Genomic DNA, 57,671 nt, shown 5'->3' on the forward strand with positions numbered 1-57,671 from the left:
ACCGCGATTTGAGTGCGAGCGCTACAGCGACAATTGCACCTTTGGCGAACTGCCTGGCGTTGTTGCTCCTCCTAGCAAGATTCAGCTTGCGTCGTCGTCGCGTCTAGCCAGTCAGTCCGCCAAAGGCGCACTTGCCGCTGTTCCAATGGGAAATCTGGGTTTAATTTTCTATTTTATTTCAATAATTCTATATTAATTGAAATATTAAAGTAAACAGATTTTATGAAGATGTATCGAGGGAAAATTTGAGAATTGCATTAAAAGCACCAAATAATAAGCGTCTTGCTTCATTGCAAGCGAATATGGGTTTATATTTGTATGTCATTGATTACAACGCTCGCATAGAATACCAACATGCAACTCGATATTCGCGCACAAACATTACTTAAAGCTCTGGTAGAACGCTACATCGCTGATGGTCAGCCGGTGGGTTCGCGGGCGCTTTCAAAAATTTCTGGACTGGAGTTATCTCCGGCCACCATTCGTAATGTGATGGCAGATCTGGAAGAAATGGGCTTTGTCGCCAGCCCGCATACGTCGGCTGGACGGATTCCGACCCCGCGCGGGTACCGCGTGTTTGTGGACAAACTACTGACCGTGCAGGAATTTGATGGCACTGCGCTGGAGTCGCGTATGCAAGCGAGCGTGTTTTCTAATTCCCCACAAAAAATTATTTCTAACGCGGCTCAGGTGTTGTCGTCGCTATCGCAATTTGCAGGTGTAGTCATGACCCCGCGGCATGAATCAACATTTCAGCAAGTCGAGTTTTTACGCTTATCTGAAAAGCGGATTTTGCTAGTCGTGGTTGCGCCCAATGGTGAGGTGCATAACCGCTTGCTGCTGACCGATGTTGATTACAACTCCTCGCAATTGGTGCAGGCCGCGAATTATCTGAATCAAAATTTTGGTGGATTGAGTTTTGAAGATGCTCGCTTACGTATCAACACTGAATTACGCCAATTGCAAAACGATATGACGCGCCTAATGCAAGCGGCGGTCGAAGCAGGCAGTGATGCGATGTCAGATCAGTCGGACGAGGTTGTGATTTCAGGCGAGCGCAATTTGCTCAATGTGCAGGACTTGTCGAATAATATGACTTCTTTGCGTAAGTTATTTGATATGTTCGAGCAAAAAACCGGGCTGATGCAATTGCTGGATGTGTCTAGTAAAGCGACAGGGGTACAAATTTTTATCGGAGGCGAATCGCAACTCGTACCGATGGATGAAATGAGTATTGTCACTGCGCCTTATGGCGTGAACGGTAAAATTGTAGGCACGCTTGGGGTGATAGGGCCAACTCGTATGGCTTATGAACGTGTTATTCCTATTGTTGATATCACTGCAAAGCTACTCTCAAATGCGCTAAGTCAATAGCCGATATCCAGTATCCAAACTCCAAATAGTGAGGTTGTTATGAACAACAAAAATATCTCTGTTTTAATTGTTGACGACAATGATATGACTCGTGAGGTTTTACGGGTAGTACTGCGCAGCGAGGGTTATAACGTCGTTGGCGATGCTTCTGATGGTGGGTCGGGTTTGGAAATGGCGATCAAACTCAATCCGCAAATTATTCTATTGGATGTAGTTATGCCTAAAATCGGCGGCTTAGAAATATTGCCAAAAATGAAGGAGGCATTGCCAAATGCGATGATTTTGATGGTGACTGCGAATAAAGATCAAGCCACGGTGACGGAGGCTGTTAAAGCCGGTATTCACGGCTATATCGTAAAACCTTTTAATTCACAGCGAGTGATTGATGCAGTGGCAGGGGTAGTAGAAAAAATTCGTAAGCAAAGTGCTAGCAGCGAAAATACCAGTAGCGACGTTTGAGTACGAATTTGATCAGTAAATATCAGTAGAAGCTGATACTTGTGTTCTCATTTTTTATGATTTGCGATTTCTGTGTTCGCAATTTTGTTTGGTGCAATGACCATACATCGCTAGCGAATGTTCAGCAATAGTAAAGCCACGCTCCAGTGCAACGGCATGTTGTTGCTTCTCAATTTGCTCGTCATAGAACTCTTCTACCAAACCGCAGTCCAAACAGACCAAATGGTCGTGATGCGAACCTTCGTTTAGTTCAAAGATGGCTTTGCCGGTTTCAAAATGATTGCGATTTAACAATCCGGCTTGTTCGAACTGCGTTAAAACCCGATATACCGTCGCTAAACCGACATCCATATTTTCATTCAGCAGAATTTTATAAACATCTTCCGCTGTCAGATGGCGAACTGGGCTACTTTGGAAAATTTCTAAAATTTTCAGCCTTGGCAAAGTCGCTTTCAGGCCGCTGGATTTGAGATTGGGAGTGGTATTCGTCATGTTTTCGGTCAAAAAGAGTGTATCTGCTTTATGATATCGGGTTTAGAGCTTAACTCAAAGTGAATCTCAGCATAATCCCGGCGTAACTTCAGGGTGGTTTTTTGGGGTTTTAATCGACGTATATTAAGCTTGCATCAGTGAGTAATTTCATTATGCTGCGTTGTCCTAAGATTATCTCGCGCTGTATTTGTGTTCTTTGTGTAGGCTCTCACTTAAGTTGCCACCTAAGTTACTACCCAAGTAACGCCAAAGTTAAACGTAATAAATTAGTAAGTAAGATTGATATAAGCTGTTTGAATTAATTATTTTTTGCAAACTGTACACCGTTGCACATCACATTGAGGTTATTTATGCGATTGTTGTTTTCTGAAGTATCCCGAGGTACCGCGCAAGGCTTGACTGCTCTCGCTTTGGCGTTTGGTGTAGTTGGTGTCTCTGGCTGCGCTATGCTCAATCCTATGGTGGATACACCGCCAGTGACCAAGCTCCCTAGTTCCACTGACTCCGCAGTGACGGATACTGGTAACAAAGACGGCGCCAAACTCAATTCTGCTGATGGCGCACAAAAAACGACGCCAACCGGTGTATCCAAATTTTTAGGTTATATCTCGCCTTACCGGATTACGATTCAGCAAGGTAACTTTGTCTCGCAAGAGATGGTATCGCAACTCAAAGAAGGCATGACCCGTGAGCAAGTCCGATTTTTGCTGGGCACGGCATTATTGACCGATATGTTCCACGAAGACCGCTGGGACTACCCGTTCCGTTTATTAAAGCCGAACGGCGAATTACTCACCAGCCGTGTGGCGGTATTTTTTAAGAACAATACTGTGCAACGTTTTGAGGGGGGTAATTTGCCCAACGAAAAAGACTACTTAGCCAATATTACGACTTCTGCAATTGGTGTGAGAGCTGAATCTTCTATCCTGACGACGGATAAAGATAAGAAAAAATAATCAAGGTATTCCGATGACAGTATTAAAAATCGCCGTGACTGGTGCATCTGGTCGCATGGGTAAAATGTTGATCGAGACCATCACTGCGGCAGATGATGTTGCACTGGTCGGCGCACTGGATTTGCCTGGATCGCCTGCTTTGGGTGCTGATGCCGGTGCCAGTTTAGGCAAGCCAGTTGGCGTTTTAATTGAGTCTGATTTGTCGACGGCTTTGGCAGATGCTGATTGTCTGATCGACTTTACCCGTACTGAAGGCACCTTAACGCATCTGGCTTACTGCGCGGAACATGGCATTAAGATGGTTATTGGTACGACTGGTTTTGATGACGAAGGTAAAGCAGCGATTGCTGCTGCAGCGCAAAAAACGGCGATTGTATTTGCGCCGAACATGAGTGTCGGCGTGAATGTGACGTTGAAGTTGTTAGAAATGGCAGCCAAGAATTTTGCGCAAGGCTACGATATAGAAATTATCGAAGCACACCACCGTCATAAAGTTGATGCGCCCTCCGGTACCGCATTAAAAATGGGCGAAGTCATCGCAAGTACATTAGGTCGTGATTTGAACGAAGTCGGCGTGTTCGCGCGTGAAGGCGTTACAGGCGAACGTGACCCTTCTTCGATCGGCTTTGCTACCATTCGTGGCGGCGATATTGTCGGCGACCATACAGTGATGTTCGCAGGGATTGGTGAGCGGGTAGAAATCAGCCATAAATCTTCTAGCAGGATTAATTACGCCCACGGCAGTTTGCGCGCAGCACGGTTTTTGGCTGATAAGAAAACTGGTTTATACGATATGTTTGATGTTCTGGGTTTGAATTCAGTAGTTTAGAAAATACAGAAATCACAAAGCTCATACTTATTTACGAATTCATTTACCAATTCATTTACCAACTCATTCGCTAATTCATTCACCAACGATTTCTCTAACGAGCCCTATGATTTTTGATTACTGGTCACAAGTTGATGAAATAAGCCACGCAGTAGCTTATTTTTTGATGGCAATGTCTCTCGTTAGCTGGTTCATTATTTTTTATAAAACCTGGTCGTTTTGGCGCGTACGCAAAACCGCGCCAGTTGTTGAGTCTTTTTGGAAAGCGCCAAACATCAATGACGCGCTTAGCCTGATCAGTCATGCTGATAGCGAAGACATCTATGCTTCTCTGGCGAGAAAAAGTATGGCGGCTGCGGACCTGAAACTCTCTACAGAACCAGCACGCGCTAGCGCAGGACTTAACACTAATTCTGCTTTAAGCGACATTCTTACCCGGGTTTTGCGACAAGAATTAAACCGTGTTACGGTCAAACTGGAATCTGGTTTAAGCATTTTGGCCTCCATCGGGGCGACCGCACCTTTTGTCGGTTTGCTCGGCACGGTGTGGGGCATTTTTCATGCGCTGACGACGATTGCAAATAATGGTGCTGTGCAGATCGCGCAAGTAGCTGGTCCGGTCGGCGAGGCATTAATCATGACGGCATTGGGTTTGATGGTGGCAATTCCTGCGGTATTGGCCTATAACGCTTTTAACCGTATGAACCGTATTACCATGGCAGAGCTAGATGCTTTTGCGCATGATCTGCATGCACACCTTAGTCCGCGCGTATAAGAGCGCAACTCGGCTAACGTCAGCAACAAACCAACCACAAGCTTACCAACGTAGTAAATAAAAATCTCAACGCATTATGGCCTTCGGTAAATTCAATCAGGCAAGTGACTCGGCAGCAAAAACACCGGCTGCTATGGCGGATATCAATGTCACACCGATGGTGGATGTCATGTTGGTATTGCTGGTGATTTTTATCATTACCGCCCCTTTGATGACACAAGCTATCAAGCTTGAATTACCTACTGCAAAATCAAATACGGCCCCCCAATTGCCAAACAACATCACTATCTCATTTGACTCTCAAGGCGTTTTATATTGGGATAAACAGGTCATTACTTTTACAGATTTAAACGTAAAATTAGCAAAAGCAGCACAAAAATTACCGCAGCCAGAATTGCAATTGCGTGCCGATAAAGCAACTCGCTACGAGATCATTGCCCAAGTGATGGCTGCAGCTCAAGAACAAGGTTTGGGTAAAATTGGTTTTGTGACTGAGCAGCCAGGCCAACCACTCGATCAAAAGTAATCTACAGCACTATCCTTAATCAGGATGCCATCTGAACCAGTTATAATCAAAGGTTCAAAAGATCCCCTCGCATTTAGAAAATATAGCCCGCCATGCAAGAAAAATACAGCTCAGTTTATAAACCAGCCGACATTGAGCAATCTGCGCAATCCCATTGGAAAAAAATAGACGCTTACAAAGCGGTGGAGAACGATCCACGTTTTCCAAAAGGGAAGTACTACGCTTGTTCTATGCTGCCTTATCCATCAGGTAAATTGCACATGGGGCACGTGCGCAATTACACGATCAACGACATGCTGGCGCGCCAATTGCGCATGAGTGGATATAACGTTTTGATGCCTATGGGCTGGGATGCTTTTGGTTTGCCAGCAGAAAATGCCGCGATCAAAAATAAGGTGCCGCCTGCCAAATGGACTTACGACAATATCGCCTACATGAAGACCCAGATGCAAGCGATGGGTCTGGCGATTGACTGGTCACGCGAAGTCGCAACTTGCTCGCCTGAATATTACAAATGGAATCAATGGTTGTTCCTGAAAATGCTGGAAGCTGGCATTTGCGAACGCCGTACACAGGTAGTAAATTGGGACCCGATTGATCAGACTGTGCTCGCTAATGAACAGGTGATCGACGGGCGCGGCTGGCGCTCCGGCGCCCTGGTCGAGAAGCGTGAAATCCCTGGCTATTATCTGAACATTACTGATTACGCCGAAGAATTGTTGTCTGCCGTAGCCAACCCAGAAGATCCGAATTATTTGTCCGGTTGGCCAGAGCGCGTGCGCCTGATGCAGGAAAACTGGATAGGTAAATCCGAAGGTGTACGTTTTGCCTTCACACATGACATCAAGGACGCCACCGGCGCGTTGATTCAGGACGGCAAGATGTACGTGTTTACGACCCGTGCCGATACCATCATAGGCGTGACCTTTTGTGCGGTGGCACCGGAGCATCCGTTGGCAATTCATGCTGCTGCCAGTAATCCCAGACTCGCTGCCTTCATCGAAGAATGCAAAAAAGGCGGTACGACCGAAGCAGAAGTTGCAGTGCGTGAAAAAGAAGGGCAGCCAACGGGACTGTTCGTCACGCATCCGTTGACAGGCGCGCAAGTTGAAGTTTGGGTCGGTAACTATGTGTTGATGAGTTACGGCGATGGCGCGGTCATGGGCGTGCCTGCGCATGACGAGCGGGACTTTATTTTTGCGAAAAAATATAATCTGCCGATTAAACAAGTAGTCGCTGTAGAAGGTGAAACCTACTCCACCGATGCATGGGCAGAATGGTATGGCGACAAGCAACGTGGCTTGACCATTAACAGCGGAGACTCTAACGTTGACCTAAATGGATTGACCTGTAGACAGGCGGTCAGCAAAGTCGCTGAATTAATGTCAGCCAAAGACTTAGGCGAAAAGAAAACGACCTGGCGCTTGCGCGACTGGGGTATCAGCCGTCAACGTTATTGGGGGACGCCTATCCCTATTATCCATTGCGATGCTTGTGGTGTGGTGCCAGTACCGGAAAAAGATTTACCCGTTGTATTACCAGAAGATTGCATTCCTGATGGCTCAGGCAATCCGCTAAATAAACGCTTAGATTTCTTGCATGTTGATTGCCCAAGTTGCGGCAAGCCAGCCAAGCGCGAAACCGACACCATGGATACCTTCGTTGATAGTTCTTGGTATTTCATGCGTTATTGCGATGCCAGCAATGATCAGGCCATGGTTGCGGAAGGTAGTAAATACTGGATGCCGATGGATCAATATATCGGCGGTATCGAACACGCGATTTTGCATTTGCTGTATGCGCGCTTCTGGACCAAGGTCATGCGTGACCTGAAGTTGATCGATGCCCACGAACCGTTCGCTAAATTACTGACGCAAGGCATGGTCTTGAAGGGCGCATTTTTCCAAAAACCGGACGGCGCAGGCAAGAATTATTTCTGGGAAGAAGAAGTCAACGTCATCACCAATGAGCAAGGTCAGATCACTGGCGGAACTTTGAAGTCGGATGGGTCCGCACTCGAATACGAGATGACCACCATGTCTAAATCCAAGAGTAATGGTGTCGATCCGCAAGAACTCATTAATCAATACGGTGCAGACACAGCACGTTTGTTTGTGATGTTTGCCTCGCCACCTGAGCAGACCTTGGAGTGGAATGACTCCGGTGTTGAGGGTGCGCATCGCTTCTTGCGCCGGGTCTGGACTTTCGGTTTTAAAAATGCTGAATTATTGCGCCGGACAAGTTCAGTCAGTGTGGATTTGAGTTCGGACTTAAGTGCTGACAGCAAAACGCTACGCCGCGAAGTACATATGATCTTGCGCCAGGTAAGCTATGACTACGAACGTATGCAATACAACACGGTCGTGTCCGGCGCGATGAAATTATTGAATACGATCGAAGCCTTTAAGCAAGAAGGTGCTGGTCATGCAGCGGTTTTGAGTGAAGCCTTTGGTGTCTTGTTGCGTGTTTTATATCCGGCATGCCCGCACTTGACCCATGTCTTGTGGGAAGAGTTGGGTTATGCCGCTTCTTTCACCGATATTCTCAATACGCCTTGGCCCCAAGTCGACGAAGCGGCTTTGGTACAAACAGAAATCGAAATGATGATCCAGGTCAACGGAAAGCTGCGCGGTAGTATCACGGTAGCCAAAGATGCGGATAAAGCGACGATAGAAGCTTTAGCCTTGGCGAATGAGAGTGTGCAACGTTTTGTTGAGGGTGCGCCGAAAAAGATCATTATCGTACCGGGTAAATTAGTCAATATCGTTCCTTAATATAGACGGGTAATTTTATGATCGTTAATTCGAAAGCGGGCGATATGCGTAATGAGAAAGACTCTAAAACAAGGTCTGATTGGATGCGGAAATTGCTAGCCTTTTTCAGCATCGCGTCACTTGCTGTAATTTTGTCCGCCTGCGGCTTTGCGTTGCGTGGTCCGGTGACTTTTCCGTTCTCTAGTATTTATATTAGCTTGCCAGATACGTCACCGCTTGGTGGTGAGTTGCGGCGAAATATCCGTGCCAATGGTAATACCGTGATTTTTAACGATGCCAGAAGCGCCGATGTGGCATTAGAAGTTTTGGCAGAAACACGCGAGAAAGTGATCTTGTCTTTGAATAGCCAAGGCCGTGCACGCGAATACAATTTGTTGTACACATTTAAATTCCGTGTGCGCGACAAGGCTGGTAAAGAATTGTTAGAGCCAACCAGCATCCCACTCAAGCGCAATATCACGTTCAACGAATCCGCAGTCTTGGCGAAAGAGTCTGAAGAAGCTCTGTTATACCGTGATATGCAAAGCGATTTGGTGCAGCAAATCATGCGTCGCCTCGCCGTACTGAAGATGGAATAGCGTATGCAATTGCGCTTTGATGCGATCGATGCTCACCTGACTAAATCACTGGCGCCTTTGTACGTCATCACCAGTGATGAGCATTTGTTGGCATTAGAAACTGCGGACAAAATCCGTCGTGTTGCTAAAACACAGGGATTTCTGGAAAGAGAAATTTTAACCGTAGAGCGTAGTTTTAAATGGGGCGCTCTGCTGGCAGCAAATCAATCGCAATCCTTGTTCGGCGATAAAAAGCTTATTGATTTGCGGCTACCCACCGGCAAGCCAGGCAAAGACGGCGGCGCTGCACTACAAGAATATGTCAAGCATTTATCCCCCGATAATCTGACCCTGATTACCTTGCCAAAACTCGACTGGGCGACGCAAAAGGTAGCCTGGGTGACGAGCTTGCAGCAGGCGGCGGTGTATATCGACATCCCGCTGGTGGAACGGGCACAACTGCCTAATTGGATATCCTTGCGTTTATCTGCACAAGGGCAAAGCGCTGATCGGCCTAGTCTGGACTTTATCGCGGACAGAGTAGAGGGTAACTTGCTCGCCGCACATCAAGAGATTCAAAAACTCGCTTTGTTGCACCCCCAAGGCAAACTAGGTTTTGAGCAAATACACGACGCTGTTTTAAACGTCGCACGCTACGATGTGTTTAAAGTCAATGAAGCCATGTTGGCTGGCAACGTCGCCAGACTGGTGCGCATGCTAGAAGGTCTGAAGGGCGAGGGCGAGGCCTTGCCGCTGGTACTATGGGCAGTTGCCGAAGAGATCCGGACTTTGCTTAAACTCAAGTCTGGGATGGCACAAGGCAAGTCGCTTGGCATGCTGCTGAAGGAATTTCGTATTTGGGGTCCGCGTGAAAAGCTGATGGAGCCTGCGCTACGCCGGGTGAGTTTAGCGACCTTAGAGGCGGCGCTGCAAGAGGCAGCGCAAGTCGATAAGATGGTCAAAGGTTTGCGCGCCAAGGCATTTGCCGGTGACGCCTGGGATGCCTTGCTGCAATTAGGTCTACGTGTTGCCCGCGCATAGGATAAATACGTGAAAATAGGGGGGTATGTCGAATAAATGGCATTAATGTCCTTATTATATTTGGACGTTAAAATATACAGTAGGTAGTATATATTCCCTCTTAAGCCACTTGTAGAGCACAAGCAGACATAGACATACTGAATTTAAAGAATTGATATGGATATCAAAACCTACATGAAAGACCTTGGCATACGCGCCCGTAAAGCGTCGCGTGCCATGGCCAAAGCAAATACGGCTGCAAAGAATCAGGCATTGTTATTGATTGCCGCGGCGATCCGGCGCGACGCAGTGATTTTGCGGGCAGCCAATGAGCTCGATCTTGCTGCCGCCCGCAAAAATGGGATGGAAGCAGCGATGCTGGATCGTCTGACCTTATCCGACAAAGCCATCGCCACCATGGCAGAGGGACTGGAGCAAATCGTCAGTCTGTCAGACCCGATAGGCGAAATCTTGAATATGAAATTCCGCCCGACTGGGATTCAGGTTGGACAGATGCGCGTGCCGTTGGGCGTGATTGGTATTATTTATGAAGCCAGACCAAACGTTACAGTCGACGCGGCAGGCTTATGCATTAAAAGTGGTAATGCCACAATTTTGCGCGGCGGTTCTGAGGCAATTCACTGCAATCAGGCACTGGCACAATTGGTCAAAGAAGGTTTAGCCGGTGCCGGTTTGCCGTCCGACGCCGTTCAGGTAGTTGAGACTACCGACCGTGCTGCGGTGGGCGAGCTGATCACCATGCCAGAGTATGTTGATGTCATTGTTCCACGCGGTGGCAAAGGTTTGATCGAGCGCTTAACGCGTGAATCCAAAGTGCCGATGATCAAACATCTGGACGGCATTTGCCATGTGTATATCGACGATAAAGCAGATATACAAAAGGCGCTGGACATTGCATTCAACGCTAAATGCCATCGCTATGGCACTTGCAATACGATGGAAACCTTATTGGTGGCGCAAGCTATTGCAGCGCAGGTATTGCCCGCCTTAGCCAAACTGTATGCCACCAAACAAGTCGAATTACGTTGCGACCCTGCTGCCGCAGCAATACTCAGCGACTATCCTCATTTGGCTGCTGCGATTGAAGAGGACTGGAGCACAGAATATCTGGCCGCGATTCTTGCTGTTAAAGTAGTTCAAGATATGGATGAGGCGATTGAACACATCAATCACTATTCATCGCAACATACTGAGTCCATCGTGACGGAAGATTACACGCGCGCCATGCGCTTTCTGCGTGAGGTTGATTCAGCCTCGGTCATGGTCAATGCATCGACCCGTTTTGCAGATGGCTTTGAATATGGCTTAGGTGCAGAAATCGGCATCTCTAACGATAAACTACATGCACGTGGACCAGTGGGATTAGAAGGTCTGACTTCACTGAAGTATGTGGTATTTGGTAATGGCGAAGTTCGTCAATAATAAGTAACAGGAGAAATGCATGCTCTGGATTAAAGCACTACATATCGTTTTCGTGACGTCCTGGTTTGCAGGCTTATTTTATTTGCCGAGGATTTTTGTCAATCTGGCGATGGAGAACCAGGCGGTTACGACTGAGCGATTGCTGCTGATGGCACGCAAGCTGTACCGATTTATGACCATACTGGCTATTCCAGCGATAGGTTTTGGGTTGTGGTACTGGATTGCCACAGGTATAGGGCGTGGTCCGGGCAGCGGTTGGATGCATGCCAAGCTTTTTATTGTGGTGCTGCTGATTGGCTATCACCACGCTTGCGGCAGTATTCTAAAAAAGTTTGAACAGGGCAACAATAAACGCGCGCATACCTGGTTTCGCTGGTTTAATGAAGTGCCAGTCGTTTTGTTATTAGCTGTTGTGGTGTTGGTGGTAGTGAAGCCGTTTTAGTCCGCTCGTTAAATTCTCAAGGAAATATTGATGAACAGAGTTTGTGAATACTATTTTGCACCGCAGTCTCCTTGGGCGTATTTGGGGCATCAGCGCTTTGTCGATCTGGCAAAAAAACATGCAATCCGGATTGATCTTAAGCCGATTGATTTAAGCAAAGTATTTGCTACTTCGGGTGGTTTGCCTTTAGCTAAACGTGCAGCACAAAGACAAGCCTATCGTCTGACAGAAATGCAGCGTTGGAGTACGCATCTGGATTTGCCTATGAATTTGCAGCCGACCTTTTTTCCGGTCGCAGGCGATCCTTCTGCACACTTGATTATTGCAGCGCAATTGGCACACGGGACTGAGACCGCACTCAAACTGACTGGCTCGATTATGCGAGCGGTCTGGGCAGAGCAAAAAAATATTGCTGATACGGATACCCTGATCGCGTTAGCACTTGATTGCGAGCTCGACGGTAAAGCTTTAATCAAATCGTCAGAAACCGCCAGTGTGTTAGCTGAGTACGAGCGCTTTACCAATGAAGCAATCGCCAACAATGTATTCGGCGTGCCTTGGTTTGTATTCAATGGCGAGAGTTATTGGGGGCAAGATCGCTTAGATTTTTTGGAGCGCGTATTTCAAGAATAGTGATTAGCAGTTGGCATTACATTCAATAGAATGAAGTAATGAGGTGAGCGAATGCAGCACGAACTCACCTTAGTTTTAGTGCTGAGAAGTAGATGTAAATACCGGCTAGGCAAGAGCTTTAGCCTTTAAAAATTAACTTGGATAAAAGGTTCCCCATGACACGTTACTCATATTTTTGCCCTTGCCCCCGTGGCCTGGAAGTCGCTCTCGCTGAAGAGTTGAATGAAATTGCCCAGATGGATAAAACTTTGCATGTACACACGCAAGTGCCTGGCGGTGTGCATTGCTCTGGTGAATTGCGCGACGCCTATAGCATCAATCTACATTCACGCATTGCTTCGCGTGTGTTATTGCGGATGGCGCATTCTGGCTATCTCAACGAAAACGATATTTATGATCTGACCCTGGAGCAGTCATGGGAAGATTGGTTTGGCTACCACCACACGATTCGTGTCGATGTAACCGCAGTCAAATCGCCATTAAAAAGTTTGGAATTTACCACCCTCAAAATTAAAGATGCGATCTGTGATCGTTTCCGCGATCAATTTACACAACGTCCTTCGGTTGATACCAAAAATCCGGATATGCGGATAGTCGGTTTTGTGGATGCACGCAACTTTACTTTGTATCTCGATACATCAGGCGAGCCTTTGTTTAAACGCGGCTGGCGCTTAGAGACAGGCGATGCCCCTTTGCGTGAAAACCTGGCAGCGGGCTTGTTGCGGACTGCCGGCTGGAAACCCGGCGTGCCTCTGTTTGATCCTATGTGTGGCTCGGGTACTATTTTGATTGAGGCGGCACAAATGCTTGCTGGTATTCCGCCAGGTTTGCGTCGTGAATTTGCGTTTGAAAAGTTTGCCGGTTATAAGCAAGACGAATGGCAAGCGATCAAGGACAGTGTGAAGCCAAATCACGTGCCGGAAGAGCCGACTATTTTCGGCAGTGATATCTCCGGCGACATGATCAGCATGACGCGTAATAATTTGAATAAGGCAGGTATTCGTTTTGACGTGCCGTTGAAGCAAATTGAAGCGCAAGAGATCAAAGCGCCAACTGAAGTGCCAGGTATTTTGCTGACCAATCCGCCCTATGGCGAACGTATTGGCGTACGCGGTGATAGTTCGGTAGAGCCTGATGCGATGGCGACCGATTTTTTCAGTGCATTCAGCAGCACGTTAAAACAAAGGTTTGCTGGCTGGAGTGTTTTCTTGTTCACCGCTGATCTGGGTTTGCCAAAGATGCTGCGTTTGAAAGAGTCGCGCAAGACACCTTTTTTCAACGGCGCGCTGGAATGTCGCTTGTTCCGGTTCGATATGGTGGCGGGCTTTAACCGCCGTGAAGAGGCCAAGCCTAAAAACTTGTCCTAACTCCACATAAAAACGGGCGAACGCTGCACAGCAGGTTCGCCCGTTTTACTTTATGCTTTGCCATCTACGCTGCGTCATCAATCATAATTTACGCTGTTTTATGTAATCTGGCCGAGATTTAGATTGGCCTCATCCAAAACAAAACACATCAGGAGATTAATCTATGTCTAACGCTTTTCCCCTCAATTTAAAAGACAGTAGTTTATTGCGTAATCAGGCTTACATTAATGGTGCCTGGTTTAGTTTTAGTGATAATTTTGAAGTCAATAATCCAGCGGATCAATCGATTATCGGTACCGTACCTAACTTGGGTGCTAGTGCCGCACAAACGGCAATTGACGCTGCACAAGCGGCTTTTCCGGCATGGGCTGCCAAGACCGGCAAAGAGCGCGCCGCGGTAATGCGTAAATGGTTTGATCTGATGATTGCCAATGCCGATGATCTGGCGATGTTAATGACTGCCGAGCAAGGCAAACCTTTAGCCGAAGCCAAAGGCGAAGTAATTTACGGCGCCAGTTTTATCGAATGGTTTGCCGAGGAAGCAAAGCGGGTAACCGGCGATGTCATGGCATCGACCTGGACTGACAAGCGCATGGTGGTATTAAAACAGCCTATCGGCGTTTGCGCATCAATCACGCCTTGGAACTTTCCGATTGCCATGATCACGCGCAAAGTTGCCCCCGCGATTGCGGCTGGTTGCAGTATCGTGATTAAGCCAGCGGAACAAACCCCGCTATCCGCCCTGGCAATGGCGGAGTTGGCACATAGAGCAGGTCTGCCAGCAGGCATTATTAATATTGTTACCGCCGATTCAGAGCGTTCGATTGCCGTTGGCAAAGTGTTGTGCGACAGCCCGGTTGTGCGGCATTTATCTTTTACTGGATCAACTCCAGTAGGCCGTATTTTGATGCAGCAATGTGCACCGACAGTAAAAAAACTGGCTCTGGAATTGGGCGGGCATGCGCCATTTATCGTATTTGATGATGCTGATCTGGACGCGGCGGTGGAAGGTGCGTTGCAATCAAAATTCCGTAATGCCGGACAAACTTGTGTGTGTACCAACCGCTTCTATGCTCATGAGTCGATTTACGACGTCTTCGTTGAAAAACTGGCTGCGGGCGCTAAGAAAATCCAGGTCGGTAACGGTATGGAGTCAGGCATCAGTCAAGGCCCTATGATTGATGAGCAAGCGGTAGCCAAAGTAGAAGAGCACGTTGCTGATGCGCTGGCGAAAGGTGCTACGATTTTAGCTGGCGGTAAAAAACATGCAGCCGGCACTTTATTCTATGAGCCGACGGTATTGTCTAACATTACCAATACGATGAAAATTATGGTCGAGGAGACCTTTGGCCCAGTAGCTGCCGTCATCAAGTTTATAACGGAAGATGAGGTGATTGCGGCGGCTAACAATACTGATTTTGGACTGGCATCGTATTTCTATTCCCGTGATATCGGTCGCGTATGGCGCGTTGCTGAAAAGCTTGAATATGGCATGGTCGGTATTAATACTGGTTTGATTTCGAATGAGGTCGCGCCGTTCGGTGGCGTTAAACAATCTGGACTGGGGCGCGAGGGTTCTAGCTATGGAATGGACGAATATCTCGAAATGAAATATTTGTGTATGGGCGGCATTTAGATTTCCCTTGATGATCCTGATGAATAAAATTCTGCTAATTGCGATTGAATATGTCTAATAGTCCCACACCAGAAGCGACTCCGCCAGTGCCACCACTTCCTTCTCACTTGCAAGTGGTGAGCGCTGGCGCTCTTGCAACGCTGCTCGCAGCGTTGGCAATGTTGGGGCCATTTTCAATTGATACTTATCTGCCTGCATTTCCGGCAATTCAGTCGAGTTTGCAGGCGAGTCCGATTGAAGTTCAGCAGACATTAACTGCCTACATGCTGTCTTTTTCCGTCATGACGCTTTGGCACGGCGCTTTGTCGGACGCGTTCGGGCGCCGGAATGTGATTTTGGTGTCGCTAGCCGTTTTTGCCGTCGCTTCTTTTGGCTGCGCATCTGTCCATACGATTCATTATTTGTGGGGCTTCAGGATTTTGCAGGGTGTTTCTGCGGGCGCTGGCGTGGTGGTTGGACGCGCGATCATCCGTGATATGTACTCAGGCGCTCCCGCTGAGCGCTTGCTTTCTCTGGTAACAATGATTTTTTCTATTGCTCCGGCAATTGCACCTATTTTAGGCGGTTGGATAGTCAGCTATTTCAGCTGGCGTAGTATTTTCCTCTTACTTTTTGTCTATACCCTGATTTTATTTTGGGCGTGTTACAAGCGGCTACCGGAATCTTTGCCTATCGAAAAGCGTCAGCCTTTCAGTGCAGAGTTTTTGTGGAAAAGTTACAAGATGGTATTTAAGTCCCCGCTATTTCATCTTAAAGCTGGCACGATTGCGTTTAATTTTGCAGGCCTTTTTTTGTATGTTTCCGCCGCGCCAGCGTTTATTACTCAGCATTTAAAGCTAGGGCCAGATCAATTTGGCTGGCAATTTATTCCCTCAGTCGCGGGCATATTTTTAGGTGCACTGGCGGCGAATCGTCTTGCAGGGAGAATTTCTGTTTGGAAGCAAGTCAATATTGGCTTTTGCTTCCTGATCGGAGCCTCTTTATTTAACGTGATTTACCACGCGATTTGGCCAGCTATGCTGCCTTGGTCAGTGATGCCCTTGTTTTTCTACTGTTTTGGTATGTCTCTGGTTGCTCCTGGCGCTACCTTGCTTGTCCTCGATTTGTTTCCTACAATCAGAGGGATAGTGGCCTCTTGCCAGTCTGCTGCTGTCACGATGCTCGGAGCAGTAGTGGCGGGTATGGTAGCGCCTGCACTGGATCATTCCAGCCTGACCTTGGCTATCGGGCAATTGGTATTTGCATCTCTGGGAATGATCTCTTGGTACTCGGGGCGTTTGTACTGGCGCAGTATGACAAATCAGAAGCAAAATGCATGGGAGACCGTGGGTTAAAAATATTTTGTTGATGAGACTTGAAATATGCACATGCCACCTTATTTACTTGGTGCTTTGCAGCATTTTGAAATTTTAACTATAATGCGAACCAAATCGAAGTTCAGCAGTCCAACGATTTAGCACGTTGTAATAAAAATACTTCGTGTGTTTTTTTGAGACAGCTCGTTGAATCTGGTTTGTTACGTGTTTTTGATTTCATCAAGTTGTCATTTTCCGCAGGTATAGTGACTTCTGTCATTGAGTTATTTTTAGGACTCAAGGCTGTTAAAGACCTGCAAATTTGTTTTTGTGCACTCGATTTGTTGTGTTGCAGCAAAGACTAAACTTACTATTTTCTGGATATTACCCTATGAAAAAATCATTACTCGCACTCGCTCTAATGGGTGCTTTCTCCGGTGCAGCATTTGCTCAATCTTCCGTTGTTATCTACGGTATTGCAGATGCTGGTTTCCAAAGTTTGGATAACGGCGCAGCAGCAGGTAAAACTTCTAAGATCCAAAGTGGTCAAGAAAGTAGTTCGCGTCTTGGCTTCAAGGGTACTGAAGATTTGGGCGGCGGTCTGAAAGCCAACTTCGTATTAGAGCAAGGCTTGAATCTGGATGATGGTTCATCCGGTCAAGGTAACCGCACTTTCGGTCGTCGTTCAACAGTTGGTCTGGCTGGTGACTTCGGTGCCGTTGATTTAGGTCGCGATAAAACGCCAACTTTCAAATTTTTCGACAACTTTGATCCGTACGCTTCAGGTTTCATCAACAGCGGTAACGGTTTGTCTTCCTTGTATTTCATCGGTGGTACTCCGACAGCATCTACAAGTAATTCTTCTGGTCGTATCAACAACGCAATTATTTACTACACACCAGGTAACCTAATCGGTTTCTATGGTGTTGGTGCTTATGGTTTCGGCGAAGTTGCTGGTAACAACAACATCGGTCGCTCTATGGGTCTGAATGCTGGTTACAAAGCAGCTGGTTTGGATGTTGGCTACTCATATGCTAAAGATACTTCACAAGCTACCGCTTTGACAGGTTCGGTAGTTGGTAAAGACGGTAACACTATCGCCGCTTCTTATGACTTCGGTATGGTCAAGCCAGTTGTGATTTTCCAAAAAGTTAAAGGCAATTCAGTAGGTACTATTCCTGCAGTTGATCAAAAAATCTTTACTATTGGCGCAACAGCACCGATCGATGCTTCAAGCAAAGTTATTGCTACTTACACTAAGATCAAGGATTCTTCTTTGAATTCTACAAATCTGGCTGTAGCGCAGACTGTAGGCGATGCTAAGCAGTTCTCTATCGGTTACCAATATGCTTTGTCTAAGCGTACTGATTTGTATGCTGCTTACGCAGGTACAACACAAGACGTTAATTCTCGCCAAGCTGGCGCAGCAGTTGCTGGTGCTGACGTAAAAGAACTGACATTTGGTATTCGTCACCTGTTCTAATCAAACTTAGGCTTAGGCCTGAATTGATTTAAAAGTAATTGATGGGGTAGTCAGAAATGACTACCCCATTGTCTTTGTTGTATTCTCGCGTTAACTCCATTTTTAATTTCCCAAGTATGTCTGACACCAAACCTGCTGACGTTACATCCAAACCACTTTTTTATGATCCGACTGAGCGCCGTATTCGTAGTTTTGTGACACGTGCCGGGCGCTTATCTGATGCGCAGGCGCGTGCTATTGCGACGCTGGGGCCACAATTTTTAGTCCCTTATCAAAAAACCATATTGGATGTAAATAGTCTTTTTGGTCGCGCGGCACCTACCATTTTTGAAATTGGTTTTGGTATGGGCGAAACGAGCGCCAAGATTTCTGCCGGCATGCCCGAGAAAAATTTTATCGGCGTTGAAGTGCATACGCCAGGTGTTGGTAGCTTGCTCAAGCTGACGGATGAACTGGGTTTGTTGAATCAGCGCATCATCCAACATGATGCATTCGAAGTTTTGACTAATATGATTGCGCCAAACTCTTTAGCAGGCGTCCATGTCTTTTTCCCGGATCCATGGCATAAAGCGCGTCACAATAAACGTCGTTTGATCCAAAGTCCTTTGGTCGCTTTACTAGCTTCGCGGATTGCTCCCGGTGGTTATTTGCATTGCGCGACGGATTGGGAAGAGTATGCAGTGCAAATGTTAGAAGTATTAGGCGCAGAGCCAACTTTACAGAATACGGCTGAAGGCTATGCTCCGCGTCCGGATTACCGTCCCGTGACTAAATTTGAAAATCGTGGCTTAAAATTGGGCCATGGTGTCTGGGATTTAGTATTCAGTAAAATATAAAAAGAGCGTTGCTCTCTGCTATGTTGAGTCAAAGTCTTGCTCTGCAAAAATATGGTGATACATAGAAATCGTAGTAAATCGTTATAATGATTTCATGCTAAAACAAAGAACTATCAAAACATCAGTCAAAACAATCGGCATAGGCGTGCATTCTGGCACCAAAGTCGATTTGATTTTGCGTCCGGCACCCGCTGATACGGGTATCATTTTTACCCGCATTGACCTTGACCCACCGGTTGTTTTCCACGCTACGGCACTCAATGTCGGCGACACCCGTATGGCATCGACCTTGTCGAATAATGGCGCTAAAGTTTCTACCGTTGAACACTTATTGTCGGCTTGTGCTGGTCTTGGTATAGACAACTTATACATTGATGTGAGTGCTGAAGAAATCCCTATAATGGATGGCTCTGCCTCTTCTTTCGTCTATTTATTACAGCAAGCAGGTATGCAGGAGCAGAATGCTGCGAAGAAATTTATTCGCGTTTTAAAGCCTGTTGAAATACGTGAAGGTAGCGGGAAAAGTGAAAAATGGGCACGCCTCGAACCATTTAACGGTTTCAAATTGCATTTTTTTATCGAATTTAATCACCCTGCGGTCGATGGCACAACCCAAACGGCAGAAGTCGATTTCGCCAAAGTGTCGTATGTGAAAGATGTTGCGAGGGCGCGTACTTTTGGTTTTATGCAAGATGTGGAAATGTTGCGTGGGATTGGTCTGGCGCGCGGCGGTTCTATGGAGAATGCCATTGTGATGGATGAATATCGTATCCTTAATGCGGATGGTTTGCGCTTTGATGACGAGTTTGTGCGCCACAAAATATTGGACGCCATTGGCGATCTTTATCTGATCGGCCATCCTTTTTTAGCGAGCTACACAGCGCATAAGTCAGGACATGGTTTGAATAATCAGCTGTTGCGGGCTTTATTAGCTCAGCCAGATGCGTATGAAGTTGTGACGTTTGATGAAATAGAATCCGCGCCAGATTCTTATGGTTTACAAGAGCAGCGGGAATGGGCTTTAACCTGATATCTTGACTATACTCCTGCCTTGTATAGTAAAAATATGCCGTATCGTCCAGTAATTCTCTGGACGATTAAAAATACCCCCCATTTTTATTGATTATGTTTCACTCTGATGCCGCTTCACCAGATTGTGTAAAGCGGCAATCAGACCCGCATTTCGCGGCGTATTTTCTAAGGTATTCTCAAGCACATTAAACGCATTCACTGCCTGGTTCGACAGGCTACATTGCTTGACGTAAGGTTTGGGCTCGACTTTTCTCTTGACTTGTACTTTGATACGGATTGCGTTAATCTGCCATCCCCGCTGTACTAAAGCGTCTTGTAGTTTGGGACATTGTTGTTTCAGCTTGGTGGCTAGCGCAGCGTTAGGCGCGGATAGAGTTAATTGCCCTTCCTCCAGTTGCAGCACATCACAGGCATTGAACATCGCGGGCAACAAGTTTCCACAGTCTTTTTGTAATTTGGCATTGCGCCTGATCGTAGGTAATAAAGGCGAAATTTGATCGTTGCTACGTAAAAAGTCAGCGGCACCCGTGGTTACTGGCAGTTTACGGCCGCGCTTGATGTTGAGTCTATAGGGAGGTGGTGAAGATGCTTGCATGGATGGAACCTTACCACAAACAACCAGATTTGATCGAGCTGCCTGCTCACGATTGCCCGAGTACTTGGCCGACACTGACATTGCTGCCGGATTCTCTGCTAAATATTAGTTTTATTTCTTCTCTTATTTGTTCTATTAGTCATGGAGTGAATTGATGCAAATCATCGTCATGCATTCACGCTTTACCCAAGCCAAATCCATCACCCTCAGTTCCCGACATATTATCGTAGCCGTTGTTGGCTTTTTATTGCTGACCATTTTGTGCTCCGCTTTGATGGCGGCATTGACGCTACGCCTCGCCAGCGGAGAAATACCGTTTTTAAGCAACTACGTCCCAGTCGCGCTGGCCAATGACCCCAATGCTAAAGACCGTTATGTGAAAGAAAACATTGCCGCGATGGCAGTCAAGTTAGGGGAAATGCAGGCGCAGTTAATACGTTTAGATGCCTTGGGCGAGCGAGTGCAAGGTCTGGCAGGCGTCAAGCCCGAAGAATTTAATTTCCGTGAAGTACCAGGCCGCGGTGGGCCAGAAAATTCCTCAGCTCCCGCAAAAGAACTGAATATGAGCGAATTCCAAGCCGCATTAGATGCGATGGGTAAAGATCTTGAGAATCGCTCTGATTACATGAATGTGGTGGAAACCAAGCTCATGGGTTTTAAAGTGCAGTCCAAGTTATTGCCGACCATTACACCAGTCAACGTCAGCTATAACGCGTCTGGCTTTGGCTGGCGGCTTGATCCGTTCTCTGGGCGCAGCGCTTTTCATGAAGGTATTGATTTTCCCGCGCCAACCGGCACGCCTATCGTTGCAGCGGCAGGCGGCGTGGTAATTGCGGCAGAATTTCATCCAGAATTTGGCAATATGATTGACATCGACCACGGTGGAGAAATCATTACCCGTTATGCCCATACGTCCAAAGTCTACGTAAAAGTAGGGGATATCGTAAAACGCGGTCAACATATTGCCGATATCGGTTCGACTGGACGTTCCACTGGTGCGCATTTGCATTTTGAGGTACATGTGAAAGGCATACCGCAAAATCCTCATAAATTCCTAAGTGCTGGTGCTAATCAAGCTAGCATGGCCGAGCTGGGTCAAAAATAAGTCTCGAATAAAGATATCCCAAGTGGCAATGCTGATTTTTTCGCCTCTAGCCGTAATCCAGCGAGTTTAATCATGTTGTTGTTTAAAAAGAGTCATTGGCTTGCAACCACTTTGTAAGCTAACAAGACAATTTCGTGCCATCTCCACTTGATATTGTTGTCTTTGTCTCCAATTCTTTCATCATGCTTGATTTTGTCATTGTGCAATTGTTAGTAAATGATGCGCGCATGGTAAAATCGAAAGTTAGTCTATTGTTGTTGCTGTTGTAAATTTGTAGCGCTAGTGTTAACGATGTACGGGCGCCGTCAGCAATTTTTTCAGAATTCACTCATCCATTCATAGCATGTCATTCCTGACCAAAATATTCGGTAGCCGCAATCAGCGCCTTCTGAAGCAATACCAAAAAACCGTGCTTGATATCAACGCACTGGAACCTACGCTGGAAGCCTTGTCGGATGAGGCATTAAAAGCCAAGACGGAGGAGTTTAAAACCCGCGTCGCTAATGGTGAAACACTGGATGCAATCCTTCCAGAAGCGTTTGCCGTTTGTCGTGAGGCAAGTAAGCGTGTTTTAAAAATGCGTCATTTTGATGTGCAGATGATAGGCGGTATGGTGCTGCATTACGGAAAAATTGCAGAGATGGGCACCGGAGAAGGTAAAACTTTGATGGCGACCTTGCCAACTTACCTGAATGCCTTGTCTGGCAAGGGTGTGCACGTGGTAACCGTCAATGATTATTTGGCGCAGCGTGATGCCGAGTGGATGGGCAAATTGTACGGCTGGTTGGGTTTGACTACCGGTGTTAACTTATCGCAACTCGATCATGACGATAAGCAAGTTGCTTACACATCCGATATCACTTACGGTACCAACAACGAGTTTGGCTTTGACTACCTGCGCGACAATATGGTGTATGAAGCCAAAGACCGTGTACAACGTGGTCTGAACTTTGCCGTCGTTGATGAAGTCGATTCCATTCTGATCGATGAAGCGCGCACTCCACTGATTATCTCTGGTCAGGCTGAAAATCATACAGAGCTGTACTACAAAATTAACGAAGTCCCTAAGCTGCTGACGTTGCAAATCGGTGAAGAAAAACATGATGGCACCGGCAATGTTGAAGTTCCTGGTGACTACACCAAAGATGAAAAAACACATCAGGTATTGCTGACCGAAGCTGGTCACGATCAAGCTGAACATATTCTGACCCAGATGGGTTTGTTGCCAGAAGGCGCATCCCTGTACGACGCTGCCAACATCACTTTAATTCATCATCTGTACGCTGCTTTGCGTGCGCATGCGTTGTATTTCCGCGATCAGCACTATGTCGTACAAGATAATGAAATCGTTATCGTCGATGAATTTACTGGTCGTATGATGACAGGACGTCGCTGGTCTGATGGCTTGCATCAAGCTGTTGAGGCCAAAGAAGGTGTGAAGATTCAAAATGAGAATCAAACGCTGGCATCAATCACGTTCCAAAACTACTTCCGTATGTATAACCGACTGTCCGGTATGACTGGTACAGCCGATACAGAAGCGTATGAATTCCAGGAAATCTACGGACTGGAAACAGTCGTGATTCCGCCAAACCGTCCATCCCAACGTAAAGATCGTCAGGATCAGGTTTACAAGTCAGCCCAAGAAAAATACGGCGCGATGCTGGTGGATATTCAAGATTGTTACGAGCGCGGTCAGCCGGTCTTGGTTGGTACGACATCGATTGAAAATTCTGAACTCTTGTCCGGCATTCTTGAAAAAGCCAAGTTGCCACATAATGTGTTGAACGCCAAGCAGCATGCGCGTGAGGCAGAAATTATTGCCCAGGCAGGTCGTCCAAAAGGCATCACCATCGCCACCAACATGGCCGGCCGTGGTACGGATATCGTCCTCGGCGGTAACGTCGCCAAGCAAGTGCAGCTGATCGAAGCAGACGACAAACTGTCTGACGCGCAAAAGCAGCAAAAATCTCAGCAACTGCGTGATGAGTGGCAGTCTTTACACGAGCATGTTGTCAATGCCGGTGGTTTGCATATCGTCGGTACCGAACGTCACGAATCACGTCGCGTAGATAATCAATTGCGCGGCCGTTCTGGTCGCCAGGGCGATCCTGGATCCTCCCGTTTCTATTTGTCTCTGGATGATCCGCTCTTGCGCATTTTTGCAGGTGATCGCGTACGCGCCATCATGGACAGACTCAAAATGCCGGAAGGCGAACCGATTGAAGCTGGTATCGTTTCCCGTTCGATTGAATCTGCTCAGCGCAAAGTAGAAGCGCGTAACTTTGACGTGCGTAAGCAATTGCTTGAGTACGATGACGTCGCCAATGATCAGCGCAAAGTGATTTACCAGCAGCGTAATGATTTGCTGGAAGCACAAGACATGTCCGAACTGATTTCTTCTTTGCGTGCGGGTATGTTCGCCGACGTGGTGCGCACTTATGTGCCAGCAGAATCGGTGGAAGAGCAATGGGATATTCCAGCATTGCAAGCAACGCTGGCAAGCGAATGGGCGCTGGATTTGCCTTTAGACAAAATGCTGGAAAATGAGCAAAGTCTGAATGATGAAGACATTTTAGAGCGCGTACAAAAAGCAGCGGATGAAGCTTACGAGGCAAAAGTAGCCTTGGTCGGTAAAGATTCTTTTGCTGGATTTGAGCGTAGCGTGATGTTGCAGAGTATCGACAGTCATTGGCGCGAACATCTGGCAGCGCTCGATCATTTGCGCCAAGGTATTCATTTACGCGGTTATGCGCAGAAAAATCCTAAGCAAGAATACAAGCGCGAAGCGTTTGAATTATTTGGACAGATGCTGGATTTGATCAAAAATGAAGTCGTCAAAACGGTTTCGACAGTGCGTATCCAATCACGTGAAGAAATCGAAGCTGCTGAAGAAAAAATGACACAATCACAAGTTGAGAATGTTCATTTTCAACACGCAGATTTTGATGCAAATGCGACCCCGGAAGAAATGTTGGCACCGACCGCTTTGGCTGAAAACAATGATCAGACCCAAATGGAATATGCTCTCAAGGTTGGTCGTAATGATCCTTGTCCTTGCGGTAGTGGCAAGAAATATAAGCAGTGTCACGGTAAGCTGGCTTAATTTGATTATTTAGGTTGATGATTTAGCTTGTTTGCACTGATGCAATAGAAGCATGTGGCACAAAATAAAAAAGGCGGAGATTTCCGCCTTTTTTATTGCCTGCTACTTTTTCAGAATTTTTAACTGAGTTCTTAGTAGATACGATTCTATACATTCAAAAATCAGTAAATTATATACTCCCTATTAGTATAATTAATTGTCCATATATTTATTGGTCATTAAGGTAATTTTATGAAAATGTTGGGGGAGTATATTTAAATTCCATCGTCGAAAATATTGTAAAAAGAAATATTTTTCCGTGTTGCAACGTAAATTTTAAAAATACGACCCCTGCGTACGCTTGTTTTAATGTTGTTTGTCAGAATTTGTATACACTCAAGCCTGTTGCATTCAATTGCTGTATTTAAAATAATCATTTGCCTATGCCACATAATATTTCCCTCATCACAACGATTGCCTCCGCCTTTGGATTGGCGTTGCTAATCGGCTTTATTGCTGTCCGTCTCAAACTGCCCGCATTAGTGGGTTATCTGATTGCCGGTATTTTGATAGGTCCTGCCACGCCCGGCTTTGTGGCCGACGTTAATCTGGCAGGGCAACTGGCAGAAATTGGTGTGATGTTGCTAATGTTTGGCGTTGGCTTGCACTTCTCGTTAGAAGATTTATTGTCGGTAAAGCGAATCGCCTTGCCCGGCGCGATCGTACAAATTGTTGTTGCTACTGCGATGGGGGCAGGCGTGGCGTATTGGTGGGGCTGGGACTTGGGGGCGGGGATCGTATTTGGCCTGGCATTGTCGGTTGCCAGCACGGTAGTGTTATTACGTGCGCTGGAAAGTCGTAATGAGCTGGATTCAGAAAATGGCCGAATTGCAGTCGGCTGGCTGGTGGTAGAAGATTTAGTGATGGTGTTAGTGCTGGTCTTATTGCCGCCGCTGGCTGGTTTGCTCGGTGCAGAAGGCGCTAATCATGTTGCTGTACCAGCGCCACATCACAGTCTGGGAGTGACGATCTTAATCACGCTGGCGCAGGTGGTAGCCTTTATCGCGTTTATGCTGATTGTGGGACGACGACTCTTCCCTTGGATATTGGCACAAGTAGAACGGACTGGTTCGCAAGAACTGTTCACCCTGTGCGTGGTAGTCGCCGCAATCGGAATTGCTTATGGGTCGGCAATGTTGTTTGGCGTATCGTTCGCACTCGGCGCTTTTTTTGCCGGGATGGTGCTGCGCGAATCCGAACTGAGTCTGAGAGCTGCCCAAGAAACCTTACCCTAGCGTGATGCCTTTGCCGTGCTGTTTTTTGTCTCAGTCGGGATGCTGTTTGATCCACGTATTTTGCTCGCCCAGCCTTGGCAAGTATTAACAGTAGTGCTGATTATTATTTTTGGAAAATCAGTTGCCGCTTTCTTGTTAGTACTGGCATTCCGCTACCCGCTCAATACGGCACTGACAGTCTCTGCCAGTCTGGCACAGATTGGTGAGTTTTCATTTATCCTTGCGGGCTTGGGAGTCTCGCTAGGATTGTTGTCAATGGAAGGGCAAAACCTGATCTTGGCTGGAGCGATTATTTCGATTGCGCTCAACTCCTTGGTATTTAAAGGCTTGGACTTATTTAAACACAGCAAGGCAATCAAACCATGAATTAAATGGATACAAAACTCAGCAAATAATGTTGTAAATAATGACTACGCCACAAGTCAACACTACAAGTCAATACACCTAATCAATGACGCATTTTTTTGCTCACTCCAACGCTCGCAGCCATGGATTTTATGGTTGGGTATTATCGTTGGCGTTACCGTTGGCCTTATTGCTGGCCTTACTGCTGATATTTATTTCGTTGCAGTTATTGATGTGCAGTTCAGCACAGGCTGAGGAAGTTTCAAAAGCAGTTGCGCGACCTGATTGTAATCGCCCATTTACTCTTGCGCTGCATGATCACGGCTTGCTGTACTCGGCAAAAACAGGCGAAGGAATTGATAAAGATATTGCGGACGAAATGAGCCGGCGTAGCGGTTGCAAAGTCATTGTCAGCGTGTTGCCACGTGCACGTATCTGGTAATTGATTGAGTCCGGTGCGTTAGATTTTAGTTTGTCCGGCATTAGTAACGCTGAGCGCGACCGCTTTGCCAGTTTTGCCTGGTATTTTTCGAACAAATATTATTTACTGGTGCGCAAAGAACTCAATATCCAGCAACTGAAAGATTTTGAAAATAATCCTGATCTGCAACTGGGTGTGATCCGTTCTTTTCGATACAGTCCTAACGCGAATCGTTTATTGGATAAATTACACGCAGAGCAAAGAGTCCGCTATGCATCGGATTTAGATCCTTTGTATCAGATACTGGAAGCCAACCGGATTCAGGCAATGATCATTGAGCCTTTTGATTATTCTCAGGTCGCAAATACAGCGATACGTGATCACACGATCGTGATTGATATGGACGATTCTTCAGTGCCGCATGGGTTGATTATGTCCAAGCGATCTTTGTCTGCCAAAGAACAAGAAAAATGGCGTGCCTTGATAAAAGGCATGCGCGATGACGGCAAAGTCCTCATCATTTTTGAGAAATATTTTCAGCCAGAACTGGCTAAAGCGATGGTCAATTTTTAAATATAATGAACCGGATGAACCATCAAACCAGTCACTATCTAAATCATCAACTGAGTCGTCACTTTAGCCGCCAGTTAGTGGTTTTGCTCATTCTGAGCATGTCTTTAGGACTCAGCTATTTACTCTGGAAACATGAGAAAAATAATGCCTTGCTAGAGGTTCGCGCCACATTAGATTTTAATGTCCGCGACATTTCTGGCCGAATACAACAGCGTATGGCCTCGTCCGAGCAAGTGTTGCGTGGTGCGCAAGGTGTGTTTACGATTTCAGAATCGGTACAACGTAAAGACTTTGCCAATTACATCAATATGCTGCAGCTCGGTGCTGATCATGCCGGGATGGAAGGTGTCGGTATTATTTTATCGGTTGCCAGTGATAGCTTTGAGCAGCACATTGCCGTTATGCGGCAACAAACATCCGGCGAGTATCAAATTTATCCACTACCCAATCCGGCAATCACATTTGCTGCGCCCATCATTCAGTTAGAACCTGCAATAGGTCGCAACCGCAAGATGCTAGGCTTTGATACCTATTCAGACCCCGTGCAAAAAGTGGCGATGGAGCGCGCACGTGATTCTGGTGCGATTGCCGTCACAGCGATGCTTAAGTTGCCGGCAGCAGACAATGTGCCCGCACAGAATGGCTTCTATATTTATCTGCCGATTTATAAAGATGGCAGCCCGCACGACACGCAAGAGACACGGCGCGCTAATTTATTGGGCTGGGTGTTTGCCCCTTTTCGTGTTGCCGAAGTCATGGCTAGTTTGTATGGCGAAAATCCGCGTGCGACTGATATTTGTATTTACGATGGGGTTGAGCCGACTGCCGCCAATTTGATGTATGACTCTGCCACTCTGCGTCGTGATGCCAGCGTAACTAAGCCAGCACGACTAGATCTGAACAAGGTGATTAAGCCCCAGCTGCTACAAGCGACTGAGTATGTCAGCAACGGTGGTCGCTCCTGGACGATTGTGATGACCAGCTCATCGGGTGTGGAAAAAGCGATTGGTAACGATAAATCGACCTTGATCGCAGCCAGCGGTATTTTGCTTAGTGTGTTGTTGTCCGTGCTGGCCTGGGTGTTGTTGTCCGGGCGTGAACGGGCGTTGACACTAGCGCGAGAAATGACCAAAGAACTGCGCGAAAGCGAAGCACGTTTCCGGTATCTGGCGCAGTACGATGAGCTGTCTGGTTTGCCAAATCGTGCGATGTTCAAGGATCGTCTGAGGCATGCGATTGTGCAGGCAAAACGTGATAAAAGTTTGCTAGCACTGATGTATCTGGATCTAGATAAATTTAAACCCATCAATGACAATCTCGGCCATCATGTCGGTGACATGTTATTGCGTGCGGTAGCAGAGAGAATGCAGCAATGTGTACGCGAGTCAGACACCGTTGCCAGAATGGGCGGTGACGAGTTTATGATTCTGTTACCTGTGATTGAGCTAGAGCAGGACGCCTTACTCGTTGCAGAAAAAATCCGTGCCGCTATCAGCGAACCATTTGAAGTCTCGGGCGGCCACATCTTGCAAGTCTCTTGCAGCATCGGCATCGCACTGTATCCGCAACATGGCAATGATGAAATTGAGTTGTCGAAGAATGCTGACAATGCAATGTACCGTGCCAAGGAATTAGGGCGTGATCGGGTTAAAGTTTTTGACCCAGCTTGACACGTCTTTGCTAGTTGGTATTCCCCAAAGCGATTCGCAAACGTTGTACTAATTCCAGCAAGCGCGGTCTGACTTCGTTCAGCAAAAAATCGGGCGATAAGCTAAACGCCGGGCCGCCACAATTGACCGACACAGGCGCCATGCCATTGCCGAGATAAAACGCTACCGCAATCGCGTTCACATCTTTTTGCCAGCTACCAAAGGAGGTGCAACAAGTGAGTTGGTCGTACTCGTCCAGCGATTGTTGTATGCCTTCTTGCACCGCAGACCATTGCACCTCGTCGGCCTGGCGTATCAATTCTAAAATCTCATGTCGCTCGTCGGCCTTGACTGCGGCCAGATATGCCCGCCCCATTGCGGTACTTGCGAGTGGAATCCGAGAGCCTATATCCAGACTCAAGGTCAGTGCAGTCTGGCTGCGGCAATTTTCTACATAAATCATGCTGAGTCGGTCGCGCATGCCCAGCGACACCATGCCTTGCGAAAAATCTGCCAGCTCCTGCATCAGTGGTCGCGCCAGTTGCCGCACGTCTAGCCGCGCCAGCATCGCGCTGCCCAGCGCCAGTGTGGCAGAACCCAAACGGTATTTGCCCATGCTTGGGACGTAATCCAGATGCCCGGTTTTGGTCAGTGTGTAAGTCAGGCGCGACACCGTCGATTTAGGTAGCTTGCAGCGTTCTGCCAACTCCAGATTCCCTAACGCCTTATCCCCGGATCGAAAGCAGGCCAGTAGCTCCAGTCCACGTGCTAAAGCGGTGACAAAATGACGATCTTCTTTGGCTTGGGTGCTTGCCGCACTGGGGGATTTTTGGTCTGGCTTGATCAGATTTTGCATGCGTCTTGACAGGTGATGTGGGAGGAAATACAGTGAATTATATTTGCAGAACTTAATTCTGCATAGCGGAATTGTCGTTGTTGATAGATGTAAATAAGACAAAGTGATTAGATCGAATTGATCAGACAGAGTTGATGAGGCCAAGCGATCAGGCTACGCGATCAAACCAAATAACAGGATTCTTATGAATGAAAACAAACAAGCCGCTGGCGCACCCAGTACGCGCCCCGCGTTTAATTCCGGTGATCTGATTGTCGGCGTCATCGGCTGTGGAGTGATGGGGCGAGGCATTGCGCAAATCGCTGCGCTCGCTGGCACACAAGTCAAACTGGTGGATAGTCGCGCTGGTGCATCTCAGGCCGCACGTCAAGAGTTGATCGTCACTTTTAGCAAGCTGGTAGAAAAAGGTCGTCTGACGCAAGCCGCCGCCGATGCAGCCGAGCAGTGTTTGCACGCCTGCAATCAGTTGCCCGATCTTGCTGATGCGCACATGATAGTTGAAGCGATTGTGGAAGATTTGATGGCGAAGAAAACGCTCTTCCACCAACTTGAATCCATCATCAGCCCGACTGCCATTCTGGCAACCAACACATCCTCCTTATCGGTAACGGCCATCGCTGCGGGTTTGCAGTTTCCGCAACGGGTTGCTGGCTTCCATTTCTTTAATCCGGTACCGCTGATGAAGATCGTCGAAGCCATTGGTGGCTTTTTGACCGATCCAACTATCGTCGACTATCTGATCGCTCTCGGCACACATTGGGGACATGCCACAGTACGCGCCAAAGATACGCCGGGCTTTATCGTCAATCATGCAGGTCGTGGTTATGGCACGGAAGGTCTGCGGATTTTGGCGGAAAATACGACGGATATTCCGACGCTGGATCAAATTTTGCGGGACTGTGCGGGCTTCAAATTAGGCCCGTGTGAACTGATGGATTTGACCGGGCTGGACGTCTCACATCCGGTGATGGAATCAATTTATCAGCAATATTATGAAGAGCCACGATTCCGGCCGCAAGGCTTGACGCGTCAGATGTTGACTGCTGGTGTGATCGGTAAAAAAGTCGGGCAGGGCTTCTATCAATACGATAATGCCGGTAAAAAAATCAGTGTAGATAGCGCAAAGCAATCAAGCCTTTTGCCATCATCGATCTGGATTAGTCCGGCAGATAAAGCGACCAGCGCAGAAGTACGCACGCTGATCACCCAACTGGCGATACAAGTAGGCGTAGCGATAGAAAATGAAGATAGCCCCAGCGCCACTGCCTTATGCATCGTCACACCGCTGGGCGAAGATGCTAGTACTTGTTGTGCTAATCAAGCGCTGGACGCCAGTCGCACCGTGGCAATAGAAAGTTTGTTCGACTTAAGCAAGCGCCGCGTCGTCATGACAACGCCAGCGACCACAGCCGCTTACCGCGCCATGGCATGTGGTTTACTCACCGCAGATGGTGCTGCTGTCAGCGTGATCCACGACAGCGCTGGCCTGGTCGCGCAACGCGTGGTAGCACACATCATCAACATCGCCAGCGATATTGCGCAACAGGCCATCGCCAGCCCGGCAGATATTGATCGTGCCGTCAAATTAGGTTTGGGTTATCCACATGGTCCGCTGGCTTGGGGTGATGTAGTCGGTGTCAAGACCGTGTTGACGATACTCGACAATTTGCTCAAACAGACAGGCGATCCGCGTTACCGCGCCAGCCCTTGGCTGAAACGCAGGGCGCTATTGGGACTGTCTTTGCATCATGAGGAGGCTTGAGTTTGTTAGTGTTTAGCGCAATCCAAGTGGGTGTAAATGGCGAGTGCAGTATTGAGCGGATGCCAGATGACAAGCCTAATTAATCAATGTTAATACATATACTCCCATTAAAATTTTCTAAATATGGTCGATTGTCCAGACTTTATATGGACAATTAAAATATACCCAGTCAGAGTATATAAATAACACTAAGAGCGAGACAACGATGAATCTCCATTTCACCCCAGAAGAACAGGCATTCCGGCATGAGGTAAAACAGTTTATTGCTGCTTCCTTACCGGCTGATATTCAACACAAAGTTAACAACGGCCTCATCTTGGAGCGCGACGATTATGTGCGCTGGCAGCAGGCTTTGCATGCACATGGCTGGGGTGGATCATCCTGGGCAAAAGAGTTTGGTGGCACTGGCTGGTCGGCGGTGCAAAAGTATATTTTTGAAGAAGAATGTGCCGCCGCCGGTGCGCCACGCATCGTGCCCTTTGGTGTGAAAATGGTTGCGCCGGTGATCATGGCGTTTGGTTCGTCCGCACAGCAACAGCGGTTTTTACCGAGCATTTTGTCCGGTGAGGAATGGTGGTGTCAGGGTTATTCCGAACCAGGCTCAGGTTCGGATCTGGCTTCAGTCAAAACATCGGCACAACGGGAGGGCGATCACTACCTTGTCAATGGCCAAAAGACCTGGACTACCCAAGCCCAATATGCCGACTGGATATTTTGTCTGGTGCGCACTGATCACGAAGTCAAACCACAGCGTGGCATTTCATTTTTGCTGATCGACATGAAGTCTCCCGGCATTACCGTACGTCCTATCATCACCATGGACGGCGCGCATGAGGTCAACGAAGTCTGGTTCGACAATGTGAAGGTACCGGTCGAAAATCTGGTCGGGGAAGAAAATGCTGGCTGGACTTATGCCAAATTTTTGCTGGGGCATGAGCGCACCAACATCGCTGGTATCGGCATCGCCAAGCGTGAGTTGGCGCGGCTTAAACGTATCGCCAGCCAAGAGACAAAAAACGGAAAACCATTGATTCAGGACCCGCATTTTTCTCTCCGTATCGCGCAAATCCAAATCGACTTAAGCGCATTAGAAATCACTAACCTGCGCGTATTGTCGGCAGAAGAACAACGCCGCACACCGGGACCGGAAGCTTCTATTCTAAAAATTAAAGGGACAGAAATCCAGCAAGCGATTACCGAGCTGATGACCCAGGCGGTAGGTACTTATGCCTTGCCATTACGCCGCGAGGCAATGGCGGCTGGTTATGACGGCGAACACGCCGGACCAGCTTATGCCAGCTCACTCGCCGCTAATTATCTGAATATGCGCAAGTTATCGATCTACGGTGGCTCTAACGAGATTCAGAAAAATATTATTGCGCAGATGATCTTGGGTTTGTAAGACATTGATCTGCCCAAAAGAATTTGACCGCTGAGGTTTTAGCAAGTTTGGTTAATCGCAATAGATAAAAAGAATTTTTTGTCGGCGATGGACGCTTCGGCTGAACTCGGCGCTGTAACAAAAAGCAAAATCATCAGGAGTAAAAAATGGATTTCACTTTTACCGAAGAACAAATTATGTTGCAAGAAGCAACGCGTCGTTTTATCGCAAACGAAGCTAGTTTTGATATCCGTCGTAAGACTTTAGAAAAGCAGAGTCACGGCTTCAATCCCGCGATCTGGCAAGGCTTTGCTGATCTCGGTTTATTAGCCTTACACATGCCAGAAGCCGAAGGTGGCCTGGATGGCACGGCAACAGACACCTTGCTTGTCATGTCCGCAATGGGCGAGGGATTAGTGCTGGAACCTTATCTCGCCAGCGCCGTCTTGGCTAGCAAAGCGATCGCCACTATGGGCAATGCCCAGCAGCGTGCCGACTACCTGCCGCAACTCGCCAGCGGCGCGATCACAGCCGTGCTGGCACATGATGAGGTCAGCACACGTTTCGATCGCTTCAACGTCCAGACCAAGGCCACGCCAGTTGATGGCGGCTACCTATTGAGCGGTCATAAAAGCGTTGTGCCTCACGGCGGGGCTGCTGATATTTTATTGGTCACAGCACGTTTGCCCGATGACAAATTAGCCGCCTTCATCCTCCCCAAGGCCGCAACCGGTTTGCGCGTGTTGTCGTATGCCACCGTGGATGGCGTCGCTGCCGCCGAGCTAGAATTTGATCAAGTCAGCGTTAAAACCTCGGCGATATTAGCAGCGGCCAACGATACAGAAGTCGCCATCGGCAACCTGCTCGATATTGGCCTCGCGGCGGTTTGTGCAGAAGCCATCGGCGTCCTGGACAAGCTGCTCGCAGCCACCATCGACTATGCCAAAAACCGCAAGCAATTTGGTGTCGTCATCGGTAAATTCCAAGCGCTGCAACATAAAATGGCCGACATGGTGCTACACATAGAACAAGCCCGTTCGATGGCGTATCTTGCAGCAGTTAGTTGCGAAGAACCGGATTTAAAAAGCCGCAGCATAGCGCTGTCCTCAGCCAAAGTCGTGATCGGACAAGCCTGCCGTTTTGTCGGCCAGCAAGCGGTGCAACTACACGGTGGTATGGGAGTGACAGATGAACTCAATGTCAGTCATTACTTCAAGCGGCTGATGGCGATTGAGTTGCAGTTTGGGAGTACTGATCATCATTTGGAAATGGTGGCTGGGAGTTTGACGGAGAGTTCGGCCTAAGCTATGGCAGCGATGAACAGTTACTATTCTGCGGCAGGAAAAATCTATAATCTCAAGAAGTGGCACTGACAAGAGATTTGATATTGACATCCTCCGCAATGTATTCTGCGCTCAGCTCATACTTAACACATGGTACGTGCATCGTCTGCCTCAGTAACTGTAGATAGATTGATGCTAAAAATCAGGTGTTTCTCAAATATCTCACCTTCAATCCGCACTTTATGAAGCAAATTTTTCTGGCTATTATTTTTCTTACCGTCTGCCTTTCATCCTATGCTTTCAATGTAAGTGTGATTGAGAGGCAAGCGATTCTGGATGCGGCTCGACCAGTTGCCTCTACCAAGGCGGGTCAGTCAGTACGACTCAAAGTAAATAAATTGAATGTTGATCAAGCTTGGGCAGTTTTGGTCGGCAATATCGTTTCCGCCAACGGCAAAGGCATCGACTGGGATTTGACGGGCGGTGAATGCAACCCCAGTTTGGACAAAATGTTATGGATTGTTCTGCACAAAACGCACCAGCAATGGAAGGTGAAGCATATTGAGATCTGCGCAGATGAACCGCCTTATTGGACCATGGAGCAATACGGTGGCTTAGTCTGGCCGTGCGGCGTTTATGCTGGGCTGGAGGATGGTAGTGGGGAGACATTGGATGTTCAATGCCGGAAACAACACAAGCTCAATCCTCATATAGACAAGTAATTCAGTTGATTTTTAACCGCACATTTGCTTCTAAACGATTCTTTATTTACCGCTTCTGTCCCAACAAAATACCCTACAATAACGGCTCGATCTCATTGCTAGGAAACCTCATGGCCGTTAATTCTCCCATCCCTGTCGCCGCCGATTTAAAACCTGTTGCGGGTATCCAGCTTGGCTATGCCGAGGCAGGTATTAAAAAATCGAATCGTAAAGACATTGTGGTGATGGCACTGGCACCTTCTGCCACCGTCTCTGGCGTGTTTACGACAAATCGTTTTTGTGCTGCGCCGGTCCAGGTATGTAAGGCGCATCTGGAAGGTCTGCACATCACCGCCGGTCCCATCCGTGCGTTGGTGGTAAATACGGGTAATGCCAATGCCGGGACGGGTGATGCTGGTCTGGCTGCGGCTAATGCCACTTGTGCCGCGCTGGCGGAGTTGATGCAGTGCGAGGCATCGCAGATTTTGCCGTTTTCAACGGGGGTGATTCTGGAGCCGTTGCCGGTAGATAGATTAATAGCAGGCTTGCCGCAAGCGCTTGCTAATCTAAAAGAAGATAACTGGTTTCTGGCCGCAGAAGCGATCATGACGACCGACACTCAGCCAAAAGCTGCGTCCGCCACGGTGGTGATTAATGGCCAGACTGTGACCATGACGGGCATCAGTAAAGGTGCTGGCATGATTAAGCCGAATATGGCGACAATGCTGGGTTACCTGGCGCTGGATGCGAAGGTCGCGCAACCTGCGCTGGATCATCTGGTGAAACAGGCAGCGGACAAATCATTTAATTGCATCACGATTGATGGCGACACCTCGACCAATGATTCTTTTATGCTGATCGCTACTGGTGCTGCCGACGTAGAAGTCACAGAGATCGATTCTCCAGAATATAAATTGTTGGCGGATGCGGTGATCGCCTTGTCGCAAAAACTGGCGCACATGATCATTCGGGACGGTGAGGGTGCAACTAAGTTTATGACGATCGCGGTAGAGGAAGGTCGTGATGTAGAAGAGTGCCGCAAGATTGCCTATTCGATCGCGCATTCTCCTTTGGTCAAAACAGCATTCTTCGCATCGGACCCAAACCTTGGCCGCATTCTGGCTGCGATTGGTTATGCTGGTGTGCTGGATTTAGATGTCAGCAAACTCAATTTGTATCTGGATGATGTCTGGGTCGCCAAAAACGGCGGGCGTAATCCTGATTATCGTGAGGAAGACGGTAAGCGCGTGATGCAGCAAAGCGAGATCACGATTCGCGTCAAACTGGCGCGCGGTGCGGCAGAGGCTACCGTCTGGACTTGCGATTTGTCGCACGATTATGTATCGATTAATGCTGACTATCGTTCTTAAACCGAGTTTTTAATCTGTGCTCTTAATCTTTTCTTAGGCTTGGTTCTGAAGCTTGGCGCTGAGCTGGACCAAAATTCTCAATAAGTTAGGACTTGCGCAAAAATGCCCCAGCTGCGTTGCAGCGACTAGCCTTATTAGTACTGTATTCGTCGCTACGCCTTGCTGGGGCATTTTTGCGTAAGTCCTATAAATTTCTACCTAAAACTCGCCGGACTGTATGACTCAATTAGATCAATTTTTAATCCGTGCCGAGCAGGTATTAAACCGTTTAGAAACACTATTGCCACCTGTAATGCCTGTGCCGGATTTTTCCTTGGCGACGGCATTTCGCTGGCGTAAGCGTGGCAGCGGCAGTAGCGGAGCCTATTTGCAAGCGGTGCGTCATGCGTCTCATATTGCCTTAAGTGATCTGCATAACATCGCTAACCAGAAGCAGCAGATAGAGCAAAATACTTTGCAATTCGTGAATGGCAAACCTGCCAATAATGTATTGCTGACGGGCGCGCGTGGCACGGGTAAGTCGTCTTTAATCAAAGCTTGCCTGAACCAATTTGCAGATCAGGGTTTGCGTTTGATTGAAGTGGATAAATCGGATCTGGCTGATTTGCCGGATATTGTCGATCTGGTGGCCGAACGCCCGGAGCGCTTTATCATTTTTTGCGATGACCTTTCGTTTGAAGATGGTGAAGCAGGTTACAAGGCATTGAAGGTTGCACTCGATGGCAGCATCGCGACACAGTCTGATAATGTGCTGATCTATGCGACCTCAAATCGGCGCCATTTGTTGCCGGAGAAGATGTCGGATAACGCTAGTTATACCCATACTGATGATGGTGATCTGCATCCCGGTGAGACTGTGGAGGAGAAAATTTCTTTGTCCGAGCGCTTTGGCCTGTGGGTGTCGTTTTATCCGTTTAAGCAAGATGATTACCTCAACATCGTGGCGCATTGGCTGGGCAGCATGGGTTGTAACGCCGAGCAAATTACCGCAGCACGCGGTGATGCTTTGCGCTGGGCTTTGCAACGGGGATCGCGCTCGGGCCGTGTCGCCTGGCAATTTGCCCGTGATTACGCAGGCAAGTTAGCGTAATTCTTTTGGTATGTATTTATATACTGGGGTAGAGTACAAGTGTTCTATTGCCTATTGTCCAAATAATACCTGGACAATTAAAAATACTCCCCTTATTTCTTTAATTTAATTAGGGCTTATGCAAAACCGCCCCAGCTGCGTTGCAGCGACTAGCCGTACTAAAGTATTGTCGCCGCTACGCCTGGCTGGGACAATTTTGCGTAAGTCCTGCTGATATTGGCTCATTTATGACAAAACCCCCGATTGATGTTGCTGTTGGTATTTTGATGAAACCCAATGGTGACGTCTTGCTCGGACAGCGTCCGGCTGGCAAGCCATATGAAGGTTACTGGGAGTTCCCAGGCGGTAAAGTTGAAGTGGGCGAAGATATTCTGGCGGCACTGAAGCGCGAGTTTGTCGAGGAATTGGGTGTGCATATCCAGACGGCTGAGCCTTGGTGCGGCGTAGAGCATATTTATCCGCATGCTCATGTCCGACTACATTTTTATATTAGCCGCAACTGGCAAGGCGAGCCACAAAGTCTGGAAGATCAGGCATTTGCCTGGCAGGGCAGCGTGGCTGTGTCCCCATTATTGCCAGCAACGATCCCGCTGCTAGAATGGTTAGATGTTTTGCGGGCAGAGTTGGTAGTCCGCCAAGCCTGATCAAGCTTAGTTTGTAGGGCGGATACAAAACTGTCACCATTACGTAAGCCTTAATCGGTCATATTTATCTGAATATGAATCTGAGCGCGTTTCTGTTGTGGTGAACTATGGATTTACACCGTTTTGCCTGTGTGTATTTCACTACAGTGAGTAATTCCACGTATTGTTTCTTATTGCCAATACTGAAATCATCCAAATTCAAATCGATTTTTTGAAGGTTTTCTCGTCTTTTCTATTGTGTCGTATTAGAATTGATACACTGTATTTAAATCAATACGGCAGTTGGATTGCAACATGCACTAGAAGAAAATCTCTAAATTTGTTCTAATCCCTATTAGCTGTATTGAAAATGATACACGTCGTTTTGGGTGATTCAGATTAAAATTTTCTAAGTCCATGAATTGATTCAATAAAATATTGTGGCACGGCGATTGCTAAGAAGAATCCCATGTGATGATCACAACGGAGATGCGCAGATGCAGCTAATAGCAGAACAGTCAGCGGAATATTCAGTAAAACATTCTGGAGCAGCTGGACGTGCCGGCGCCGTGCTGACAATCAATCTGCAAGCTCTGCGCTATAACTTTCGTTTTCTGCAAAACAAACTAGGCCAGGCTCGATGTGGCGCAGCCGTTAAAGCAGATGCCTATGGTCTGGGCGCTGTAAGAGTCGCCTTAGCCTTGCAAGAAGAAGGCTGCCGCGATTTTTTTGTGGCACATCTTGATGAGGCAATTGCACTCCGTCCCCACTTGTTAAAAGACAGCATGTTGTATGTCATGCACGGGGCGCCAGTCGGATATGAGGCTGAATTTTTAGAACACGCCTGTACACCCGTTTTAAATAGTTTGGAGCAAATCGCCGCATGGCATCGCCTTGCTCAGGCCAAACAAACCTCCTTGCCTGCATTTATTCAAATCGATACAGGTATGTCGCGCATGGGCTTATCGACTAAAGAGGTCAATGCCTGGATTGCTGATCCCTCCTTAACCCAAGGCATTGCTATTAGTCACCTGATGAGTCACCTGGCTTGCGCAGAAGATCAGCAGCATCCAATGAATCAGCAGCAATTACAGACCTTTAAAACCCTGCGCGCTCAATTGCCCGCTTGCGCCGCTAGCTTGGCAAACTCTTCCGGTATTTTTTTAGGCCCTGACTTTCACTTCGATCTTGCTCGTCCCGGTGCTGCTTTATATGGCGTAGCACCCGTTGCCGGGCAAGAAAATCCTTTGCAGGCAGTCGCTTTATTGCAAGGCAAAATCATCCAGATTCGCGATATTCCTGCGGGTACTGGCGTTGGCTACAGTCTGACGTATCGCAGCCAGCAGCCGCGCAAGATTGCGACCGTGGCCGTTGGTTATGCCGATGGCTGGATGCGTAGCCTGAGCAACCGTGGCGTGGCACATATAGCTGGCCAGCCTGCGCCTATGGTCGGCAATGTGTCAATGGATACGATTACGCTGGACGTCAGCGATATTGCGCCGGAGAGTTTATATCCTGGCGCAGCGGTAAACCTGCTATCTGCTACTAACACAGTCGATATGGTCGCCAAACTGGCTGGCACGATCGGCTATGAAATCTTGACCAGCCTAGGGCAGCGTTATTATCGTGAATATACCGATGCCGTTTCTTCTGGATCTTCCAGCTCTAGTTTGTCTATCGATTCCGAATTACAGCATCAAAAATCTCAGCATAAAGTAATAAGTCATTCCGGCACTGTCAATACAGACGCCATTAAGGGGGAAGCACAATGAAAGTAGTCATACTCGGCGCAGGTGTGATTGGTACGGCATCGGCTTATTATCTGGCGAAGGCGGGACATGAGGTCACGGTGATAGAGCGTCAGCCTGCTGCAGCTCTGGAAACTAGTTATGCCAATGCAGGTGAGGTTTCCCCTGGTTATTCGGCACCGTGGGCTGGTCCAGGTGTGCCAATGAAAGCTATTAAATGGCTAATGATGAAACACAGTCCGCTGGCGATACGTCCTAGTTTAGATCCTCATATGTGGCGCTGGGTAACCCAGATGCTGTTTAACTGCACAACCAAGCGCTACGAAATCAACAAAGGTCGTATGTTGCGGATGGCAGAATATAGCCGTGACACTTTGCAAGAATTACGTGCCGAGACAGGTATCCATTACGACGAGCGCACCCAAGGCACTTTGCAATTGTTCCGGAATCAGGCTCAGGTGGAGGCGGCGCAAGCAGATATCGCTATTTTGAAAAGTTATGGCGTGCCGTATGAGTTACTGGAAAAAGCAGCGTGTCTGGCAGTGGAGCCAGCTTTAAAGCATGTGCAAGAGAAGTTCATCGGTGCTTTGCGTTTGCCCGGCGATGAGACTGGAGATTGCTTTAAATTTACTCAAAATCTAGCCAAATTGGCTGAGGATTTGGGAGCTCAGTTTAAGTACGGCGTCAGCATAGAAAAATTGCTGCATGAGGGCGATAAAATCACTGGTGTGAAAACCTCAGCAGGTACTTTTCAGGGTGATTCTTATGTACTTGCTCTTGGCAGTTATTCGCCAATATTACTACGTGAGCTGGGTATCAAAATCCCTGTCTATCCGATTAAAGGCTATTCAATCACCATCCCTATTACCGATGTGTCAGGCGCACCGGAATCCACCGTGATGGATGAAACCTATAAGGTCGCGATTACACGACTAGGAGACCGTATCCGCGTCGGCGGCACGGCTGAAATTACTGGCTATGACTTGAGACTGCGTGAAGATCGTCGCGCAACGCTGGTGCACTCTGTTACCGATTTATTCCCGCATGGAGGCGATATAGAAAAGGCTGAATTCTGGACCGGTCTGCGTCCGATGACGCCTGATGGCACGCCAATTGTTGGCCCTACGCCTTACCGTAATTTGTATCTCAATACTGGACATGGCACCTTGGGTTGGACGATGTCTTGTGGCTCTGGCCGCTTCATCGCTGATGTCGTATCCAACAAACGTCCGGCAATTTCTACCGAAGGCCTGTACATGGATCGTTATGGCAGCGTCAATCGTCCCATCATTGTCTCTAAGGAGCTACAAGCATGAATTTGATTGAACGCGAACATTTGGTTTCTACTACAGAGATATTTGCTGACCCGACCTTGAATATGCGTTTTTATATCGCAATTGAATTATTAGCGCAGATTGTGATGGTAATGCCCCGCACAGCAACGGTCGCTTCATTGGCGCAGGCTACCGGTAAAACACCAAGACTGGTACGTTCGATATTGTCCACCTTGAGCAAAGATGGCCTAGTCGCACGGGATGTAAAAGAGAAGGATGCCTGGCATTGCCGCTCTTGTAACGGGATTATTACGCTGGCCGATATTTATCGTTGCTTCTGTCTGGCAGAAGAAAAAGCTGTCGCTAAAGCAGAAGAAAAAGCGCGTATAGAATCCGATGCAAAAGCAGAGCAAGCAGCAATTGATGCTGAGGCTAATGGAGATTCTGAGCAAATAGCGGATCGTTCTTCAGAGCGCGATAAGCAAACCAGACCCCGTAGCTCAAACCAACAAAGTGTTGATCTGTTGATGATGCAAGTCAAAATGACGGTTAATCGTGCGGTGTTCCAGCAACTAGAGCAATTTGATCTTGGGCGCTTGCGCGGTTTGGCATCGACCACCAGTTTTCGCAGTCATAACGCACGGCCACGTGGTTACATTCCGGAACCGCATTAAACTTGATTTGATCGGCTCCAATGCGCATTAATATTCAGTTTAAAGACAGAGTTGGTATTGCGCATGAAATATTGGCAGTGTTTGCTCTGCGTGGTTTGAATGTAGTTGGCGTAGAGGTTGATCCGCCGAATATTTATATTGATAGTCCAGAGTTGTTGGAGTTCATGCTGCCATCTTTGCAGCAAGACTGTGACCAAGTGCGTGGTGTCGGTAAGATTAACGTTCTGGATATTTTGCCTGGTAAACGCCGCCGTCTCAACTTAGATACCGTGATGGCGGTGATGGAAGATCCCGTACTTGCTATTGACGCTAATGGCAAAGTTGTCATTGCTAATGCCGCCGCGGCTGCCGTGTCCGGTATGACGGAAGACATTCTTTGTCAGAAAAATCTACGTGATCTGCTCGAAGATCCTCTGGTCGAGCACGAATTGATTACCCATTCTTTTCATGTACCAAGTCGGGAAGTCATTCTCAATGGCGAGCCGTTTTGGATGGACGTAACTCCCGTCTCTGAGACTTTGTCAAATCCACATATATCCAGTCCAGCAATCAGCCAGACAACCAGTCCAACTGATATAAAACCCAATGGTCAGACTGTGGGTGCCGTACTGACTTTGCACGCCCCAAAGCGTATGGGAGGGCGGTTACATGCGCTACAGCATTCTGAGGGTAGCGGTTTTCATTTCATTATCGGTGAGTCCGAGCAAATCAAGGCGCTAAAAGTACGTGCAGCTAAAGTGGCTGTCGTGGATGCACCCTTGTTGATTACCGGTGAGACAGGGACCGGTAAGGAGTTATTAGCGCAAGCTTGCCACGGTGTCAGTGCTCGTAGCAACGCGCCTTTTCTGGAATTGAACTGTGCCGCTTTACCTGAGAGTTTGGCTGAGAGTGAATTATTCGGTTACATGTCCGGCGCCTTCACCGGCGCGCAACGTGGCGGTAAACCAGGCTTGATAGAAATGGCGGATGGCGGTACCGTATTTTTGGATGAAATTGGCGAAATGTCACTCTACTTACAGGCGAAGTTATTGCGTTTCCTGAATGACGGTAAGTTTCGCCGCATCGGCGGTGATAAGGAGGTCAAGGTTAATGTCCATATCATTAGCGCCACCCATCGTAATTTGCGCAAGATGGTACATGAAGGCTTGTTCCGTGAAGATCTGTTTTATCGGCTGAACGTACTTCATTTAGAAATGCCAGCCTTACGCGAACGACCAGACGATATTTTGCAATTAGCCCGGCATTTTATTGAACGCGCTTGCACTCAGGCGCAAAAGCCCGTATGTCGTTTGAACTCGGCCGCTTGCGCCGCGTTGTTGTCTAATCGTTGGCCTGGTAATGTCCGCCAGCTACAGAATGTCGTTTTTAGAGCGATCACCATGTCTGACCAGCGTATATTAGACGCAGCAGATTTAGATTGGGCTGAGGGTAGTATCACGGCAGACGAGGTCCATATTGATGCTGCCGAAAGCTGGGAGCTGTCCGTTAGAGAATTTGAATCAGCCTTGCTAGAAAAGCTCTACTCACAATATCCATCTAGCCGCAAACTTGCTGCCAGATTAGATACTTCACACTCGATGATCGCGGCTAAACTCAGGAAATACGGCATACCTCAAAAACGTTGATGCTTATCCCTCACATTGATTTTTGAAGGGCAATCAAGAGCAAGCAGGTAGATTTAATGAGAGTTAATGACTTGATTGTGATAAATCTTCGTCAGGCTCTTCTGGTAAGTTGACTGCAGGGATTGTATATTTTTCTTCAGCCCACGCGCCCAAATCAATTTGTTTGCAGCGATCAGAACAAAAAGGGCGGTAAGGACTAGCTTCCGACCAAACCACTTTTATGCCGCAAGTAGGGCAATCTACAACTGTACTCATATAATTAATTCCAACTAAAGACGATCAGCGCATTGCACGATATCGCCATACAAAAACTTTTATAGGCACTCAACTCAAGTTTTATGAGTAGTGCGTAGCAAACAAAAAATTAGAAATTACAAAGTGTCAGATCAAATGGAATATCGCTTTCAAATGCCTTAGGTTTCATCGTTCCGTCTTGCGACATAAAGCGTATCCAAAGCATATATTTATTAGCAGAAATTTCTGGAATAGCGCCCATATCTTGTACTAAAGTGACGCGTAACAGCTGATAAATTTTCCCTTGTAGCATTTGCTGATAACTGCCTGTTTGTGCAATAACTTTTGTAGTTACACCAGACTCACGTAATAACCTCAGCACAATATTGATCGCATCAAATAGAGGAGCTATAGGTGCAAACCAGTTAGAGATATCGGCAAAGCGTTTTTCAGAGGTATTTTTTTGCCAGGCATGATAGCTAGGGAGATCAAATTCGCAAGCGCCGCCTGGAATAATGGTGCGACCGCGAATACTCATCAACCATTCGTTATCGCGAACATTTTGCCCAGTCTTACCTGTGGAGGCAATCAGAGCACTACTTGCACGATCAACTTCGTCCAGAATTTGATCCAGCATATCCGCTTGTACATTCGGATTTGATTTGAAGCTGATGAGAGTATGTTTTTGTCGTTCTAGTTCTTGCAGTAAATCAGACTTGAGGTCGGCACGACCAGCAACCTCCAGCATTTCAAAAATGGTGGACAGTGCGACGTGATGCTGCATAGGATCAGATTGATGTAGAAAAAAAGTGAATTTTTCATACAGATCTTCTAGCCGCAATAACGTGCGAATACGCTCGTTAAAAGGGTATTCGTAAACAATCAAAATAATGTCCTTGTTTAAATTGGTGCCAACGCGCAAGTGCCATGTGATTCTGAACCATGCTGAGTAAAATTACAAACGTTGTATGATGATTATTAGTCATTTTCCTCGAGATTAATCAAGGATGATTTGGCTAATTGCAGATATTGACTGTGCAACTTTATAACCTGCTCATGAATCTGCGTTAAATCGCCCTCATTAAAAATAATATCGTCGGCGGCTTCAAGTCTTTGTTCTCTACTGACTTGAGCGCGCATGATGGCTAGTACTTGCTCTTGACTCAATCGATTTCTTGCCATAACACGACTAATTTGAGTTTCTTCCTGGCAGTCGACTACTAATATTCGGGTGACTTTTTGTCTCCAATTGCTAGATTCGACCAATAGGGGAACAACAAATATAGTGTAAGCGCCATTTACGTTTTTTGCCGCTCGATTTGTTTCTTGACGTATTAACGGGTGAAGAATATTCTCAAGTTGTAATTTCTTTGCTGGATCGGCAAATACGCATTCGCGCATTTTTGCTCGATCCATTGCTCCATCAGGTTGAATAAACTCTGCACCAAATTCATTTTGGATCGGTTCAATAGCTATTCCATTGGCTGCAGTAAGTTCATGGGCGATTAGGTCAGTATCAACCAGACTTGCGCCGAGCTCTGCGAACATATTGGCAATAGTAGTTTTACCACTCCCAATACCTCCCGTCAGACCTAAGGTAAAGGCGTTTGTTGCATGCATTAGCCTAGTAATCCCAAATAGTGCTGAGACAGCGTTTTCCCCCAAACTAGCGCAATTAAACCCGCTCCTGCCAAATAAGGGCCGAATGGAATGGGATTATTTCTACCCATTTTTTTAGAAACGATCATGCTAATACCAACTACAGCACCGACGGCCGAGGAGAGCAACACAATCACAGGTAGCATGCTCCAACCCATCCACGCGCCAAGCGCTGCGAGTAGTTTGAAATCTCCATAACCCATGCCATCTTTTCCAGTAGCTAGCTTAAACAACCAGTAGATTGACCATAGACTTAAGTATCCAGCAACCGCACCGATCACTGCATCAGTAAGTGGTACGAAGCTGGCATTCACGTTAATTAAGAGACCGCACCAAAGTAATGGTAGCGTTAGATCGTCAGGCAATAATTGAGTATCGGCATCTATAAATGTCATGGCAATTAGAAACCAGCCAAATAACACTGCTCCCAGTCCTGCAAGCCCACTGCCAAAATGCCAGATCAACAAAGCGGATATCGCGGCAGTTAGTAATTCTACTATTGGATAACGGATAGAAATTGGTGCTTTGCAACCTGCGCATTTACCACCGATCATTATGTAGCTAATGACGGGGATATTTTCTACTGCGGTAATTTGATGTCCGCAATGAGGGCATGCAGAGCGCGGTACCATTAAATTATAGCGATCTGTATGAGGCAGTGCTTCCCCTTTCTCACTGGCCACGTAATTGTCAGATTCACGCTGCATCATCTTTGGAACTCGATGAATTACAACATTGAGGAAGCTACCAACTAACAAGCTAATAATCCCGATTGTGCTAGCGCTTATCCAATTTTCTGGCACGGTAAAAAAAATTAATTCCCACATTAAACGACTGATCCCAACTTGAAAATTGGTAGATACATCGCAATAACCAAGCCACCAATGATGACACCAAGTATCACCATAATCAGTGGCTCCATCAAACTTGATAGATTAGCTACTGCCTCATCTACTTCTTCTTCATAAAAATCAGCGACTTTACCTAGCATTTGATCTAGCGAGCCGGATTCCTCGCCAATAGAAACCATTTGTGTAACCATGTTTGGGAAAACGTTGGAGTTTTGCATTGCAACGGTAAGGCTAGTACCTGTGCTTACTTCAGTTTGTATCTTGATTGTGGCATCTAAATAAACTGCATTTCCAGCAGCACCACCTACCGAGTCTAATGATTCAACTAGGGGTACCCCTGCTGCAAACATTGTCGATAGAGTGCGAGTCCATCGCGCGATGGTCGCTTTTCTGATCACAGCACCAAATATAGGTGCTTGAAGAAGTAATTTGTCCATAGCACGTTGCATTTTTAACGAACGTTGCCATGATTGAAAGAAAAAATATAGGCCTCCAAATATACCCCCAAATATCAAATACCAATTTCTTACGAAGAAGTCGGAGATACCCATAACGATCAAAGTTGGCGCTGGAAGTTCTGCACCAAAACTTTTAAACACGTCCTTGAATGCTGGAACTACCCAAATCATAATCACTGCTGTAACAATGAAAGCCACGGACAGAATAGCTATTGGATAAGTTAGTGCAGATTTAATCTTCGCTTTAATTGCCAGAGTTTTTTCTTTATAAATTGCCAATCTAGTCAGTAGATCTTCCAAAATACCTGCTTGCTCACCAGCACCAACTAAGTTACAAAATAGAGGATCAAAATATAAAGGGAATTTACGGAATGCCTGACTTAAGCTTGTGCCTGTTTCTACGTCTCCTCTAATATCTTGCAATAGTTTAGATACCGACGGGTTTTCGTTTCCCTTAGCGACGATATCAAACGACTGTAGTAGAGGTACACCAGCCCGCATCATGGTTGCTAATTGGCGAGTAAATAAGGTTATGTCTTTATCCGTAATCTTTTTACCTGATGTATAGCTTTTTTTCTTAACCTTGCTTACTAAAACACCTTGGCGTCTTAGCGTCGCGTTGACTATCGCTTCACCTCCAGCACGTAATTCTCCGCGCACAGTTTTACCAAATTTATCTTTACCTTCCCAGGCGTATAAATATTCTTTAATTTGTGATGTTTTAGGTGATGCTTTTGGTGCGGTAGCCATATTGCTATCCTATTATTCGTTTGTACAACCAAGGATTTCTTCCAAGCTAGTCAGTCCTTGCTTAACTTTTTGCAATCCAGATTTTCTGAGACTTCTTACACCTTCTTTTTCGGATTGCTTTTCAATCTCTAATGACGTTCCGTTCGCCAAGATAATTCGTTCAATTGCCTCTGTGATTGGCATAATTTGATAAATGCCAACACGACCTTTGTAGCCGCTACCACTGCAGCGCTCGCAACCTACCGGGTGATAAGGTTTCCAGGTCCCATCTAGCTCTTCATCCTTAAATCCTGCCTGCAGAAGAACTTCGTCTAACACATCAGCAGGTTTTTTACAGGTACAAAGGCGTCGAGCTAACCGTTGAGCCGTTATCAAAATGACCGATGAGGCAATATTAAACGGTGCTACGCCCATATTCATCAGGCGAGTCAACGTAGACGGAGCATCATTAGTATGCAAGGTTGAGAAAACCATATGACCGGTTTGCGCTGCTTTGATGGCGATATCGGCAGTTTCTAAATCGCGAATTTCACCAACCATAATGACATCGGGATCTTGTCGTAAAAATGACTTTAAAGCAACAGGAAACGTCAAGCCTGCCCTATCATTAATATTAACTTGATTGACGCCAGGTAAATTAATTTCAGCAGGATCTTCAGCGGTTGAAATATTGATGCCCGGCTTATTAATGACGTTAAGGCATGTATACAAAGAAACGGTTTTGCCTGAGCCGGTTGGCCCTGTCACTAATACCATGCCGTACGGACGTTGTATGGCATTCATCAGAATCTCTTTTTGATCAGGATCGTAGCCTAGCGCATCAATACCCATTTGCGCTTGAGATCCATCCAAAATACGCATAACTATTTTTTCGCCAAATAGTGTCGGCAATGTGCTTACCCGAAAATCAATCGCCTTAGACGCTGATAAAACTAATTTCATTCGACCATCTTGCGGTACGCGTTTTTCAGAGATATCTAATTTAGAGATAACTTTGATACGTGAAACTAATTTATCTTTAATAGCGATTGGCGGCTGGGCTATCTCACGCAACTCGCCGTCAACCCGAAATCTGATACGAAAAAATTTTTCGAAAGGTTCAAAATGTAAATCGGATGCACCCATATTGATCGCATCGATTAACATCTTTTGTAAAAATCTAACTATCGGAGCATCATCAACTTCTGCCGCCTGTGCATCAGACGCTGCTGAATTAATATCCTCTTCTTTAAACTCAATATCGTAGTCGTCGCCAGCTATATCGCTCAGGCTTTGCTCAGAAGTCTTACCGAGTTTCTCTAATAACTTAAGTAGTACATCGTGTTGTACAACTACAATTTCTATCCCTAAGCCAGTCTGAAATTTAATTTGATCTTGAGCTGACGCATTAGTTGGATCGGAAACAGCTAAGGAAATTTTGTTGCCACGTTTTGCTAGCGCAATGATGCGCTGTGTCTGCATCAGTTTTGAGTCAACAATTTTTTCAGGTAAGGTTGCTTCGTTAAAAACACTTAGGTCAACTAAAGGATAGCCAAATGTCTCAGAGCAAAATGCAGCAAGATCTCTTGCGTTGATCAAGCCGCTTTGCAACAAGCTGTCGACGAACGGTTTTTTTTCTAACTGAGATTTTTTTTGAATGTCGTCTATTTGTGATGCTGGCAAAACATTACCTTGGATTAGCGCTCTGGCAAGTCCTGAGGTTGGTAGGGCTGGAGTCGTATTCGGTAGAACTGCTGACATAAGATCTCACATAGGGCTCTTGCGTAAATTGATCAATGTTATCGTTGCTTTAAGATAATGCAACCAAGCACCTCTTTTGTAAAGGAGTGCACATCATTTGTTTAATGCATTTTGCTTAAAATAGTATAAATAAGCACAACTACTTAATGTAAACCACCCTAAATCACCTAGATCAGAGTCTTCAAATCAGTAAAGAATTAATGATTTCTATCAACCGAAAATTTACAGAGAGCCAATAATGCATCTTTGTATCGACTGTCTTGGAGATGCTGAATTGACTCAATTGCTCGATCCGCGGCCTTTATCGCTTTTGCACGAGTGTAGTCAAGTGCCCCTGATTTAGTTATTGCTTCGAGTATCACATTAAACTTGGATTCATCTCCTTGTTCTATGCAGCTGCGGACAAGGTTTTTTTCTTCGTCAGTACCATTTTTCATTAAGTAAATTAGGGGCAGTGTTGGTTTTCCCTCTCTTAGATCGTCGCCTACGTTTTTTCCTATATCTGCCGCGTTACCAGAGTAATCCAGTACATCATCAATTAACTGAAATGCTGTTCCAAGTGAGCGGCCATATTCTGCGGCAGCCTCAATTTGCATCGCGTCGGCACCAGAAATTAATGCGCCTACTTGTGCTGCTGCTTCAAATAATTTTGCGGTTTTTGAGCGAATTACCTGCAGATAGCGCTCCTCATTTACATCGGGGTCATGCATATTAAGTAGCTGTAATACTTCACCCTCTGCGATCACATTAGTTGCATCCGCCAGAATTTGCATGATTTGCATACTATTAATTGAAACCATCATTTGGAAAGCGCGGGAATACAAGAAGTCGCCAACCAACACTGATGCGGCGTTACCAAACATGGCATTTGCAGTTTTTCGCCCGCGACGCAAAGAGGATTCATCAACTACGTCATCGTGCAACAAGGTTGCCGTATGAATAAATTCAATAATTGCAGCTAGTTCGTGGTGCTGAGTGCCTCGATATTGATGGGCGTTAGCAACCAATAATACCAACACCGGGCGTATTCTTTTGCCGCCAGCATTGATAATATATTCAGCAATCTGATTGACTAAAGGTACTTCGGAGTGAAGCTTATTTCGAATCACCTGATTAACCGCAGCCATGTCGGTTGCGATGGATTCTGTGATACTTATTTGAGGTGATGTTGTGGCAGACAAGGCGGTACCTGCTAAAAAATGCGTGTGAGTACGTAAGATAAGCATAGATTATACGATGCCAAGATGATTTCGCGTCAGGCCGAAACACTATGAGACTTATTCTTGCAATGACTTGCTGAGGCAGACTCTTATTTGGATGTTGATTTGTAAGAATTGCCTGCGCTTATTCGTCTCAGCGACAATTTGAGGAAAGTTTTGACGTCGGAGCTAAGTCTATGTATAATTGGAGGTTTTCCCGATTTATAAGCTTCATTTTTGGTTTATTCGGGGAATAAAAAAATCGATTATTAATATCATTTGATGAGGTTTCACATGTACGCGGTCATAAAAACCGGTGGCAAACAATATAAAGTTGTCGCTGGTGAAAAACTTAAAGTAGAACAGATACCTGCAGACATTGGCTCCGAAATCACCATTGATCAAGTGCTCGCATTGGGCGCTGGTGACACCATTAAATTTGGTGCTCCCTTGGTCGCAGGTGCTACGGTGCTGGCTACGGTAATTTCGCAAGGTCGCCACGACAAAGTGCGTATTTTCAAAATGCGTCGTCGTAAGCACTACCAAAAGCGTCAAGGCCATCGCCAAAATTACACAGAACTGCAAATCGTTTCTATCAACGGCTAATCCCGTTTGATTTAATCAGAATCCAAAGGAGCTAATAAATGGCACACAAAAAAGGCGGCGGCACCACGCGCAACGGCCGTGACTCAGAGTCAAAACGCTTAGGCGTTAAAGTTTACGGCGGCCAAACTATCAATGCTGGCGGTATCATCATTCGTCAACGCGGTACACGCGTTCACCCGGGTGAAAATGTTGGTATGGGCAAAGATCATACTTTGTTCGCATTGATCAACGGTAAAGTACAGTTTGCAATCAAAGGTGCAGCTCAGCACCAATACGCGATTGTTGTAGCAGCGTAATAGCTCGTTACAGACAGTACAATAAGGCGTAAGCCTGACGAAAAAGGCTCTGCCGTTGGTGGAGCCTTTTTAGTTTCAAAAGATCCTGTATAAATCTGTTGTCGGTATTTTAAACACGGTTTACACAAAGATTTATACAAGCTCTTTTTAGTAAGTGGTCTTGCATTGCTTGTTTTAATGGCAGGTTTTAAGCATCAAGCCACAGTTCCTGCTACTCTTTTTGACAAGGGTAGAGGATTAAGGCGCATTCGCTATTGATATTGAATTAATAGTTAATTTATAACGAAGCGCGCCGAATTTATAGGTGAAACAAATGAAATTTATCGACGAAGCACGAATTGAAGTAATTGCTGGTGATGGCGGAAATGGTGTCGCCTCCTTCTGTCGTGAAAAATTCCGCCCATTTGGCGGCCCTGATGGCGGTGATGGCGGTAAAGGTGGCAGCATTATTGCGGTAGCTGATCGCAACATCAACACATTAGTTGATTTTCGCTACGCAAAATTACACAAAGCGCGCGATGGGGAAAACGGTCGTGGTGCAGATTGCTATGGTAAAGGTGCAGACGACATTTTGCTACGTATGCCAGTCGGTACCTTGATTATTGATCGAAATACGGATGAATTGATTGCTGATTTAACCGAGCATGAGCAGCAAGTTGTATTGGTCAAAGGCGGCGAGGGTGGCTGGGGGAATATTCACTTTAAATCGTCGACCAATCGTGCGCCGCGTCAACGTGGCGACGGCAAAGAAGGCGAACGTCGTGAATTGCGTTTAGAGCTGAAAGTGCTGGCTGACGTTGGTTTGCTCGGCTTGCCAAATGCCGGTAAATCCACGTTTATTACCGCAGTATCGAACGCACGGCCTAAGATCGCTGATTATCCGTTCACGACATTGCATCCTAATTTGGGTATGGTTCGTGTCAGCCACGAAAAAAGTTTTGTGATTGCCGATATCCCTGGTTTGATCGAAGGCGCTGCGGATGGCGCTGGCCTAGGTATCCAATTTTTAAAGCATTTACAACGCACAGGTTTGCTGCTGCATATCGTTGATCTGGCACCATTTGATGACAGCGTTGATCCGGTCAAAGATGCAAAAGCGCTGATCAAAGAACTGCGTAAATACGACGAATCTTTATACGAGAAGCCACGCTGGTTGGTGTTGAATAAGCTCGATATGCTGAACGAAGAAGAGCGTAAAAAGAAAGTTAAAGACTTTGTAAAACGTTTTGGCTGGAAAGGTCCGGTATTTGAGATTTCCGCCTTAAATCGTGAAGGCTGTGAAGATTTAGTCACTGAAATTTACGCCTATCTTGCTGAAAAACGCATGCAAGAACAGCGTTCGCAAGAGACTCAGATGAAAGAAGAAGCGCAGGGTATTTTATCGATCGATCCTGACGATCCTCGCTTTAAAGTGCTTGATTGAGTTTCAACTGAATTTCAATTGAGTTTCAACTGAATTTCAATTGAGTTTCAGTTGAACTTCAGCTGAGCTTCATCCCCAGTCGTCGCTGCACTCGCAGCGACGTTCTCCATACAGTTTTGTTCGTAGCGCACACCTATGCATTCTGTCATCCAGCAAGCCAAGCGGCTTATCATCAAAGTCGGCTCTTCTCTAGTGACCAACGATGGTAAGGGACTAGACCATCAAGCGATACAAAAGTGGGCCGCGCAAATTGCAGAATTGCGACAGATGGGCAAAGAGGTTGTGCTGGTCAGTTCCGGTGCGATTGCTGAGGGTCGTCAGCGCCTGGGATTTGATAAGCGCCCGACCGGCATTCACGAATTACAAGCCTGTGCCGCAGTCGGCCAGATGGGGCTCGCGCAAATTTACGAAAGTAGTTTTCGCGCACATGGCATAGGTACCGCCCAGATTTTGCTGACGCACGCCGACTTGGCTGACCGCGAACGTTATCTGAATGCGCGCTCCACCTTATTTACGCTGCTGCGTTTTGGCATCGTCTCCATCATTAACGAAAACGATACGGTCGTTACTGATGAAATCAAGTTTGGCGACAATGACACTTTGGGCGCATTGGTAGCGAACTTGATTGAAGGTGACGCGCTGATTATTCTGACGGATCAAAAAGGTTTGTACACTGCCGATCCGCGCAAACATCCCGATGCGCAATTTGTGCATGAAGCTAAAGCGGGCGATCCCGCGTTGGAGGCCATGGCTGGCGGCGCTGGTTCTAGCTTAGGAAGCGGCGGTATGCTGACTAAAATCCTGGCGGCCAAACGCGGCGCTAGTTCTGGTGCGCATACGGTGATTGCTTGGGGGCGTGAAGAGAATGTTCTGGTTCGTCTGGCTCAGGGTGAAGCGATTGGTACGCAATTAATTTCTCAGATGGCGCCGTTGGCAGCACGTAAGCAATGGATGGCAGATCATTTGCAAACCGCTGGACAATTGATATTAGACGCTGGCGCAGTTCAAAAATTGAGCCGTGAAGGTAAATCCTTATTGCCTATCGGCGTGTTGGATGTCAAAGGTGAGTTTGGTCGAGGTGCCGTAGTCACTTGCTATAACGAAGCAGGGCAGGCAATTGCCCGCGGACTCAGCAATTACACCAGCACAGAAGCGCGCCGGATTAAGCGCCACCCGTCCACCGAGATTGCACAAATTCTTGGTTTTGTGGAAGAGCCAGAATTGATCCATAGAGACAACATGGTGTTGCTTTAACCAAGATTTTCCATTACGCGCACCAGAGGTGCTATCTGAGTGCTGACGGCGCCTTTTCGGTCATTTTTGACGTTCTTCGTTGCTTATGGCTCGCCATGAATGCCTTAGTTAGAAAAAACTCACATCAAAACTGCCTCGAAAAGTCCATCCGTCATCAACTCAAATCCTAATGGAAAATCTCGGTTTAATCTGGTTTCAGCTGAAAGCGAATCAAGTAAAACGGGGAGGTGGATGTTAGTACGTTGCTGGCGCTATTTCTTCGGATACTTAAAATAAAATGAAAAAAATGAGGGGGTGTATTGATATACTCCCCCTCATTTTTTTGAAAATTGCTCTATTGCCCAATGATTCTATGGACGATTAAATATACTAGTGATGAGTATATTTTCTTGACCTAATTGTCGTGTTCTCAAAAAATGTTATAGCTGTTTGCAAATGCTGCGTTGACCATTGCTGCTATACAGCGACTGGCAAGCTAGACTTCAGTAGTTAAAGCGGCTTTAGTGGTTGCCGTTTTTTCAGCCGTTCTAGCATTGCCGGCGCTTTTCCTGCAATGGTGTTGCCCTCGCAAAAATAATCCGTGAATAAAGTCGAATGTTGTTTGTTCGCGGCCAATGCTTGAATGCTATCCCATTGATTACGGCGAGAACGTGACCAACTGCCATCTGCGCGCCCGAATGCGTACAGTTTTTTCTCGTAAGTGCTGCAGCGAATTCCCTCGTAACTGACATTCTTCGCACCAGAACTGCTGATCGATACCAGTGTGTACCTGACGATGCCATCGCTGGTAATCGTCAGCGATTTAGCATCGACAGAAAACGCCTGATTATCACTGTTATAAAATGGCAGCAGATTCGTGGCTTGAGGCGCTTCAGGAAGTTGCAAGGCAACTTCTTTCCACTCCTTCTCTGCATCCTCGTCGTCCATGGGTTGCGCATGCAAAGGTGCAAGCAAGCTAGCCATCAATATCAAACCTAACATCGGGTTTTTGATCATAGTGCGTGAAGTTATTTTTCGCGTCGTTGTTTGTGTCATCTTTTGCGCCATCATCATAGTCACTCAGGTTTATCTTGCGCAGCAGGTAGCTCTACTATTGCCGGAGCGATTTCGATCTCACTTTTCTCTGCGTCTGTATCTGTATCCAACCCGGCTTGTAGCTTGGCCGGACCATTAGCCTGGCGCGCAGTCCCCAAGCGCTCAGTACGATGAACAAAGCGCGACAATTCCTGCAGAGCCAATTGATAAACGCCCCGTTTAAATTCAATCACTACGTCCAGCGGCACCCAATACTCGTGCCAGCGCCAGGCATCAAACTCAGGATGATTGCTGGCACGCAGGTTAACGTCACAATCGCGCCCCAGCATCCGTAGCAAAAACCAGATTTGTTTTTGCCCACGGTAATGTCCACGGATTTCACGTTTGATGAAATGATCGGGCACCTCATAGCGCAGCCAGTCGCGGGTACGACCGATGACTTTGACATGCTCAGGCAACAAACCGGTCTCTTCTTCCAGCTCGCGAAACATCGCTTGCTCGGGTGATTCTCCGTATTTGATACCGCCTTGCGGAAACTGCCAGGAGTGCTCTCGCACCCGTTTGCCCCACCAAACTTCGTTGTTGGCGTTGAGCAATATAATGCCTACGTTAGGCCGGAAGCCTTCACGATCTAGCATGATCTTACCTCGAAACTTTCTGCCACTAAACGTTCTGTTACCCAATTTGTCATTGGAATTGTTATGACACCAATCAACAAAGTGCTTGTAAATACACAGAAAAAATTGCCCGTTTTGATTTTATAAAAACGTCATTTTTTTCACTTCAAGTCGTCACTCTGTGGATATCACGTCGATGTCATATCGATCTAACGCTGATTTCAGGTTTATTTCACACCTATCAAGCGTTTTTCCATCATCAAATTGGTAAACAGTGGGCGCATTAGTCAGCTAATCCTTTAAAATTGAGTCGATTATAACCCTCAATTTTTGAAAAGAATCATTGTCATGCGCGCTACACGATTTTTTATTTCCACTTTAAAAGAAGCTCCTGCCGATGCTGAAATCGTCAGCCATAAACTGATGATGCGTGCCGGGATGATTAAACGTCTTGGTTCCGGTATTTATAACTATATGCCGATGGGTTTGCGTGTGATCCGCAAAGTCGAAGCGATCGTCCGCGAAGAGATGAATCGTGCTGGTGCGATTGAAATGTTAATGCCCGTGGTGCAACCGGCAGAGCTGTGGCAAGAGACTGGCCGTTGGGACAAAATGGGGCCGGAGCTGATGCGCGTCAAAGACCGGCACGGTCGTGACTTCGTAATCCAGCCGACGTCGGAGGAAGTAATGACGGACGTCGCCCGCGCTGACATCAAATCCTATCGTCAGCTGCCGCTGAATTTTTATCATATCCAAACCAAGTTTCGTGATGAACGTCGCCCCCGTTTTGGTTTGATGCGTGGTCGTGAATTTACGATGAAAGACGCTTACTCTTTTGATCGTGATGTCGAAGGCATGAAAAAATCCTATCAGGCGATGTATGACGCTTATGTCAGAGTATTCAATCGCTTTGGCTTAGAGTTCCGCGCCGTGGCTGCGGATAACGGCGCGATTGGCGGATCTGGCTCGCATGAGTTCCACGTTATTGCAGAGACCGGCGAAGACGCTTTGGTATATTGCCCGACCTCCGATTACGCAGCGAATATGGAAGCTGCCGAGGCCGTATCTTTGTTCACGCAACGTCAGGCTGCAACACAAGTCCTGACTAAAACGGCGACACCAGGCAAGGCCAAGTGTGAAGACGTCGCAGCTCTGTTGAATATCCCGCTGGAGCGCACGGTTAAATCGATTGTGCTGACAGTCGAGACAGAAGAAAAAGAAAAAATCACTAAACAAGTCTGGCTATTATTACTGCGTGGCGATCACGATTTGAATGAAATCAAAGCTAATAAAGTCGCCGGTTTAGCCAATTATCGCTTTGCCACAGAAGATGAAATTGTGGAGCATTTCGGAACCAAGCCAGGCTATCTCGGACCTATCAACACTAAATTACCCGTCAACATTGTGGCAGATCGTACCGTCGCCATGATGGGGGATTTTGTGTGCGGCGCAAATGAAGAAGACTTCCATTACACCGGCGTGAATTGGGAACGTGATTTGCCAGAGTCTTTGGTCGCTGATTTGCGTAACGTGGTTGCTGGTGATCCCTCCCCAGATGGTAAAGGTGTATTAGCGATCCAGCGTGGGATTGAAGTTGGTCATGTGTTTCAACTAGGTACGCGTTATTCGCAAGACATGAAAGCCACTTTCTTAGATGAAAACGGTAAACCGCAGTTTTTACAAATGGGTTCTTACGGCATCGGCGTGACCCGGATTTTGGGTGCAGCGATTGAGCAAAATTTTGATGAAAAAGGCATAGTCTGGCCGCTGGCACTGTCACCTTTTGAAGTCGTACTTTGCCCGATGGGCATGGATAAAAGTGAAGCCGTCAAAGCAGAAGCAGAAAAGCTATACCAAGCCTTGCTGGATGCGGGCGTTGATGTCATGTTTGATGACCGCGGCGAGCGCCCGGGTGCGATGTTCGCTGATTGGGAGTTGATCGGCGTGCCGCACCGTGTCGTGATTGGTGACCGTGGTCTGAAAGAGGGCAAGCTGGAATATAAAGGTCGTCGGGATGCAGAGGCGATCGAATTACCTGTTGCTGAGATGCCTGCGTTTATCCAATCTAAGATTCAAGGGAAATAAGATACAAGGATGGAGTATTTTATAAGGTCCATATCTTTCCTGCTTAATAAGCCAGTTTTTAATGATACTCCCGTAAAAAT

The 57,671-nt window shown here is 46.9% G+C and carries 49 protein-coding genes and 2 pseudogenes; 39 read left to right on the plus strand and 12 right to left on the minus strand.

What is annotated here, in order from left to right; genetic code table 11:
• Positions 1-354: 354 nt before the first annotated feature.
• Together hrcA and AAKU64_RS05550 are read left to right on the plus strand one after the other, a co-directional pair.
• Complete coding sequence (hrcA, locus tag AAKU64_RS05545) at positions 355-1,374, plus strand: heat-inducible transcriptional repressor HrcA (RefSeq protein WP_322121393.1); 1,020 nt, start codon at positions 355-357, stop codon at positions 1,372-1,374.
• A gap of 39 nt (positions 1,375-1,413) precedes the next feature.
• Positions 1,414-1,833, plus strand: coding sequence for a response regulator (locus AAKU64_RS05550; RefSeq protein WP_354361670.1), 420 nt, complete (start codon positions 1,414-1,416; stop codon positions 1,831-1,833).
• 54 nt (positions 1,834-1,887) lie between these two features.
• Here the strand turns inward: AAKU64_RS05550 and fur are convergent, their stop codons facing one another.
• The gene (fur, locus tag AAKU64_RS05555) at positions 1,888-2,325 is read right to left on the minus strand and encodes a ferric iron uptake transcriptional regulator (RefSeq protein ID WP_322121395.1); all 438 of its coding nucleotides are present in this window, start codon (positions 2,323-2,325) and stop codon (positions 1,888-1,890) included.
• A 350-nt stretch (positions 2,326-2,675) separates the two neighbouring features.
• On the opposite strand from fur, the gene AAKU64_RS05560 reads away from it, so the two are divergent.
• From AAKU64_RS05560 to lpxC, 16 genes are all read left to right on the plus strand, one after another.
• The gene (locus AAKU64_RS05560) at positions 2,676-3,281 is read left to right on the plus strand and encodes an outer membrane protein assembly factor BamE (RefSeq protein WP_354361672.1); all 606 of its coding nucleotides are present in this window, start codon (positions 2,676-2,678) and stop codon (positions 3,279-3,281) included.
• A gap of 13 nt (positions 3,282-3,294) precedes the next feature.
• Positions 3,295-4,110: a 4-hydroxy-tetrahydrodipicolinate reductase gene (gene dapB, locus AAKU64_RS05565; RefSeq protein ID WP_354361674.1), complete on the plus strand. Its 816-nt coding sequence runs from the start codon at positions 3,295-3,297 to the stop codon at positions 4,108-4,110.
• 106 nt (positions 4,111-4,216) lie between these two features.
• Entirely contained in the window at positions 4,217-4,885 is a 669-nt protein-coding gene (locus AAKU64_RS05570) for a MotA/TolQ/ExbB proton channel family protein (protein WP_354361676.1), read from the plus strand.
• 76 nt (positions 4,886-4,961) lie between these two features.
• The gene (locus AAKU64_RS05575; protein ID WP_354361678.1) at positions 4,962-5,411 is read left to right on the plus strand and encodes an ExbD/TolR family protein; all 450 of its coding nucleotides are present in this window, start codon (positions 4,962-4,964) and stop codon (positions 5,409-5,411) included.
• A 92-nt stretch (positions 5,412-5,503) separates the two neighbouring features.
• The gene (gene leuS, locus AAKU64_RS05580; protein WP_354361680.1) at positions 5,504-8,185 is read left to right on the plus strand and encodes a leucine--tRNA ligase; all 2,682 of its coding nucleotides are present in this window, start codon (positions 5,504-5,506) and stop codon (positions 8,183-8,185) included.
• A gap of 17 nt (positions 8,186-8,202) precedes the next feature.
• Positions 8,203-8,763, plus strand: coding sequence for an LPS-assembly lipoprotein LptE (locus AAKU64_RS05585; protein ID WP_354361682.1), 561 nt, complete (start codon positions 8,203-8,205; stop codon positions 8,761-8,763).
• A 3-nt stretch (positions 8,764-8,766) separates the two neighbouring features.
• Entirely contained in the window at positions 8,767-9,783 is a 1,017-nt protein-coding gene (gene holA / locus AAKU64_RS05590) for a DNA polymerase III subunit delta (protein ID WP_354361684.1), read from the plus strand.
• A 156-nt stretch (positions 9,784-9,939) separates the two neighbouring features.
• Positions 9,940-11,205, plus strand: coding sequence for a glutamate-5-semialdehyde dehydrogenase (locus AAKU64_RS05595; protein ID WP_354361686.1), 1,266 nt, complete (start codon positions 9,940-9,942; stop codon positions 11,203-11,205).
• A gap of 19 nt (positions 11,206-11,224) precedes the next feature.
• The gene (locus AAKU64_RS05600) at positions 11,225-11,647 is read left to right on the plus strand and encodes a CopD family protein (protein ID WP_354361687.1); all 423 of its coding nucleotides are present in this window, start codon (positions 11,225-11,227) and stop codon (positions 11,645-11,647) included.
• 30 nt (positions 11,648-11,677) lie between these two features.
• Positions 11,678-12,280, plus strand: coding sequence for a 2-hydroxychromene-2-carboxylate isomerase (locus AAKU64_RS05605; RefSeq protein WP_354361689.1), 603 nt, complete (start codon positions 11,678-11,680; stop codon positions 12,278-12,280).
• Between the two features lie 155 nt (positions 12,281-12,435).
• Entirely contained in the window at positions 12,436-13,647 is a 1,212-nt protein-coding gene (locus AAKU64_RS05610) for a THUMP domain-containing class I SAM-dependent RNA methyltransferase (protein ID WP_354361691.1), read from the plus strand.
• A gap of 163 nt (positions 13,648-13,810) precedes the next feature.
• Positions 13,811-15,283 (plus strand): NAD-dependent succinate-semialdehyde dehydrogenase, encoded by a 1,473-nt coding sequence (locus AAKU64_RS05615; RefSeq protein WP_354361693.1) that lies wholly within the window; start codon positions 13,811-13,813, stop codon positions 15,281-15,283.
• Between the two features lie 50 nt (positions 15,284-15,333).
• On the plus strand, positions 15,334-16,617 hold the full coding sequence (locus AAKU64_RS05620; RefSeq protein ID WP_354361695.1) for a multidrug effflux MFS transporter: 1,284 nt from the start codon (positions 15,334-15,336) through the stop codon (positions 16,615-16,617).
• Between the two features lie 352 nt (positions 16,618-16,969).
• A complete protein-coding gene (locus AAKU64_RS05625; protein WP_354361697.1) occupies positions 16,970-18,061 on the plus strand; it encodes a porin in 1,092 nt (363 codons plus the stop codon).
• 116 nt (positions 18,062-18,177) lie between these two features.
• Positions 18,178-18,897, plus strand: coding sequence for a tRNA (guanosine(46)-N7)-methyltransferase TrmB (gene trmB, locus AAKU64_RS05630; protein ID WP_354361699.1), 720 nt, complete (start codon positions 18,178-18,180; stop codon positions 18,895-18,897).
• 94 nt (positions 18,898-18,991) lie between these two features.
• Positions 18,992-19,927 (plus strand): UDP-3-O-acyl-N-acetylglucosamine deacetylase, encoded by a 936-nt coding sequence (lpxC, locus tag AAKU64_RS05635; RefSeq protein WP_354361701.1) that lies wholly within the window; start codon positions 18,992-18,994, stop codon positions 19,925-19,927.
• A gap of 93 nt (positions 19,928-20,020) precedes the next feature.
• On the opposite strand, the gene AAKU64_RS05640 is transcribed toward lpxC, so the two are convergent.
• Positions 20,021-20,524 (minus strand): DciA family protein, encoded by a 504-nt coding sequence (locus AAKU64_RS05640; protein ID WP_354361702.1) that lies wholly within the window; start codon positions 20,522-20,524, stop codon positions 20,021-20,023.
• Between the two features lie 154 nt (positions 20,525-20,678).
• Between AAKU64_RS05640 and AAKU64_RS05645 the strand changes: the two genes are divergently transcribed.
• From AAKU64_RS05645 to AAKU64_RS05665, 5 genes and pseudogenes are all read left to right on the plus strand, one after another.
• A complete protein-coding gene (locus AAKU64_RS05645) occupies positions 20,679-21,629 on the plus strand; it encodes a peptidoglycan DD-metalloendopeptidase family protein (RefSeq protein ID WP_354331003.1) in 951 nt (316 codons plus the stop codon).
• Positions 21,630-21,972: 343 nt separating this feature from the next.
• Positions 21,973-24,735 (plus strand): preprotein translocase subunit SecA, encoded by a 2,763-nt coding sequence (gene secA, locus AAKU64_RS05650; RefSeq protein ID WP_354361704.1) that lies wholly within the window; start codon positions 21,973-21,975, stop codon positions 24,733-24,735.
• Positions 24,736-25,157: 422 nt separating this feature from the next.
• Positions 25,158-26,339, plus strand: a pseudogene (locus tag AAKU64_RS05655) (cation:proton antiporter domain-containing protein); the annotation flags it as partial.
• Between the two features lie 247 nt (positions 26,340-26,586).
• Positions 26,587-27,348 (plus strand): annotated as a pseudogene (locus tag AAKU64_RS05660) (substrate-binding periplasmic protein).
• Positions 27,349-27,362: 14 nt separating this feature from the next.
• Positions 27,363-29,018, plus strand: coding sequence for a CHASE domain-containing protein (locus AAKU64_RS05665; protein WP_354361706.1), 1,656 nt, complete (start codon positions 27,363-27,365; stop codon positions 29,016-29,018).
• Between the two features lie 10 nt (positions 29,019-29,028).
• Here AAKU64_RS05665 and AAKU64_RS05670 read toward each other — a convergent pair whose 3' ends face one another.
• Entirely contained in the window at positions 29,029-29,853 is an 825-nt protein-coding gene (locus AAKU64_RS05670; RefSeq protein ID WP_354361708.1) for an IclR family transcriptional regulator, read from the minus strand.
• A 184-nt stretch (positions 29,854-30,037) separates the two neighbouring features.
• Between AAKU64_RS05670 and AAKU64_RS05675 the strand changes: the two genes are divergently transcribed.
• From AAKU64_RS05675 to AAKU64_RS05725, 11 genes are all read left to right on the plus strand, one after another.
• Positions 30,038-31,615, plus strand: a complete 1,578-nt coding sequence (locus AAKU64_RS05675) for a 3-hydroxyacyl-CoA dehydrogenase (RefSeq protein ID WP_354361710.1) — start codon at positions 30,038-30,040, stop codon at positions 31,613-31,615.
• A 205-nt stretch (positions 31,616-31,820) separates the two neighbouring features.
• Positions 31,821-33,017: an acyl-CoA dehydrogenase family protein gene (locus tag AAKU64_RS05680; protein ID WP_354361712.1), complete on the plus strand. Its 1,197-nt coding sequence runs from the start codon at positions 31,821-31,823 to the stop codon at positions 33,015-33,017.
• A 146-nt stretch (positions 33,018-33,163) separates the two neighbouring features.
• Complete coding sequence (locus AAKU64_RS05685) at positions 33,164-34,300, plus strand: acyl-CoA dehydrogenase family protein (RefSeq protein WP_354361714.1); 1,137 nt, start codon at positions 33,164-33,166, stop codon at positions 34,298-34,300.
• 221 nt (positions 34,301-34,521) lie between these two features.
• On the plus strand, positions 34,522-35,001 hold the full coding sequence (locus tag AAKU64_RS05690) for a hypothetical protein (protein WP_354361716.1): 480 nt from the start codon (positions 34,522-34,524) through the stop codon (positions 34,999-35,001).
• A 110-nt stretch (positions 35,002-35,111) separates the two neighbouring features.
• Complete coding sequence (argJ, locus tag AAKU64_RS05695) at positions 35,112-36,350, plus strand: bifunctional glutamate N-acetyltransferase/amino-acid acetyltransferase ArgJ (RefSeq protein WP_354361718.1); 1,239 nt, start codon at positions 35,112-35,114, stop codon at positions 36,348-36,350.
• 217 nt (positions 36,351-36,567) lie between these two features.
• A complete protein-coding gene (locus tag AAKU64_RS05700; RefSeq protein WP_354330987.1) occupies positions 36,568-37,440 on the plus strand; it encodes an ATP-binding protein in 873 nt (290 codons plus the stop codon).
• Positions 37,441-37,667: 227 nt separating this feature from the next.
• Positions 37,668-38,084: an NUDIX domain-containing protein gene (locus tag AAKU64_RS05705; protein ID WP_354361720.1), complete on the plus strand. Its 417-nt coding sequence runs from the start codon at positions 37,668-37,670 to the stop codon at positions 38,082-38,084.
• A 476-nt stretch (positions 38,085-38,560) separates the two neighbouring features.
• On the plus strand, positions 38,561-39,835 hold the full coding sequence (alr, locus tag AAKU64_RS05710) for an alanine racemase (RefSeq protein ID WP_354361722.1): 1,275 nt from the start codon (positions 38,561-38,563) through the stop codon (positions 39,833-39,835).
• Positions 39,832-41,127, plus strand: a complete 1,296-nt coding sequence (locus AAKU64_RS05715; RefSeq protein WP_354361724.1) for a D-amino acid dehydrogenase — start codon at positions 39,832-39,834, stop codon at positions 41,125-41,127. The genes alr and AAKU64_RS05715 overlap by 4 nt, the downstream gene beginning before the upstream one ends.
• The gene (locus AAKU64_RS05720; RefSeq protein WP_354361726.1) at positions 41,124-41,759 is read left to right on the plus strand and encodes a hypothetical protein; all 636 of its coding nucleotides are present in this window, start codon (positions 41,124-41,126) and stop codon (positions 41,757-41,759) included. The genes AAKU64_RS05715 and AAKU64_RS05720 overlap by 4 nt, the downstream gene beginning before the upstream one ends.
• Before the next feature lie 20 nt (positions 41,760-41,779).
• Entirely contained in the window at positions 41,780-43,384 is a 1,605-nt protein-coding gene (locus tag AAKU64_RS05725; RefSeq protein WP_354361728.1) for a sigma-54-dependent transcriptional regulator, read from the plus strand.
• Between the two features lie 63 nt (positions 43,385-43,447).
• Here AAKU64_RS05725 and yacG read toward each other — a convergent pair whose 3' ends face one another.
• The 7 genes from yacG to ispB form a co-directional block, all read right to left on the minus strand.
• Positions 43,448-43,639 (minus strand): DNA gyrase inhibitor YacG, encoded by a 192-nt coding sequence (gene yacG / locus AAKU64_RS05730; protein WP_354361730.1) that lies wholly within the window; start codon positions 43,637-43,639, stop codon positions 43,448-43,450.
• 109 nt (positions 43,640-43,748) lie between these two features.
• The gene (gene zapD, locus AAKU64_RS05735) at positions 43,749-44,504 is read right to left on the minus strand and encodes a cell division protein ZapD (protein WP_354333991.1); all 756 of its coding nucleotides are present in this window, start codon (positions 44,502-44,504) and stop codon (positions 43,749-43,751) included.
• Positions 44,505-44,596: 92 nt separating this feature from the next.
• The gene (coaE, locus tag AAKU64_RS05740; RefSeq protein WP_354361732.1) at positions 44,597-45,238 is read right to left on the minus strand and encodes a dephospho-CoA kinase; all 642 of its coding nucleotides are present in this window, start codon (positions 45,236-45,238) and stop codon (positions 44,597-44,599) included.
• Entirely contained in the window at positions 45,238-46,104 is an 867-nt protein-coding gene (locus tag AAKU64_RS05745) for a prepilin peptidase (RefSeq protein WP_354361734.1), read from the minus strand. Before AAKU64_RS05745 ends, coaE begins: the two co-directional genes overlap by 1 nt.
• The gene (locus AAKU64_RS05750) at positions 46,104-47,336 is read right to left on the minus strand and encodes a type II secretion system F family protein (RefSeq protein ID WP_354361736.1); all 1,233 of its coding nucleotides are present in this window, start codon (positions 47,334-47,336) and stop codon (positions 46,104-46,106) included. Before AAKU64_RS05750 ends, AAKU64_RS05745 begins: the two co-directional genes overlap by 1 nt.
• A gap of 12 nt (positions 47,337-47,348) precedes the next feature.
• A complete protein-coding gene (gene pilB / locus AAKU64_RS05755) occupies positions 47,349-49,076 on the minus strand; it encodes a type IV-A pilus assembly ATPase PilB (protein WP_354361738.1) in 1,728 nt (575 codons plus the stop codon).
• Between the two features lie 197 nt (positions 49,077-49,273).
• Positions 49,274-50,203, minus strand: a complete 930-nt coding sequence (ispB, locus tag AAKU64_RS05760) for an octaprenyl diphosphate synthase (protein ID WP_503012691.1) — start codon at positions 50,201-50,203, stop codon at positions 49,274-49,276.
• Positions 50,204-50,569: 366 nt separating this feature from the next.
• On the opposite strand from ispB, the gene rplU reads away from it, so the two are divergent.
• The 4 genes from rplU to proB all read left to right on the plus strand — a co-directional run bounded on the left by rplU (position 50,570) and on the right by proB (position 53,854).
• Positions 50,570-50,881, plus strand: coding sequence for a 50S ribosomal protein L21 (gene rplU / locus AAKU64_RS05765; RefSeq protein ID WP_262835192.1), 312 nt, complete (start codon positions 50,570-50,572; stop codon positions 50,879-50,881).
• A gap of 38 nt (positions 50,882-50,919) precedes the next feature.
• Positions 50,920-51,177 carry a 50S ribosomal protein L27 gene (rpmA, locus tag AAKU64_RS05770; RefSeq protein ID WP_322121437.1) on the plus strand — a complete coding sequence of 86 codons (258 nt, stop codon included), beginning with the start codon at positions 50,920-50,922 and terminating at the stop codon, positions 51,175-51,177.
• Positions 51,178-51,490: 313 nt separating this feature from the next.
• Positions 51,491-52,600, plus strand: a complete 1,110-nt coding sequence (obgE, locus tag AAKU64_RS05775) for a GTPase ObgE (RefSeq protein ID WP_322121438.1) — start codon at positions 51,491-51,493, stop codon at positions 52,598-52,600.
• 135 nt (positions 52,601-52,735) lie between these two features.
• A complete protein-coding gene (gene proB, locus AAKU64_RS05780; RefSeq protein ID WP_354333979.1) occupies positions 52,736-53,854 on the plus strand; it encodes a glutamate 5-kinase in 1,119 nt (372 codons plus the stop codon).
• A 489-nt stretch (positions 53,855-54,343) separates the two neighbouring features.
• Here the strand turns inward: proB and AAKU64_RS05785 are convergent, their stop codons facing one another.
• Together AAKU64_RS05785 and AAKU64_RS05790 are read right to left on the minus strand one after the other, a co-directional pair.
• A complete protein-coding gene (locus AAKU64_RS05785; protein ID WP_354361742.1) occupies positions 54,344-54,907 on the minus strand; it encodes a CNP1-like family protein in 564 nt (187 codons plus the stop codon).
• Positions 54,908-54,909: 2 nt separating this feature from the next.
• The gene (locus AAKU64_RS05790; RefSeq protein WP_354361743.1) at positions 54,910-55,527 is read right to left on the minus strand and encodes an RNA pyrophosphohydrolase; all 618 of its coding nucleotides are present in this window, start codon (positions 55,525-55,527) and stop codon (positions 54,910-54,912) included.
• Positions 55,528-55,854: 327 nt separating this feature from the next.
• Here AAKU64_RS05790 and AAKU64_RS05795 point away from each other — a divergent pair, with 327 nt between their 5' ends.
• Positions 55,855-57,591, plus strand: coding sequence for a proline--tRNA ligase (locus AAKU64_RS05795; protein WP_354361745.1), 1,737 nt, complete (start codon positions 55,855-55,857; stop codon positions 57,589-57,591).
• The last annotated feature ends 80 nt before the right edge of the window (positions 57,592-57,671 follow it).

Source organism: Undibacterium sp. GrIS 1.8, assembly GCF_040544445.1.
In the GTDB taxonomy this organism is placed as follows: Bacteria; Pseudomonadota; Gammaproteobacteria; order Burkholderiales; family Burkholderiaceae_D; genus Undibacterium.

Excerpts from the sequence above, each read along its gene's own strand:
- hrcA (WP_322121393.1), top strand. The coding sequence starts at position 355 with ATGCAACTCGATATTCGCGCACAAACATTACTTAAAGCTCTGGTAGAA.
- AAKU64_RS05550 (WP_354361670.1), top strand. The coding sequence starts at position 1,414 with ATGAACAACAAAAATATCTCTGTTTTAATTGTTGACGACAATGATATG.
- fur (WP_322121395.1), bottom strand. The coding sequence starts at position 2,325 with ATGACGAATACCACTCCCAATCTCAAATCCAGCGGCCTGAAAGCGACT.
- AAKU64_RS05560 (WP_354361672.1), top strand. The coding sequence starts at position 2,676 with ATGCGATTGTTGTTTTCTGAAGTATCCCGAGGTACCGCGCAAGGCTTG.
- dapB (WP_354361674.1), top strand. The coding sequence starts at position 3,295 with ATGACAGTATTAAAAATCGCCGTGACTGGTGCATCTGGTCGCATGGGT.
- AAKU64_RS05570 (WP_354361676.1), top strand. The coding sequence starts at position 4,217 with ATGATTTTTGATTACTGGTCACAAGTTGATGAAATAAGCCACGCAGTA.
- AAKU64_RS05575 (WP_354361678.1), top strand. The coding sequence starts at position 4,962 with ATGGCCTTCGGTAAATTCAATCAGGCAAGTGACTCGGCAGCAAAAACA.
- leuS (WP_354361680.1), top strand. The coding sequence starts at position 5,504 with ATGCAAGAAAAATACAGCTCAGTTTATAAACCAGCCGACATTGAGCAA.
- AAKU64_RS05585 (WP_354361682.1), top strand. The coding sequence starts at position 8,203 with ATGATCGTTAATTCGAAAGCGGGCGATATGCGTAATGAGAAAGACTCT.
- holA (WP_354361684.1), top strand. The coding sequence starts at position 8,767 with ATGCAATTGCGCTTTGATGCGATCGATGCTCACCTGACTAAATCACTG.
- AAKU64_RS05595 (WP_354361686.1), top strand. The coding sequence starts at position 9,940 with ATGGATATCAAAACCTACATGAAAGACCTTGGCATACGCGCCCGTAAA.
- AAKU64_RS05600 (WP_354361687.1), top strand. The coding sequence starts at position 11,225 with ATGCTCTGGATTAAAGCACTACATATCGTTTTCGTGACGTCCTGGTTT.
- AAKU64_RS05605 (WP_354361689.1), top strand. The coding sequence starts at position 11,678 with ATGAACAGAGTTTGTGAATACTATTTTGCACCGCAGTCTCCTTGGGCG.
- AAKU64_RS05610 (WP_354361691.1), top strand. The coding sequence starts at position 12,436 with ATGACACGTTACTCATATTTTTGCCCTTGCCCCCGTGGCCTGGAAGTC.
- AAKU64_RS05615 (WP_354361693.1), top strand. The coding sequence starts at position 13,811 with ATGTCTAACGCTTTTCCCCTCAATTTAAAAGACAGTAGTTTATTGCGT.
- AAKU64_RS05620 (WP_354361695.1), top strand. The coding sequence starts at position 15,334 with ATGTCTAATAGTCCCACACCAGAAGCGACTCCGCCAGTGCCACCACTT.
- AAKU64_RS05625 (WP_354361697.1), top strand. The coding sequence starts at position 16,970 with ATGAAAAAATCATTACTCGCACTCGCTCTAATGGGTGCTTTCTCCGGT.
- trmB (WP_354361699.1), top strand. The coding sequence starts at position 18,178 with ATGTCTGACACCAAACCTGCTGACGTTACATCCAAACCACTTTTTTAT.
- lpxC (WP_354361701.1), top strand. The coding sequence starts at position 18,992 with ATGCTAAAACAAAGAACTATCAAAACATCAGTCAAAACAATCGGCATA.
- AAKU64_RS05640 (WP_354361702.1), bottom strand. The coding sequence starts at position 20,524 with ATGCAAGCATCTTCACCACCTCCCTATAGACTCAACATCAAGCGCGGC.
- AAKU64_RS05645 (WP_354331003.1), top strand. The coding sequence starts at position 20,679 with ATGCAAATCATCGTCATGCATTCACGCTTTACCCAAGCCAAATCCATC.
- secA (WP_354361704.1), top strand. The coding sequence starts at position 21,973 with ATGTCATTCCTGACCAAAATATTCGGTAGCCGCAATCAGCGCCTTCTG.
- AAKU64_RS05665 (WP_354361706.1), top strand. The coding sequence starts at position 27,363 with ATGAACCATCAAACCAGTCACTATCTAAATCATCAACTGAGTCGTCAC.
- AAKU64_RS05670 (WP_354361708.1), bottom strand. The coding sequence starts at position 29,853 with ATGCAAAATCTGATCAAGCCAGACCAAAAATCCCCCAGTGCGGCAAGC.
- AAKU64_RS05675 (WP_354361710.1), top strand. The coding sequence starts at position 30,038 with ATGAATGAAAACAAACAAGCCGCTGGCGCACCCAGTACGCGCCCCGCG.
- AAKU64_RS05680 (WP_354361712.1), top strand. The coding sequence starts at position 31,821 with ATGAATCTCCATTTCACCCCAGAAGAACAGGCATTCCGGCATGAGGTA.
- AAKU64_RS05685 (WP_354361714.1), top strand. The coding sequence starts at position 33,164 with ATGGATTTCACTTTTACCGAAGAACAAATTATGTTGCAAGAAGCAACG.
- AAKU64_RS05690 (WP_354361716.1), top strand. The coding sequence starts at position 34,522 with ATGAAGCAAATTTTTCTGGCTATTATTTTTCTTACCGTCTGCCTTTCA.
- argJ (WP_354361718.1), top strand. The coding sequence starts at position 35,112 with ATGGCCGTTAATTCTCCCATCCCTGTCGCCGCCGATTTAAAACCTGTT.
- AAKU64_RS05700 (WP_354330987.1), top strand. The coding sequence starts at position 36,568 with ATGACTCAATTAGATCAATTTTTAATCCGTGCCGAGCAGGTATTAAAC.
- AAKU64_RS05705 (WP_354361720.1), top strand. The coding sequence starts at position 37,668 with ATGACAAAACCCCCGATTGATGTTGCTGTTGGTATTTTGATGAAACCC.
- alr (WP_354361722.1), top strand. The coding sequence starts at position 38,561 with ATGCAGCTAATAGCAGAACAGTCAGCGGAATATTCAGTAAAACATTCT.
- AAKU64_RS05715 (WP_354361724.1), top strand. The coding sequence starts at position 39,832 with ATGAAAGTAGTCATACTCGGCGCAGGTGTGATTGGTACGGCATCGGCT.
- AAKU64_RS05720 (WP_354361726.1), top strand. The coding sequence starts at position 41,124 with ATGAATTTGATTGAACGCGAACATTTGGTTTCTACTACAGAGATATTT.
- AAKU64_RS05725 (WP_354361728.1), top strand. The coding sequence starts at position 41,780 with ATGCGCATTAATATTCAGTTTAAAGACAGAGTTGGTATTGCGCATGAA.
- yacG (WP_354361730.1), bottom strand. The coding sequence starts at position 43,639 with ATGAGTACAGTTGTAGATTGCCCTACTTGCGGCATAAAAGTGGTTTGG.
- coaE (WP_354361732.1), bottom strand. The coding sequence starts at position 45,238 with ATGCATGCAACAAACGCCTTTACCTTAGGTCTGACGGGAGGTATTGGG.
- AAKU64_RS05745 (WP_354361734.1), bottom strand. The coding sequence starts at position 46,104 with ATGTGGGAATTAATTTTTTTTACCGTGCCAGAAAATTGGATAAGCGCT.
- AAKU64_RS05750 (WP_354361736.1), bottom strand. The coding sequence starts at position 47,336 with ATGGCTACCGCACCAAAAGCATCACCTAAAACATCACAAATTAAAGAA.
- pilB (WP_354361738.1), bottom strand. The coding sequence starts at position 49,076 with ATGTCAGCAGTTCTACCGAATACGACTCCAGCCCTACCAACCTCAGGA.
- ispB (WP_503012691.1), bottom strand. The coding sequence starts at position 50,203 with ATGGCTGCGGTTAATCAGGTGATTCGAAATAAGCTTCACTCCGAAGTA.
- rplU (WP_262835192.1), top strand. The coding sequence starts at position 50,570 with ATGTACGCGGTCATAAAAACCGGTGGCAAACAATATAAAGTTGTCGCT.
- rpmA (WP_322121437.1), top strand. The coding sequence starts at position 50,920 with ATGGCACACAAAAAAGGCGGCGGCACCACGCGCAACGGCCGTGACTCA.
- obgE (WP_322121438.1), top strand. The coding sequence starts at position 51,491 with ATGAAATTTATCGACGAAGCACGAATTGAAGTAATTGCTGGTGATGGC.
- proB (WP_354333979.1), top strand. The coding sequence starts at position 52,736 with ATGCATTCTGTCATCCAGCAAGCCAAGCGGCTTATCATCAAAGTCGGC.
- AAKU64_RS05785 (WP_354361742.1), bottom strand. The coding sequence starts at position 54,907 with ATGATGATGGCGCAAAAGATGACACAAACAACGACGCGAAAAATAACT.
- AAKU64_RS05790 (WP_354361743.1), bottom strand. The coding sequence starts at position 55,527 with ATGCTAGATCGTGAAGGCTTCCGGCCTAACGTAGGCATTATATTGCTC.
- AAKU64_RS05795 (WP_354361745.1), top strand. The coding sequence starts at position 55,855 with ATGCGCGCTACACGATTTTTTATTTCCACTTTAAAAGAAGCTCCTGCC.